This window comes from Paraburkholderia sp. J41 (genome assembly GCF_905220235.1).
Taxonomy (GTDB): Bacteria; Pseudomonadota; Gammaproteobacteria; order Burkholderiales; family Burkholderiaceae; genus Paraburkholderia.
On record NZ_CAJMZE010000010.1, the window covers coordinates 57,672 to 115,342 of the forward strand.

Here is a 57,671-nt window from a genome sequence, read left to right on the forward strand (position 1 = left end):
AACGCGCGCGAGAAAGTCTGGCAGGTCGCGCCCTCCTCGCGCAGCGCCACGGAAGTGCTCAAGCCCTTCAACGCCGCGAAGATCGAAGCCACGCCGTTCGGCGAGCTGATGATCGCGCGCACCGGCTACACGGGCGAGGACGGTTTCGAAGTCGTGCTGCCCTCGGCGGCCGTGGCCGAATTCTGGAGCGCCCTGCAAGGCCAGGGCGTGAAGCCCTGCGGTTTGGGCGCGCGCGACACGCTGCGCCTCGAAGCGGGCATGAACCTCTACGGCCAGGACATGGACGAAGGCGTCTCGCCGCTCGACGCCGGCCTCGCCTGGACCGTCGACATGAAAGACGCGCGCGACTTCGTCGGCCGCGCGGCGCTGGAGAAGAACGGCACGCGCTCGGCTTTCGTCGGCCTGATTCTCCAGAAGGAAAACGGCAAGGCCGGCGGCGTGCTGCGCGCGCACCAGAAGGTGCTCACGGCGCACGGCGAAGGCGAGATCACGAGCGGCACGTTCTCGCCCTCGATGCAGGAATCCATCGCCTTCGCGCGCGTGCCGCACGGCGTGCAGCCGGGCGACGTCGTGCAGGTGCAGATCCGTGACAAAGCCCTTCCCGCAAGCGTGGTAAAACTGCCGTTCGTGCGCAACGGCAAGGTGCTCGCCGCCTGATCCGCCGCGCACGCCTCCCCTTTTGAATCCATAAAACCGCACCACGCACTGGAGCAACCATGAGCATCCCGGCCGATCTGAAATACACCGAATCGCACGAGTGGATTCGCACCGAAGCCGACGGCACGCTGACCGTCGGCATCACGGACCACGCGCAGGAAGCGCTCGGCGACATCGTGTTCCTCGAACTGCCCGAAGCGGGCCGCGCGGTCACCGCCGGCGACGCCGTGGCCGTGATCGAGTCGGTCAAGGCCGCCTCGGACATCTACGCGCCGGTTTCGGGCGAGATCGTCGAATCGAACACGTCGCTCGTCGACACGCCCGACCAGGTGAACGGCGCGCCGTACGAATCGTGGCTGTTCAAGATCAAGCCCGCCGCCGACGCCAAGCTCGATTCGCTGATCGACGCCGCGGCTTACGGCAAGGCCATCGGCGAGTAATTCGCCCTAACCGCGGCGGCGCGGCGGCGCGCGCGTTATTCCCTGCAATATCGCGCGAAAACCGCATACAACCGCACATCACCGCGCGCGCCGCCCGCGCCGGCAGGAAACTCCATGAAGCTCGAACACCCGGACCTCTTGATGAACGCCCCGCTCTCGCTCGCCACGCTCGAAGCGCATGACGCTTTCGCCGCCCGCCACATCGGCCCCGACGCGGCCGACCAGCAGGCGATGCTCGACGCGCTGGGCTTCGCCTCGCGCGCCGCGCTGATCGACGCGGTGATTCCCGCGAAAATCCGCCGCAAGGAAACGCTGCCGCTCGGGCCGTTCGCGCAACCGCGCTCGGAAGCCGAGGCGCTCGCGGCCCTGCGCGCGCTCGCCAACAAGAACCAGGTGTTCCGCTCGTATATCGGGCAAGGTTATTTCGACACGCACACGCCCGCCGTCATCCTGCGCAACGTGCTCGAAAACCCGGCGTGGTACACGGCTTACACGCCGTATCAGCCGGAAATCTCGCAAGGCCGTCTGGAAGCGCTGCTCAATTTCCAGCAGATGATCGTCGATCTCACGGGTCTCGCGATCTCCAACGCCTCGCTGCTCGACGAGGCCACCGCCGCCGCCGAAGCCATGACGCTCGTGCAGCGCGTGGGCAAGTCGAAGTCGAACGTGTTCTTCGTCGCCGACGACGTGCTGCCGCAAACCCTCGAAGTGGTGAAAACGCGCGCGAAGCCGATCGGCATCGAAGTGAAGGTCGGGCCCGCGGCCGACGCGGCCACGGCCGGCGCGTTCGGCGTGCTGCTGCAATATCCGGGCGTCGACGGCGACGTGCGCGACTATCGCGAACTCGCCCGGGCCGTGCATGCGGCGGGCGGCGCGGTGATCGCCGCGGCCGATCTGCTCGCGCTCACCGTGCTCGCGCCGCCGGGAGAGTGGGGCGCCGACGTCGCCGTGGGCAACTCGCAGCGCTTTGGCGTGCCGATGGGCTTCGGCGGCCCGCACGCCGCGTTTCTCGCCGTGAAGGACGAATTCAAGCGCCAGATGCCGGGCCGCCTCGTGGGCGTGACCGTCGACGCGCAAGGCAACCCGGCGCTGCGCCTCGCGCTGCAAACGCGCGAGCAGCACATTCGGCGCGAAAAGGCCACCTCGAACGTCTGCACGGCGCAAGCGCTGCTCGCGATCATGGCGAGCATGTACGCCGTCTATCACGGTCCGCAGGGCCTGAAACGCATCGCGCTGCGCGTGAACCGCGTGGCCGCCATTCTCGCGGCGGGCGCGAAGCGGCTCGGCTACGCGCTCGTCAACGAGTCGTTCTTCGACACGCTCACGTTCGAAGCCGGCGCGCGCACGCAGGCGCTGCACGACGCGGCGCTCGCGCGCGGCATGAACCTGCGCCGCGTGAGCGACACGCGCGTGGGCGTTTCCGTCGACGAAACCACCACGCGCGCCGATCTCGCCGACCTGCTCGCCGTGTTCGCGCAAGCCGCGTTCGCGAGCGAGGCGCCTTCGGTCGACGCGCTCGACGCCGAACTCGCCGCGCAGGCCGGTTCGCAAGCCGCCTCGTTCCCGGCCGCGCTCGTGCGCGAAAGCGCGTACCTCGCGCATCCGGTGTTCAATCGCCATCATTCGGAAACGGAAATGCTGCGCTACCTGCGCAGTCTTTCGGACAAGGATCTCGCGCTCGACCGCTCGATGATTCCGCTCGGCTCATGCACGATGAAGCTCAACGCGACGTCGGAAATGCTGCCGGTCACGTGGCCCGAATTCGGCCGCATTCACCCGTTCGCGCCCGCCGAGCAAACCGTCGGGTATCGCGAGATGGTCGATCAGCTCGAACAGATGCTCGTGGCCGCCACCGGCTACGCCGCCGTTTCGCTGCAACCGAACGCCGGCTCGCAAGGCGAGTACGCGGGCCTGCTCATCATTCAGGCGTATCACGCCTCGCGCGGCGACGCGCACCGCAACGTCTGCCTGATCCCGGCTTCGGCGCACGGCACCAATCCGGCTTCGGCGCAAATGGCCGGCATGCAGGTCGTGGTCGTGGCCTGCGACGCGCAAGGCAACGTCGATCTCGCCGACCTCAAGGCCAAGGCCGAGCAGCACGCCGCGAAGCTCGCCGCCATCATGATCACGTACCCGTCCACGCACGGCGTGTTCGAGGAAAACGTGCGCGAAGTGTGCGAGATCGTGCATGCGCACGGCGGCCAGGTGTACGTGGACGGCGCGAACATGAACGCGATGGTCGGTCTTGCCGCGCCCGGCCAGTTCGGCGGCGACGTCTCGCACCTGAACCTGCACAAGACCTTCTGCATTCCGCACGGCGGCGGCGGGCCGGGCGTCGGCCCGGTGGCCGTGGGCGCGCATCTCGCGCAGTTCCTGCCGAACCAGCTTTCGAGCGGCTACAAGCGCGACGAGCACGGCATCGGCGCAGTGAGCGGCGCACCTTACGGCTCGGCGTCCATCCTGCCGATTTCGTGGATGTATATCGCGATGATGGGCGCGGCGAACCTCACCGCCGCGACCGAAAACGCCATCCTCAACGCGAATTACGTCGCCAAGCGCCTTGCGCCGCACTTTCCGGTGCTTTACAGCGGCCCTGGCGGCCTCGTCGCGCACGAGTGCATCCTCGATCTGCGCCCGATCAAGGACGCGAGCGGCATCACTGTCGACGACGTCGCCAAGCGTCTGATGGATTACGGTTTCCATGCGCCCACCATGAGCTTCCCGGTGCCGGGCACGCTCATGGTGGAGCCGACCGAATCGGAATCGAAGGAGGAGCTGGATCGCTTCATCGACGCCATGGTTGCAATTCGTGAGGAAATTCGCGCCGTGGAGGAAGGCCGCGCCGACAAGGAGGACAACCCGCTGCGCCACGCGCCGCACACGGCCGCCGTGGTGATCGCCAACGACTGGCAGCACGCCTACTCGCGCGAGCAGGCCGCGTATCCGGTCGCGTCGCTCGTCGCGCGCAAGTACTGGCCGCCGGTCGGCCGCGCCGACAACGCTTACGGCGACCGCAACCTGTTCTGCTCGTGCGTGCCGGTAAGCGAGTACGCCGGCCAGGACGCGGGCGAATAACCCGGCACAAGCGGGCACAAGCGGGCATCGGCAAACGATCGGAGGGACGAGCCCGCGTCCGCGAGCGGCACAAGCGCGCACCCGCCGCGCCCCGCGGCCATGAGGCCCGAGGTGCGGGCCGCCATATCGGAGCCATATCGGAGCCATATCGGAGCCGCGTCGGAGCCGCATAGGCGCCGGATTGACCGGGACGATGCGGCGGCGGCCATCCGATTCACATTTGCCGCCGCAAACCGTTAACATCACACACCTGTCAGCCTTGAATCAGGGAGTCGCGCATGGCGCGGAAGGTGGGGATGGACTCGATGCGGATTGCCTCGCCGGCCTGCGCGCTCGCGGCGCGCGCGGCTTTGGCGCTTGCGGCTTTGGCGTGGGCGGGCGCAGCCGGCGCGGCCATGAATTTTTGCGCGGCGCCCGCCTTGCAGACGAGCGAGCGCACGAATTCCGACCCCGGCGTGAAGGCGCTCGTGGCCGAGGTGCAGTCGCACGTGAACGACGTGCCGCATCCGCTCGTCGCGCTGCACACGGAAGGCACGCTGCCGCACGAGGGCATCTACGACCAGAGCGTGGAAGCGGCGAAGGAACTCGACCTCATGCGCAACGCGGCGCTCGCGTGGCGCGCGACGAGCGACGAACGTTATCTGCGGCTCGTCGACCGGTTTTTGCTCGCCTGGGTCACGACGTACAAGCCCGATTTCAATCCCATCGACGAAACGCGTTTCGAAGGGCTGATTCTCGCGTACGACATGACGGCCAGCGCGCTGCCCGTGAAAACGCGCAACGCGACAATGCAGTTTCTCAACACGTTCGCAAACGGCTATATCGCGCAAATCGACGCGCAAAAGCGTCCGCTCAAGGGCACGTTCGCGAACAACTGGCAAAGCCATCGCATCAAGCTGATCGCGATGATCGCGTTCACGCTCGACAACCGCAAGACGATCGCAACGGCGCAGCGCCTGTTCGTCGAGCATATCGGCGACAACATCGCGCCCAACGGCGCCACGCTCGATTTCAGCGAACGCGACGCGCTGCATTACGTGACTTACGACTTGCAGCCGCTCGTGACGGCCGCGCTCGCCGCGCGCCGCCACAACCGCAACTGGCTGCCGGAACGCGCGCCCAACGGCGCGTCGCTCGCGGCGGCGCTGGACTGGCTCAAGCCTTACGCGCTCGGCGAGAAAACGCACGACGAATTCGTGCATTCGAGCGTGCCGTTCGACGCGAAGCGGCGCGAAGCGGGTCTGCCCGGCTATACCGGCGCGTGGGACCCGAAGAACGCCGCCGAGCTGTATCACCTCGCGGCGCGACTGGAAGGCCGTTATGCGCCGGTCGCGCTGAAACTCGCGCCCACGCCACCCGCGTGGCTCGCGGTCTGTCTGCCGTTGCCCGCGCGCTGATATCCGGCGCGCGTTTGAAGGTTGCCGCGGCGGCATGAGTCATTCGATGCCGCGCACCACGCGGCATCGCTTCACACAACGTTAGACAAAGCAGGAGCAGCACCCATGGCAGTGAGCGTTTTCGATCTCTTCAAAATCGGCATCGGGCCGTCCAGCTCGCACACGGTCGGGCCGATGCGCGCGGCGCTGATGTTCGTCGAGGGACTCGAGCGCGACGCGCTGCTCGCCGCCACGGCGAGCGTGAAGGTCGAGCTGTACGGCTCGCTCGGCGCCACCGGCAAGGGCCACGGCACCGACCGCGGCGTCATGCTCGGCCTGATGGGCGACGCGCCCGACACCGTGAATCCCGACACCATCGCCGCGAAGCTCGACGCCGTGCGCGCCACGCGCACGCTCGCGCTGCTCGGCACGCACGCCATTGCGTTCACGCAGAAAGAGCACATCGCGTTCTATCGCCAGGCGCTCGCCGAACACCCGAACGGCATGAAGCTGCGCGCGCTCGACGCCGCCGGCGCGACGCTGCGCGAAAGCACCTATCTTTCCGTGGGCGGCGGTTTCGTCGTGACGGCGGGCGCGCCCAACACCAGGGTGCTCGAAGCCGCGCAGCAATTGCCGCATCCGTTTCGCACCGGCGCGGAACTGCTCGCGCTGTGCGCATCCACGGGCAAAAGCGTCGCGCAACTCATGCTCGAAAACGAACGCGCGTGGCACGGCGACGTGGAAATCCGCACCGGCCTGCTGCGTATCTGGGACGTGATGCAGTCGTGCGTGTCGCGCGGCTGCGGCATCGGCAACCCCGACGCCGAAGGCACGCTGCCCGGCCCGTTCCAGGTCAAGCGCCGCGCGCCGCAGCTTTATCGCGCGCTCACGGCGCACCCCGAACGCGCGCTGCAAGACCCGCTTTCGATGATCGACTGGATCAATCTCTACGCGATCGCCGTGAACGAGGAAAACGCGGCGGGCGGCCGCGTCGTCACCGCGCCCACCAACGGCGCGGCCGGCATCATTCCCGCCGTGCTGCATTACTACGTGCGCTTCACGCCCGGCGCAAACGAGCAAGGCGTGATCGACTTTCTGCTCACGGCAGCCGCGATCGGCATTCTCTACAAGCTCAATGCGTCGATTTCGGGCGCGGAAGTCGGTTGCCAGGGCGAAGTGGGCGTGGCCTGCTCGATGGCGGCGGGCGCGCTCGCGGCCGTGCTGGGCGGCACGCCGCTGCAAGTGGAAAACGCCGCCGAAATCGGCATGGAACACAACCTTGGCCTCACCTGCGACCCGGTGGGCGGCATGGTGCAGATTCCCTGCATCGAGCGCAATGCCATGGCTTCGGTGAAGGCCGTGAACGCCGCGCGCATGGCGCTGCGCGGCGACGGCGCGCATTACGTTTCGCTCGATTCCGTCATCAAGACGATGCGCGAAACCGGCGCCGACATGAAAACGAAGTACAAGGAGACGTCGCGCGGCGGCCTCGCGGTGAATATCGTGGAGTGCTAACGATTTGCTGCGCAGGTGCCGCCGCGCGGCGGTGTGCGTTCGACGTTTGAACCGCTGATTTCGACGTTTCGGAAAAGGAGCAAGCCTCGCCATGCAGCAGAATGATTCCGCCGCCGCGCAGCGCACCACCACGGGCGCGCGTCTTGTCGTCGACGCGCTCCTCGCCAATGGCGTCGAGCGCGTGTTCTGCGTGCCCGGCGAGAGTTATCTCGCGGTGCTCGACGCGCTCTCCGACGAAACGCCGCGCATCGCCACCGTGGTGTGCCGCCACGAAGCCGCCGCCGCGAACATGGCGGAAGCCGTCGGCAAGCTCACCGGCAAGCCGGGCGTCGCGCTCGTCACGCGCGGGCCGGGCGCCACGCACGCGTCCATCGGCGTACACACCGCGTTTCAGGACTCCACGCCGATGATCCTGCTGATCGGTCAGGTCGCGCGCGAGCAGATGGACCGCGAAGCGTTTCAGGAAATCGACTATCGGCGCATGTTCGGGCAAATGGCGAAGTGGGTCGCGCAAATCGACGACGCGCGCCGCGTGCCCGAATATCTGAGCCACGCGTTTCACGTCGCGATGTCGGGGCGGCCCGGACCGGTCGTGCTCGCGTTGCCCGAGGACATGCTGAGCGGCGCGATTCCCGCCGCCGAGGCGCAAGCCGTGCCGCCCGCCGCGCAACGCGTGCAGGCGTCGCCGTCGGCGGCACAGATGGCGCGCGTGCGCGAACGGCTCGCGGCGGCGAAAGCGCCGTTCGTGATCGCGGGCGGCCATGGCTGGACGCCGCAGGCCACGGCCGACCTGCAACGTTTCGTCGAGAACTGGCAATTGCCGGTCGGGCTCGCGTTCCGCTTTCAGGACACGCTCGACAACGAGCATCCGAACTATGCGGGCGACGTGGGGCTCGGCGTGAATCCCGCGCTCGCCAGGCGCATTCGCGAAGCCGACGTGCTGCTCGCGCTCGGGCCGCGTCTGGGCGAATCCACCACGGGCGGCTACGCGCTGTTCGACATCCCCAAAACGAAGCAAACGCTCATTCACGTTCATCAGGGCGCGGAAGAACTGGGGCGCGTCTATGCCGCCGACGTACCGATCGTGTCAGGGCTCGCCGAAATGGCGGCGCAACTCGCGGCGCTCCCCGCGCCGCCGCAACCCGCGTGGTCGGGCAGCGCCGCCGCCGCGCACGCGGCATATCTCGCATGGCGCGAGCCGCTGCCGATGCCCGGCGACGTGCAGCTAGGCGAAGTGATGCAGCAATTGCGCGCGCGCCTGCCCGCGGATGCCATCGTGACCAACGGCGCGGGCAATTACGCGACGTGGCTGCACCGGCATTTCGCGTACCGGCACTTTCGCTCGCAGCTTGCGCCCACGAGCGGCGCAATGGGTTACGGCGTGCCGGCCGCCATTGCCGCGAAGTCGCTGTATCCCGCGCGCACTGTGGTCGCGCTCGCGGGCGACGGCTGCTTCATGATGGCGTCCTCCGAACTCGCGACGGCCATGCAATACGGGCTGAACGTCGTGTTCATCGTCGTGAACAACGCGCATTACGGCACGATCCGCATGCATCAGGAGCGGCATTACCCGCACCGCGTACACGGCACGCAGCTCACGAACCCCGACTTCGCGGCGTTCGCGCAGTCGTTCGGCGCGCACGGCGAAGTCGTCACCGCAACCGCGCAATTCGCGAGCGCGCTGGAGCGCGCGCTCACGGCCGGCAAACCGGCGCTCATCGAAATCCGCGTGACGAAGGAAGCCAGCACGCCCGCCGCCACGCTCGAACAGATCCGCGAAGCCGGCAGGAAAGCGCGCGGCGAATGAGCCACAAGGACTCCTGAATAGTCTCACCGTTGCGCTCGCCGTCGCGCGAAGCGCAAAAGAAAAAAGCCTCGCGGGCATGCACCCGCGAGGCTTTTTCTGCTTCCTGCTTGCTGAGCCGAACGCGGCGCTTACTTGCCGCCCACGCTTTGCAGCGTCGTCCACTTGCCGTCGACGACCTTGTACAGCGTGATGCCGCCGTTCTTCAGATCGCCCTTCGCGTCGTACGCGAGGTGCGACGTGGTGACAGCCTGCATGTCGGTCTTCGCGAGGAACGGCAGGTACTTCGCCGGGTCCGTCGAGTTGGCCTTCTTCATGGCCGTGAACATCGCCATGGCGCCGTCGTAGGCGTACGGCGAGTACGTCTGCACGTCTTCGCCGAAGCGCTTCTTGTACTTCTCCACGTAGTCCTTGCCGCCGGGCATCTGGTCGAGCGGCAGGCCGGCGAGCGAGGCCACCGTGCCGTTCGCCGCGTCGCCCGCGATTTGCAGGAACGTGGGCGTATGCACCATTTCGCCGCCCATCAGCGGCGCCTTGATGCCGAGCGACTTCATCTGCTTGACCATCGGCGCGGCTTGCGAGTCGGCGCCGCCGAAGTAGACCAGATCCGGGTTCATCGCCTTCGCCTTCGTCAGGACCGACTTGAAGTCGACGGCCTTGTCGTTGGTGTATTCGCGGTCGATGATGTTGCCGCCGGCGGCCTTCGCGGCCTTCGTGAATTCGTCGGCGAGACCCTGGCCGTAGGCCGTGCGGTCGTCGATCACGACGATCTTCTTCATGCCGAGGTTCTTCACGGCGAACGCGCCCGCGACCGAACCTTGCTGCGTGTCCGAGGTCATCATGCGGAACGTCGTCTTGAAGCCCTGCTGCGTGTATTCGGGCGCCGTCGCCATGGCGATTTCGGGAATGCCCGCGTTCGCGTAGATGCGCGAAGCCGGGATCGTCGTGCCCGAATTGAAGTGGCCGAGCATGCCCTTGATGCCGTCGTCGACGAGCTTTTGCGCGACGGTCGTGCCGGTGCGCGGGTCGGCCTGGTCGTCGGCGGAATCCAGCACGAAGTGAACCGGCTTGCCGCCGATCACGGGCTTCGTTGCGTTCATCTCTTCCACCGCGAGCGTGATGCCGTTCTGGAAGTCCTTGCCGTAGTGCGCCTGCGCGCCCGTCATCGGGCCGGCGAAACCGATCTTCACGTCTTCGGCCTGTTGCGCGTGCGCCGTCCCCGCCAGCGACACGGCGGCAAGCAGCGTTGCGCCTGCCAGCTGCTTCATGATGTGTTGCATTGCTTCTCCTTGGTACCAGGTATCGAATGAGCGGCTTTGGCGCGAGAGCCTTGCCGCTTCCTTGTCTTGAGACGACCGGTAGTATCGCTTGCGTTTAGCCGATCGTCATCAAGTTTGCGTTGCCGCCTGCTGCTGCCGTATTCACGCTCACCGAACGTTCCGCGAGGAGACGTTCGAGCGCGTAATCTTCGTCGCCGTTGGCGAGCGCATGCGCCGCCACGCCTTGCACCGAGACGATCGGTCCCGGCCGCTTGGCCACTTCCTTCACGAGCGCGAGCAGTTCGTCGCTGTCGCCCTCGAACAGCACCGCGTCGTAATGGGCGTCCGCATTCTTCTTCACCGCCGCGTGCGCCTTGAGCGGCGCGGGCAGCGCGCTCACCAGCGCCTCGCCGGCCGCGCCCTGGAACAGCGCGCGGTTGCCCGTGGCGATGACCGCCGCGAGCTGCGCGCGCGCGCCGGTGGACGTGGACGGCACGCACAGCACCGTGCCGCGCGCCGAGAGCGTGTAGGTGTTGCGCTCGCCCGTGGGGCCCGGCAGCACGGCCGTGGCGCCCGCGAGCACGTGTTCCAGATAGCCGTCGCAGCGCGCCGCCAGCGCGGGCTCGCGTTCGGCGATGAGCCAGTCGCGCAGCGCCGTCAATGCGCCGTGCGCCGATTGCGGCGCGGCGGGGCCGGATGCGTCCGCGCGCGGTTGATCGACGACCAGCGCATGGGCGAGCGACTTCGGCAGACCGGCAGGGCGCTTCGCGAGCAGACGCGAGAGATAGAGCGCGCCGCCCGCCTTCGGCCCGGTGCCCGAAAGCCCTTCGCCGCCGAACGGCTGCACGCCCACCACCGCGCCGATCACGTTGCGGTTCACGTAGATGTTGCCCACGTGCGCGCGGCCCACCACATGCGCGATGGTTTCGTCGATACGCGTATGAATGCCGAGCGTGAGGCCGTAGCCGGTCGCGCGGATCTGTTCGAGCAATTTGTCGAGCTGGCTGCGGCGATAGCGCACCACGTGCAGCACCGGCCCGAACACTTCGCGCTTGAGTTCGTCGAGGCTGTCGATCTCGATCAGCGTGGGCGGCACGAAGGTGCCCTGCGCGCAGGCTTCCGGCGCGCTCATCTGCATGACCTTGCGGCCCTTTTCGCGCATGGCGGCCACGTGCGAGTCGATGCCGCGCTTTGCGTCCACGTCGATCACGGGGCCGACGTCGGTCGAAAGGCGGTCGGGGTTGCCCACCGCGAGTTCCCGCATCGCGCCCGTCAGCATTTCGAGCGTGCGGTCGGCCACGTCGTCTTGCAGGCACAGCACGCGCAGCGCCGAGCAACGCTGGCCCGCCGAGTCGAACGCGCTTTGCAGCACGTCGGCGACCACCTGCTCCGCGAGCGCCGACGAATCGACGATCATCGCGTTCTGGCCGCCGGTTTCGGCGATCAGCGGAATCGGCCGGCCTTCCGAATCGAGGCGTTCCGAAAGCGTCTTGTTGATGAGGCGCGCGACTTCGGTCGAGCCGGTGAACATCACGGCGCGCGTGCGGGGGTCGGCCACCAGCGCCGCGCCCACGGTTTCGCCGGTGCCGGGCAGCAGTTGCACCGCGCCCGAGGGCACGCCCGCTTCGCGCAGGATGCGCACGGCTTGCGCGGCGATCAGCGGCGTTTGCTCGGCCGGTTTCGCGAGCACGGTGTTGCCGGCGGCGAGCGCGGCGGCCACCTGGCCCATGAAGATCGCGAGCGGGAAGTTCCACGGGCTGATGCACACGACCGGACCGAGCGGACGATGCGTGTCGTTCGAGAATTCGTCGCGGATCTGCGTGGAGTAATAGCGCAGGAAGTCGATGGCCTCGCGGATTTCCGACACCGCGTTCGGCAGCGACTTGCCCGCTTCGCGCACGATCAGGCCCATTAGCGTGTGCATTTGCGCTTCGAGCAGGTCGGCGGCGCGCGCGAGACAGTCGGCGCGCGCTTCGACGGGCGTCGCTTGCCAGATCGGCGCGGCGGCCACGGCGTGCGCGAGCGCGGCGCTCACGTGCTCGCTCGTCGCTTCCACCACGGTGCCCACCAGATCGCGATGATCGGCGGGATTGCGCACGTCGCGCGCGGTGCCTTCGGCGAGGTCGATATCGGCAAGCATGGGCGCGGCGCGCCACGGATGATGCGCGCTCGCCAGCAGCGCGGAGGACAGCGACGCGAGCCGATGCTCGTTCGACAGGTCGAGTCCCATCGAATTGAGACGCGCGTTGCCGAACAGTTCGCGCGGCAGCGGAATCTTCGCGTGCGGCGCGCCCGGCGGCACGACCTTCGCGGCGTCGTCGACGGGATTCGTCACGAGTTCGCTCACCGGCACGGTTTCATCGGCGATACGGTTCACGAACGACGTGTTCGCGCCGTTTTCGAGCAGCCGGCGCACGAGGTACGCGAGCAGCGTTTCGTGCGTGCCGACCGGCGCGTAGACGCGGCACGGACGGTTCAGCTTGCCCTGCGAGAGCGGCCCCGTGACCTCCTCGTAGAGCGGCTCGCCCATGCCGTGCAGGCACTGGAATTCGTACTGGCCGGGATAGTAGTTCTGGCCCGCGAGGTGATAGATCGCCGAAAGCGTGTACGCGTTGTGCGTGGCGAACTGCGGATACACCGCGTCCGGCGCGCCCAGCAGCTTCTTCGCGCACGCGAGGTACGAGACGTCCGTGTAGATCTTGCGCGTGTAGACGGGATAGCCTTCGAGGCCGTCCACCTGCGCGCGCTTGATTTCGGTGTCCCAGTACGCGCCCTTCACGAGGCGCACCATGATGCGGTGGCGGCTGCGGCGCGCGAGATCGACGATGTAATCGATCACGAACGGGCAGCGCTTCTGGTACGCCTGCACCACGAAGCCGATGCCGTTCCAGCCCGCGAGTTCCGGGTCGAAGCACAACGCTTCGAGCAGATCGAGCGAGATTTCGAGCCGGTCGGCTTCTTCCGCGTCGATATTGAGGCCGATGTCGTAGCGGCGCGCGAGAATCGCGAGCGCGCGCACGCGCGGCAGCAATTCGCTCATCGTGCGTTCCTGCTGCGCGCGCGAGTAGCGGGCGTGGAGCGCGGAAAGCTTGATGGAGATGCCCGGACCTTCGTAGATGCCGCGCCCGCCCGCGGCCTTGCCGATGGCGTGAATCGCCTGCTCGTAGGATGCGTAGTAGCGCTGCGCGTCGGCTTCGGTGGTCGCGGCTTCGCCGAGCATGTCGTAGGAGTAGCGAAAACCGCGCGCCTCGAACTTGCGGCTGTTCGCAAGCGCTTCCGAAATGTTCTCGCCGGTCACGAACTGCTCGCCCATCAGGCGCATCGCCATGTCCACGCCCTTGCGGATCAGCGGTTCGCCGCCCTTGCCGATCATGCGCGTGAGCGCCGAGGAAAGCCCCGTTTCGCTATTCGTCGTGACGAGCTTGCCCGTGATCATCAGGCCCCAGGTGGCCGCGTTCACGAACAGCGACGGCGCGTGACCCACGTGCGATTTCCAGTCGCCCTTGCTGATCTTGTCGCGAATGAGCGCGTCGCGCGTGGCGCGGTCGGGAATGCGCAGCAGCGCTTCGGCGAGGCACATCAGCGCCACGCCTTCCTGGCTGGAGAGCGAAAACTCGTGGATCAAGCCTTCCACGCCGCCGCCCGAGCGCTTGGCGCGCAGCGTTTCGACGAGCTTCGTGGCGAGCTTCGTGACGTCGCCGGTGAGATTGGCGGGCAAACGCGCCTCGCCGATCAGGAACGGCACGCACTCCGGCTCCGGGCGGCGGTATGCGGCCGTGATGGCCGCGCGCAGCACCGACTGCGGCTGCACGTTCTGCGCGAATTCGAGAAACGGATGCGAGGCGGCTTCGTCTTCGTCGTGGGTAGCACCGTCGGCGAGGTCGGTCGTGCCCACGTGACCGTTCAGCTCGGGCGGCAACTGGCCGTGCTCGATCTTTTCCAGGTACGCGAAGATCGCCTGCTTGATAAGCCAGTGCGGCGTGCGTTCGAGGCGCGTGGCGGCGTCCTTGAGCCGGGAGCGGAGCAGATCGTCGACTTTGACGCCAAGTGTGGTGCTAGCCATGTTTCCTTCGTATGCCGGCGAATGCGCGGCGGCGGTGACTGAAAAGTTGGCGAATCGTAACCCTCCAAATAAAAAGGTGCAACCACTTGAGCAGAATGGTTGCACCCCGACGAAACCCGTATGTGGCGTGCGTTTGCGGCCGATGTCCCGGTGCCGGGGCGCACCGTTTGCACTCGGTGTTTTCCCTGGCGCGAAAGTTTTGCGGAGAACCCTAATCGATTCCGCGGCCGCGCCGTTATACAAACAAGGACGGGGGTTGTTCGATCAAAAGAAAGATCGCGGGGCGAGGACCAACATGGAAAAGCTGATGGTGATTGCGGGAATCTGGGCGATGTGCGCCGCTTGCGCGGTCTTGTTCATCCGTGGCGCAACGGCGCAGTCGACGCGCCGCGTAGGTTTTGTCTCCGTGAAAGCGGGAGATGCGACGGGTCGCGCCGAGCCGTGAACGAAACATCGCGCGCGGGCGGCGAGGTTGGGCCGCTCGCGCGCGAAGCCGCAGATGGCGGCTTTGGGCGCGTGGTTTCGATGCCGGATACCGACGGGATGCGGTCGCGCTGGATGCGAGCGCCTGGATGCGGTCGGCTGGATGCGATCGGCTAGATATCCAGCGGATCGACTTCGAGATTCCAGCGCAGCACGCCGCGCTGCGCCCGCAGCATCGGCAGCCACGCGCGCAGCGTCGCCTGTAGCGCGGCGCGCGACTGGCTTTCCACGAGCAACTGCGCGCGGTGAACGTTCATCACCTTGACGATGGTGAGCGGCACCGCGTCGTAGACCGTCACGCGCGCGGCGGCGGGCAGCGTCGCGAGCGCTTCGCCCGCTTGCGCGAGAAACGCGAGCGCGGCTTCGAGCGTGCGCCCTTCGGCGCGCAGCAGCGCCTGATAGACGAACGGCGGCAAATGCGCGTCGCGCCGCTCCCCCAATTGCGTATTCGCGAATCCCACGTAGTCCTGGCGCGCCAGCGCGTGATAGAGCGCGTGGCGCGGATAACGCGTCTGCACCAGCACTTCGCCCGGCAAACCGGCGCGGCCCGCGCGCCCGCTCACCTGCATCAGTTGCGCGAAGAGGCGCTCGCTCGCGCGAAAGTCGTGCGAAAACAGCGCGTTGTCGGCATTGAGCACGCCGACGAGCGAAACGCGCTGGAAATCGTGCCCTTTCGCGATCATCTGCGTGCCGACGAGAATGTCCACGTCGCCCGCATGCACGCCGGAAAAAAGCGCCTGCGCGCTGCCCTTGCGGCGCGTGCTGTCGGCGTCGATCCGCAATACGCGCGCGCCCGGCACCGCGCTCGCGAGCGCCTCCTCGATCCGCTGCGTGCCGCGTCCCATCGGCGCGAGATCGACATTGCCGCAGTCGGGGCACGAGCGCGGAATGCGCGATTCCCAGCCGCAGTGATGGCAGCGCAGCGCGCGCTCGGGCTTGTGCAGCACGACGTAGGCGCTGCAACGCGGGCAGCCCGCGACCCAGCCGCACGCGTCGCAGGCGAGCGTGGGCGCGTAGCCGCGGCGGTTCAGGAAGATCAGGCTCTGCTCGCCGCGTTCGAGCCGCGTTTTCATGGCGGCGATCAGCGGACCGGACAGCCCTTCGAATGAGGCGCGCCCGCGCCGCCGCTCCTCTTCGAGATCGATCAGACGCACGGTTGGCAGCACCGCCTCGGCAACGGCGCGGCGCGCGAGCGTCAGGCGCGTGTAGCGGCCTTGCTCGGCCTGCCACCAGCTTTCGAGCGAAGGCGTGGCCGAGCCGAGCACCACCGGCACGCCAAGCTGCTTCGCGCGCCAGACGGCGAGATCGCGCGCCGAATAACGCAGCCCTTCCTGCTGCTTGTAAGCCGGGTCGTGCTCCTCGTCCACCACCAGCATGGCGAGGCGCGGCAGCGAGGCGAGCACGGCCAGCCGCGTGCCGAGCACGATGCGCGCGCGGCCCGTATGCGCCGCGAGCCAATGCCGCGCGCGCTCGCCTTCCGCGAGACCGCTGTGCAGCGTGACGATGGCGTCGTCGGCGAGCGTGCCCGCGAAGCGCGTGCGAAACGCCGCCTCGAACTGGGGCGTGAGATTGATTTCGGGGACCAGCACGAGCGCCTGGGCGTCGGGTTCGCGCTCCAGCAGCGCGGCGAGCGCGCGCAAATACACTTCGGTCTTGCCGCTGCCCGTCACGCCGTGCAGCAGGAACGGCGCGTAGCCGCGCGCGGCGCCGATCGCCTCGACGGCCTGCGCTTGTTCGTCGCTCAAGCGCGGCACCGCAACGGCCGTTTCGGCCGCACGCGCGAGGCTCGCCGCCGCCGCGCCGATTTCGATGCGCTCGTGCGTCACCCAGCCGGCGTCGCGCCACGCGTCCAGCGCCGCGATGGCCTTCGGATGCAGCGCGCGCGCCTGAGCGGGGTCCAGCTCGCCGCTTTCGGCGAGCACCTGCGCGAGACGCCGCAGCGCCTGCGCGCGCGCGGGCAGGGCGTCGGGCAACGCCGCGCGTCCGGCCCCGGAAAGCCGATAGCGTTCTTCCGGCGCCAGCAGCCGCGCCCAGCGCGACGGATCGCGCAGCGCCTGCGGCAACGCGGGCAACGCGACCTCTCCCAGACCGCGCTGGTAGTAATCGGCGGCAAAACCCGCGAGCGCGAGCCATTGCGCCGAAAGCGGCGGGCACGCGGTGCAGAGGTCGATCACGTCGCGGATCTTGTCGGCGGGAACCTCGCTGTTAGCGCTCACTTCGCAGATCAAACCCACGACATCGCGCCGCCCGAACGGCACGCGCACGAGCATGCCGGGCGCGGCCGACACGCCGTCGAGCGCCATCCGGTAGTCGTAAAGCGCCGACGAAGGATGATCGAGCGCGACGCGCACAAAGCCCGCGTTCATGCCCCGAACTCCGCGTTCTTCTGTGCGGCAGCGCACTGACGCCGCAACTTAAAGTAGAACTTGAAATTCGGCGCTAAGTTTTGGATTCCGCAGAACAATCGCGCCCCCGATCCCGCGCCTGTGGATAACTTTGTTGAGAACTCCGAACCGCGCGGGCTGGAAGGTCCGTGCGCGGCCATTATGTGGGATGCCGCACAGAATGCCGTGGAGCGCCGAAAGCCTTGTCTGTCAAGGGTCTGATTGATTTGGCACAATACGGCGCCTGCTGCCGCGACCTGGTTTCGCTCTTGCGCGCCGCAACGGGAGAAGTGTGCATAAGTCAAGTCTTGACAGACTCGCGAAGGCTTCTGGACGGCCTCTTTAGCCCGCTCCCACCCTGACGGCCAGAGCCCAGCACGCTGCGTCGCAGCAAAATGCCGCGCGGCGTCACGCCGTTCCGGCACGCAACGCGCGGCTGTGACGATGCACTTCGTCCACGAGTTCGACGACATTTTCAGGCGGCGTGAACTGCGAAATGCCGTGCCCGAGATTGAACACATGACCGGGGTGCGCGCCGTAACTGTCGAGCACCGCGCGCGCTTGCTCGCGAATCGCGGCCGGCGGCGCGAACAGCACATTGGGGTCGAGATTGCCCTGGAGCGCCACGCGGTCGCCCACGCGCTCGCGCGCGCGGCCGAGGTTCGCGGTCCAGTCGAGGCCGACGGCATCCACGCCCGTATCGGCGATCTCGTCGAGCCAGAGGCCGCCGCCCTTCGTGAACGTGATGACGGGCACGCGCGCGCCGTCGTGCTCGCGCTTGAGCGCCGCCACCACGCGCCGGATGTAGGCAAGCGAAAAGCGCTGATACATGCCGTCCGCGAGCGCGCCGCCCCACGTATCGAAAATCATCACGGCTTGCGCGCCGGCTTCGATCTGCGCGTTCAGATAGGCCGCCACGGCTTGCGCGTTGACGTCGAGAATGCGCTCCATGAGATCGGGCCGCGCGTAGAGCATCGACTTGACCGTGCGGAAGTCGTCCGAACCGCCGCCTTCGACCATATAGCAGGCGAGCGTCCACGGGCTGCCCGAGAAGCCGATGAGCGGCACGCGCTGCCGCCCTTCGCCGTCGGTGAGCGCGCGGCGGATTTCGCGCACGGCGTCGGTCACGTAGCCGAGCGTCGCGCCGATGTCGGGCACCGCGAGTTTCGCCACGTCGGCTTCGGTGCGCACCGGATGCGCGAACTTCGGCCCTTCGCCCGCTTGGAACGAGAGGCCGAGGCCCATTGCGTCGGGAATCGTCAGGATGTCGGAGAACAGGATGGCGGCGTCGAGCGGATAGCGCTCGAGCGGCTGAAGCGTGACTTCGGTCGCGTAATCGGGATTCTTCGCGAGGCCGAGGAAGCTGCCCGCGCGGCCGCGCGTGGCGTTGTACTCCGGCAGATAGCGGCCAGCCTGGCGCATTAGCCAGATCGGCGTGTACTCGGTCGGCTGGCGCAGCAGCGCGCGCAGGAAGGTGTCGTTCAGGAGAGTGTGGGCCACGTGCGGTTGCGCTGGACGCGCCAGATTCGAAAGCGAGCCGACATTTTACCGGAGCGGCTGCCGGCACATGGCGACGCCGGCCGTTGACGGTTGCCGTTGATGGTCGCCGTTGACGGTTGCCGTTGATGGTTGCCGTTGATGGTTGCCGTTGACGGTTGCCGTTGACGGTTGCCGTTGACGGCTGCCGTTGATGGTTGCCGTTGATGGTTGCCGTTGATGGTTGCCGTTGACGGTTGCCGTTGATGGTCGCTGTTGATGGTTGCCGTCGACGGTCGCCGACGACGGCTGCCGTTGACGCGCGCCGCCGCGCCCGCTGCATTTACCGAACCGCGATCGCGCGGCGATCGAGCCGCGATTGCCGGGCCGTCATTCAGGTAAGTCCGCGCTTAACCGCCACGTAGGCGCGAGCTATCATCAAGCGCCTTTCCGAAGCATTACACCAAGCACAACGACACCGGAGACGACATGAAGAAAACCGCTCTCGCCCTGACCCTGGCAACCTTGGCCGTTGGCTCGACCGCATCGCTTTTCGCCGCCGCGTCGTTCGCGCAACCGGCAACGCCAATCGCGACGGCGACGACTGCCGGCCCGGCGCCCTCGCGCCTCGACGAAGTGATCGCGCGCGGCACGTTGCGCGCCTGCACGACGGGCGACTACAAGCCCTATTCGTACTACCGGCAGGACGGCACGTTCGAAGGCATCGACATCGACATGACCGAATCGCTCGCGAAGTCGCTCGGCGTGAAGGCGGAGTTCGTGAAGACCTCGTGGCCGAATCTCATGAACGACTTTCTGGCGAAGTGCGACGTGGCCGTGGGCGGCGTGTCGACGACGCTCGATCGGCAAAAGCGCGCGTTCTTCACCGAAGCGTATCAAGTCGACGGCAAGACGCCCATCGTACGTTGCGACGACGTGAAGAAGTACCAGACCGTCGCGCAGATCGACCAGCCTGCCACGCGCGTGATCGTGAATCCCGGCGGCACTAACGAGCGCTTCGCGAAGCAGTTCTTCCCGCACGCGAATCTCACGGTGTATCCCGACAACGTGACGGTGTTCAAGCAGATCCTCGCGGGCAAGGCCGATGTGATGGTCACGGATGCTTCGGAGACCTTGCTACAGCAAAAGCTCAATCCGGGTTTGTGTTCCGTGCATCCCGACCAGCCCTTCCAGTATGGCGAGAAAGCCTGGATGGTGCCGCGCGGCGACGTGGTGTTTCAACAGTACGTCGATCAGTGGCTGCATCTCGCGCGCGCGAGCGGTGAGTATCAGTCCATCTCGGACAAGTGGCTCAAATGATGCAGGAGAGCTAACTTTGCGCGCGCGGCTTTCGTTGCGACCCCGCAAATGCAACGAGGAGTTGCAACGGAAGTTTGCAACGCACCATGCGCGAAGCTTGCATGGCGCGCACGTCGCGAAGGCTAAAGCGTTTTGCATGCGCGTGCGCGACCGATGCCAATTCGCGCATTCGTGCGATGAAATGTTCGCAACCGCCCGTACAGCCGAGGTTTCATCATGCGAATCGAATTCGCATTCAAAGCAGATGATTTTGTCGAAGAAAGAATCCGCAATTAGCGTCGTAAAAATGACTTTCGTAAAACGATCATCACGGCAAAAACACCCGCAAAGCCTTGTCCTGCGGGCGTTACAACCTGAAACACTTTGTTACCGCGAAGCCCCATTAATTCGCCCACAATCTCTTCAACGGTTTCAACACGGATGTGGCTGGGTGCAAGTGTGAGCGGACACGATACACCGGCCGGTCGGCGTTCCCCTTAACTTCGGTTGAGTGCGTCGGAGCCCTCTTGAAGGGGCATCCTTGTTGGAGCCGTGACCGGGCGTATCGGTCCGTATCGGACGCTTCATACCCGGCTCCTCCTTTGGTCTCCTCGCGCTAACCCCGTAGCGTGTGGTTTTTAGCGGGCTCCAGGCCCGCTTTTTTTTCGTCCACGTTTTTCGCTATTCGTCGGGCATGTTTCGATCATGCATCCCGGCGATTTTTATTTTCGCCATTAATCGTTCGGAATCCCAAGTATTTTCAGGCTAAAAAAAACGCCGCGCGCGACTTTCATCGGCGCGGCGATTTCGCATTTGAACCGGCGTCACGCTGTTTTCTGTTCGCCGATTTTCAGCTCGTCGATCATGCGCGCGCGCATCACGAACTTCTGCACCTTGCCCGTGACCGTCATCGGCAACTCGTCGACGAAGCGGATGTACTTCGGAATCTTGTAGTGCGCGATTTGCCCCTGGCAGAACGCCTGAATTTCTTCGGCGCTCGCGCTTTCGCCGGGACGCAGCACGACCCACGCGCACACTTCCTCGCCGTACTTCGCGTCCGGCACGCCGAACACCTGCACCGACTGCACCTTCGGGTGGCGGAACAAAAACTCCTCGATTTCGCGCGGATAAATGTTCTCGCCGCCGCGAATCAACATGTCCTTCAAACGGCCGACGATATTGCAATAGCCGTCGGCGTCGAGCGTCGCGAGATCGCCCGTATGCATCCAGCCGTCGACGATCGCCTCGGCCGTGCGCGCCTCGTCGCCCCAATAGCCTTGCATCACCGAATACCCCTTGGTGCATAGCTCGCCCGTTTCGCCCACGGGCACGACGTTGCCGAGCGCGTCGATGATCTTCACTTCGAGATGCGGCTGGATGCGCCCGACCGTGGTGGTGCGCTTGTCGAGCGGGTCGGTGGTCGAGCTTTGAAACGACACCGGGCTCGTTTCGGTCATGCCGTAAGCGATGGTGATTTCGGCGAGGTGCATCTTGGCCACCACGCGCTTCATCGTTTCGATCGGGCACGGCGAGCCGGCCATGATGCCGGTGCGCAGTTTGGAGAGATCGAAGCGCGCGAAGTCCGGATGATCGAGCTCGGCAATGAACATCGTCGGCACGCCGTGCAGCGCGGTGCAGCCTTCTTCCGCCACCGCTTCGAGCGTCGCGCGCGGGTCGAACGCCTCGCCGGGAAACACCATCGCCGCGCCCACGGAAACGCACGCAAGCACGGCCAGCACCATGCCGAAACAGTGGTACAGCGGCACGGGAATGCAGAGCGAATCGGCTTCGCTCAAGCGCATGGCCTGCGCGATGAAGCGGCCGTTGTTGAGCACGTTGCGATGCGTGAGCGTCGCGCCCTTTGGGTTGCCCGTCGTGCCGCTCGTGAACTGGATGTTGATGGCGTCGTCGGGCGCAAGCGTCGCGCCGATCGTATCGAGCCACGCCGTGCCGTCGCGCGCGTTGCGGGCGCGGCCCATTTCGACGAGTTCGCTGAAACACAACATGCCCGCCGTATCGGTATCGCACATGCGCACCACGGCGCGAAGCGCCGGCAAGCGCGCCGCGCGAAGCTGGCCCGGCACCGCGCTTTCGAGTTCGGGCGCGAGCGTTTGCAGCATCTCCAGATACTTCGACGTTTTGAAGCTTTGCGCCGCGACAATCGCCTTGCAGCCGACCTTGTTCAGCGCATATTCGAGTTCGGCGAGCCGATACGCGGGATTGATGTTGACGAGCACGGCGCCGATGCGCGCCGTGGCGAACTGCGTGAGCAACCATTCGACGCGATTGGGCGACCAGATGCCCACGCGGTCGCCCTTCGCGATGCCGATCTCCGCGAAACCGGCGGCCAGAATGTCGACTTCGGCGGCGAACTCGCGCCACGTCCAGCGTATGCCCTGCTCGCGAAACACCACGGCGGGGCGCTCGGGAAAGCGCCCGGCGGTCTCGCGCAGAAAGTCGCCGAGCGTCGCGTCGGAAAGCGGCACGTCGCTCGCGCCTCTCACGTAGGAAAGCCCGTCGCGCGGCGCGATGATCGCTTCGCGCGCGGCGCTCGCGCCGGCTGCGTCGATGGCCATGATGGCTGTCTCCCCGGGAGCATCCACTCCCGCTGAAATGGATTTGAAAAGGATTGTGCCATCGGCCTTCGCAGCAACGGCATCAAGTTTTACCCGCAGCGCAAGCCGCGCCAAGGCTCGGTCAGCTTGCGCGGACGCATGATTTCACGTTACCTTTCCGTTAACGTCAACTATGAAATACGCTGATAATCCGACGCCGAAAACAAAAAGGGCTTCCCACGGGGAAGCCCTTTTACGTTGCGTGCGCTCTGCTCGTGCCGCGCCCTTGAGAGCGCCGAACGCACGTACCGGAATCAATCAGTGCTGATTCATCTTGCGCAGGCGCTGGATTGCCGCGAGCTGCGCGACCGCGTACGCCAGTTCGGCTTGCGCGGTGGCGTATTCGAGGTTCGAACCGGAGTTCTGCAACGCCTCTTCGGCGCGCTTGCGCGCTTCCGTGGCCTTCGCTTCGTCGAGATCCTTGCCGCGGATCGCCGTGTCGGCAAGCACCGTCACCGCGCCCGGCTGCACTTCGAGAATGCCGCCCGCGACGAACACGAACTCCTCATTGCCGTCCTCGGCCACGATGCGCACGGCACCCGGACGAATACGCGTGATGAGCGGCGTGTGGCCCGGCAGAATGCCCAATTCGCCCGCCTCGCCCGGAAGCGCGACGAACTTCGCCTGGCCGTCGAAGATGCTCTCTTCGGCGCTGACGACGTCTACCTTGATGGTTGCTGCCATATGTGTCGACTCCTTTGGGGGTTAAGTGGCTGCTGTGGCGGATAAGCCGCAGGACTTATCCGCACGTAGGCAACTAACCCTTACTGGATCTTCTTGGCCTTTTCGAAGGCTTCGTCGATCGTGCCGACCATGTAGAACGCCTGCTCCGGCAGGTGATCGCATTCGCCGTCGACGATCATCTTGAAGCCGCGGATCGTTTCCTTGAGCGGCACGTACTTGCCCGGCGAGCCCGTGAAGACTTCCGCGACGTGGAACGGCTGCGAGAGGAAACGCTGGATCTTGCGAGCGCGCGCGACCGACAGCTTGTCTTCCGGCGACAGTTCGTCCATGCCCAGAATCGCGATGATGTCGCGCAGTTCCTTGTAGCGCTGGAGCGTTTGCTGCACGCGGCGCGTGATCGAGTAGTGTTCCTCGCCGATCACGTTCGGGTCGATCTGGCGCGAGGTCGAATCGAGCGGATCGACTGCCGGGTAGATACCCAGCGAAGCGATGTCACGCGACAACACGACGGTGGCGTCGAGGTGGCCGAAGGTCGTGGCCGGCGACGGGTCGGTCAAGTCGTCCGCGGGAACGTACACGGCCTGAACCGACGTAATCGAGCCCTTCTTCGTGGACGTGATGCGCTCTTGCAGCTTGCCCATTTCTTCGGCCAGCGTCGGCTGATAGCCCACTGCCGACGGCATACGGCCGAGCAGCGCCGACACTTCCGTGCCAGCCAGCGTGAAACGGTAGATGTTGTCGACGAAGAACAGCACGTCGAGGCCTTCGTCGCGGAAGTGCTCGGCCATCGTCAGGCCCGTGAGCGCCACGCGCAGACGGTTGCCCGGCGGCTCGTTCATCTGGCCGTACACCAGCGCGACCTTGTCGAGAACGTTCGAGTCCTTCATTTCGTGGTAGAAGTCGTTGCCCTCACGGGTACGCTCGCCCACGCCCGCGAACACGGAGTAACCGCCGTGCTCCTTCGCGATGTTGTTGATCAGCTCCATCATGTTGACGGTCTTGCCCACGCCGGCGCCGCCGAACAGGCCGACCTTGCCGCCCTTGGCGAACGGGCAGATCAGGTCGATCACCTTGATGCCGGTTTCGAGCAGTTCCGCCGAAGGCGAAAGCTCGTCGAACGCCGGAGCCTTCTGGTGGATCGCGCGCGTGTTTTCGCTCGAGATCGGGCCGGCTTCGTCGATCGGGCGACCGAGCACGTCCATGATGCGGCCGAGCGTCGGCTTGCCGACCGGCACGCTGATGGGGTTGCCCGTGTTCTTCACGACCGTGCCGCGGCGCAGGCCGTCCGACGCACCCAGACAGATGGTGCGCACGACGCCGTCGCCGAGCTGCTGCTGCACTTCGAGGGTCAGTTCCGAACCTTCGAGAATCAGCGCGTCGTAGATCTTCGGCATGTGCTCACGCGGGAATTCCACGTCGATCACCGCGCCGATGCACTGTACGATCTTGCCTTCTACCAAAGCAGTTGTACTCATCGATTTTCCTTTAGATACCTGAATTCTTCACTCGCTCACCGGTTTCGCACCGGCGCGGTTCGCAATCGGTTCGCGCTCGTTCGCCCTTGAGCGGCGATCAAACGGCTGCTGCGCCGCCGACGATCTCCGACAGTTCCTTCGTGATCGCGGCCTGGCGGCTCTTGTTGTACGAGAGCTGCAGTTCGTTGATGACCGTCTTCGCGTTGTCCGACGCCGCCTTCATCGCGACCATGCGTGCCGACTGCTCCGACGCCATGTTCTCGGCCACGGCCTGATAGACCAGCGCTTCGACATAGCGAACCAGCAGCTCGTCCACGACGGTTTGCGCGTCCGGCTCGTAGATGTAGTCCCATTGCGACTTCGGCGTGGCGCCGTCGTCCTCGCCGCCCACGAGGCGCTCGTTCGACAGCGGCAGCAACTGCTCGATCACCGGCTCCTGCTTCATCGTGTTGACGAAGCGCGTGTAAGCCAGATAGACCGCCGAAAGCTTGCCTTCCGAGTACTGGTCGAGCTGCACCTTGATCGCGCCGATCAGCTTCTCGAGATGCGGCGTGTCGCCGAGATGCACGACGTTGGAGACGACCTTCGCACGCAGACGGTTCAGGAAACCGAGGCCCTTGCTGCCGATCGCGGTTGCCTCGACCGACGTGCCGGACGCTTCCAGATCCTTGAACTTCTGCAGCGTCGCGCGCAGCACGTTCGTGTTCATCCCGCCGCACAGACCCTTGTCGGTCGTGACGAGAATCACGCCGGCGACCTTCGCACCGTCGTTTTCCGTCATGAACGGGTGACGATACTCGGGGTTCGCGCGGCTCATGTGCGCAGCGATGTCGCGGACCTTGTCGGCGTACGGGCGGGCGGCGCGCATGCGCTCCTGGGCGCGGCGCATTTTCGACGCCGCGACCATTTCCATCGCCTTGGTGATCTTGCGCGTGTTTTGCACGCTCTTGATCTTGCCGCGAATTTCCTTCATTCCAGCCATTGCTTTGCTCCTTTGTCGACCCGGGCGAACGCTTCAGCGCTTACCCGGGCCCAGTCCGTTTATCGTGGTTGATTCGCGGACGGATCAGTATGCGCCGGACTTCTTGAAGTCCTTGAGAGCCGCGTGGAGCGCGTTCTCGTCGTCCTTCGACAGGTCCTTCTTGTCCTCGATGCGCGCGACGAGGTCGGCGTGCTTCGACTTCAGGTATTCGCGCAGACCCTTTTCGAACGGCAGCACTTCGGCGACTTCGATGTCGTCGAGATAACCGTTGTTCGCCGAGAACAGCGCGACGGCCAGTTCCCACACTTGCAGCGGCTGATACTGCGGCTGCTTGAGCAGTTCCGTCACGCGGCGGCCGCGCTCCAGTTGCTTGCGGGTGGCTTCGTCGAGGTCCGAGGCGAACTGCGCGAACGCCGCGAGTTCACGATACTGCGCGAGGTCGGTACGAATACCGCCCGACAGCTTCTTCACGACCTTGGTCTGAGCCGCACCACCGACGCGCGACACCGAAACGCCCGCGTTGATTGCCGGACGGATGCCCGCGTTGAAGAGGTCGGTTTCCAGGAAGATCTGGCCGTCGGTAATCGAGATCACGTTCGTCGGCACGAAGGCCGTGACGTCGCCTGCCTGCGTTTCGATGATCGGCAATGCGGTGAGCGAACCCGTCTTGCCCTTCACTTCGCCGTTCGTGAACTTCTCGACGTAGTCGGCCGAAACGCGCGCGGCGCGCTCGAGCAGACGCGAGTGCAGATAGAACACGTCGCCGGGGTAGGCTTCGCGGCCCGGCGGGCGACGCAGCAGCAGCGAGATCTGACGGTATGCCCAGGCTTGCTTGGTCAAGTCGTCGTAAATGATCAGGGCGTCTTGACCGCGGTCGCGGAAGTATTCGCCCATCGTGCAGCCGGCGTACGGCGCGAGGTATTGCAGCGCGGCCGATTCCGAAGCCGAAGCCGCCACGACGATCGTGTAGTCGATCGCGCCGGTTTCTTCGAGCTTGCGCAGCACGTTCTGGATCGACGAAGCCTTCTGACCGATGGCGACGTAGATACAGATGAGGTCCTTGCCCTTCTGGTTGATGATCGTGTCGACGGCCACGGCGGTCTTGCCGCACTGGCGGTCGCCGATGATCAGCTCGCGCTGGCCGCGGCCGATCGGCACCATGGCGTCGATCGACTTCAGGCCGGTTTGCACCGGCTGCGACACGCCTTCACGCCAGATCACGCCCGGAGCGATCTTTTCGATCGCGTCGGTGGCCTTGGCGTTGATCGGGCCCTTGCCGTCGATCGGGTTGCCGAGCGGATCGACCACGCGGCCGATCAGTTCCGGACCCACCGGCACTTCGAGAATGCGGCCCGTCGTCTTGACGATGTCGCCTTCCGAGATGTGTTCGTATTCGCCGAGAATCACGGCGCCGACCGAATCGCGCTCGAGGTTCAGCGCGAGGCCGAACGTGTTGCCCGGGAATTCGAGCATTTCGCCCTGCATCACGTCCGACAGACCGTGAATGCGCACGATGCCGTCGGTCACGGAGATCACGGTGCCCTGGTTGCGAACGTCCGCGCTCGCTTCAAGGCCCTGGATCCGGCTCTTGATCAGCTCGCTGATCTCAGAGGGATTGAGTTGCATTATTCGCTCCTGATGTTCAATTCTGTTGCGTGCCAGCCGCCGCGCCGGTGAAGGCGCTCAGGCGGTCAGAGCCGTCTGCATGCTGGCGAGCCGCGCGCGGACCGAGGTATCGAGCACTTCGTCGCCGACCGTCACGCGCACGCCGCCGATCAGCGACTTGTCGACTTCGACGGTGGGCTTCAGCTTGCATTTGAACTTGCGTTCGAGGCTGGCGACGAGCTGGTTCAACGGCTCGCCTTCGAGCGGGAATGCGCTGACGATCAGCGCGTCCGCGGCGCCTGCCTTGGCGTTCTTGAGCGCTTCGAACTGCGTGTGGATTTCCGGCAGCAGTTCCAGACGGTGATTCGCGATCAGCATCTGCACGAGGTTCTTCGCCTCGGGCGTATCCTTGAGCGGGGACTTCACCGCCGCGAGCAGCAGCTCGACGACCTGGGCATGGCTCACCTTCGGGCTGGTCGAAATCGACAGCACCTCGGGCAAGGCCGCAACCTGTGCCAGCTCCGCGACGAGCGTGGACCAGGCGGCGGTGTCACCAGCTTCAGCCACGCCAAACAGCGCTTCTGCGTACGGGCGGGCGATGGTTGCAAGTTCGGCCATGATCAGAGCTCGGCTTTCAGTTGATTCAGCAGTTCGGCATGCGCCGACTGATCGACTTCGCGCTTCAGGATCTGCTCGGCGCCTTGCACGGCGAGAGCGGCGACTTCGGCGCGCAGCGCTTCGCGTGCCTTGACGACCTGCTGGTCGGCGTCCGCCTTCGCCTGAGCGATGATGCGCGCCGCTTCCGCGTGCGCCTGGGCCTTGATTTCTTCTGCGACGGCCAGAGCGCGCTTTTCAGCATCGGCGATACGGCTCTGACCCTCGTTGCGGGCCGTAGCGAGTTCTTCGCCGACGCGCTTGTGCGCGGCTTCCAGTTCCGCCTTGCCCTTTTCCGCAGCGGCCAGGCCGTCTGCGATCTTCTTCGAGCGCTCGTCGAGGGCGTTGATCAGCGGCGGCCACACGAATTTCATCGTGAACCACGCGAGGATCAGGAACACGACCATTTGCGCAAACAGGGTTGCGTTGAGATTCACGGTGTTTCCTTAAACGTTGCTATTCCGGGGAATTGAAACGGCAAGGCGCTCATCGGTCGAAAAACTCGAAGAGCGCCAGCACCCGTTCCGCCCTGCGCCCACCTCTTTTATAGGTCAGGCGCAACTTTCCTGGGAACTCAGCCCGCGAGCTTCGAGAGCAGCGGGTTAGCGAACGCGAACAGCATTGCAACACCAACGCCAATCAGGAACGCCGCGTCGATCAGGCCGGCCAGCAGGAACATCTTCGTTTGCAGCGGGTTCATCAGCTCGGGCTGACGCGCGCACGCTTCGATGTACTTACCGCCCATCAAGCCGATACCGATACAGGCGCCGATTGCACCCAGGCCGATGATGATGCCGATACCGATGGCCGTGAAACCCTGGATGTTGGCGATGAAAGCTTGCATGATCACTCCTTTGTGAGATTTTCTGGAACTGGGGATTTGAAACTTAAAACTGCAATTCGAGGTTCGATAGCCGCTTAGTGGCTGTCGTGTGCCTGGCCGATGTACACCAGCGTCAGCATCATGAAAATGAACGCTTGCAGCAGGACGATCAGAATGTGGAAGATCGCCCAGACGCTGCCCGCAATCACATGGCCGATGAAGCCAAGCACCGTCGTGTCCGCGCCGAAGGTCCACAGACTGCCCAGCAGGGCGATCAGCAGGAACAGCAGTTCGCCCGCGTACATGTTGCCGAACAACCGCAGCGCGAGCGAAACCGTCTTTGCGACGAACTCGATGATGTTGAGTGCAAGGTTCGGGATCCACAGCAGCGGATGTGCGCCGAACGGAGCCGAGAGCAGTTCGTGGACGAAGCCGCCCGCGCCCTTGATCTTGAAGTTGTAGTAGATCATCAGCACGAACACGCCGAGCGCGATGCCGAACGTGCCGTTGAGGTCGGCGGTCGGCACGATGCGCTGATGCGGGAGTGCTTCGGAGAGACCCAGCCAGCCGATCACGCGGCCCGGCAGGTCGACGGGAACGAAGTCGAGCGAGTTCATCAGCGCGACCCAGACGAACACGGTCAGCGCGAGCGGCGCGATGAATTTGCGGTTGCCGTGGATGATGGACTTCGACTGGTCCTCGACCAGCTCGACCAGCATTTCGACGGCGCATTGAAAGCGGCCCGGCACGCCCGAAGTCGCCTTGCTCGCGGCGATGCGCAGCAGCGCGATGGTCACGAGGCCGCACAGGATCGACCAGAACAGCGTGTCGATATTCCAGACGTGAAAGTCGACGATCGACGTCTGGTGCGAGGTGGAAAAGTTCTGCAAGTGGTGCGCAATATACTCGGACGGATCCAGAGCGCGCGTTCCTTCGCTAGCTGCCATATCGTTAAAGCCACCCAAATTGTCGAAAATCGTTTTCGGCCGTTCCCGCCGCAATGCCGTATTGCGGGAACACGCCACCGCGGATCGTGTCTATTCGCTACGCATCGGCCGGCTCGCACCCGCCGGCCCGTCCACCTCGATCGCCTCGACGCCTTGGCAGGCGGCGCGATGTTGGCGGGTCAGCGCCACGCGAGCGCGATCCAGTATGTCTTTAGTGCGATCAGGTACGTGACGAGCAGCGGAATCCACTGCACGTCGTGAAACCAGAACGCGATGGCGACGAACATCGCAATCGTCGCACCCATCTTGACTGCTTCGCCGAGCATCCAGCTCAGCGCGGACCCGGCTTTACTCAACTGACTGAGGCGCGCGGCGAACAGCGCGCCGGGCAGCCAGCAGATCGCTCCGCCCAGGAACGCCGAAAGCGGCACGCCCGGCGCAGCAACCCCCGGCGGCTTATAAAACAGCCACCATGCCAACGTTGCAACCAGGGACAAAACCACTTGCGCCGCCACAACCCGAAACGGCGTGACGCGCGATGGGCGACTCACTTGAGCGCCGAAAAGCTGCTCGGCTTCGGCGCGGGTGAGCGCAACGATGTCGTTGTTATCTTGCTGGCTGGCGTCCAGCTCATCCCAGCGGGCGTTGTGATCGCGCCCGTTATCTTTTACGGCTGCCTCCGGCCCCCGGCTGGATGCAGCAGTCGCGCCCAGCGGAACATCGGGCCCTTCATGCGCCGGCGGCGCTTCGTCTGGCCTCTGATCCACCATCGCTGATTCCGGAAAATTTGTCTTGCGCGCGCCTAATTACAAGACGCTTACAACACCACCAACCAAATAAATCCGGGCGATTGTAAGCGATAGTTGCAGGCAATTCAAGACTTTAGGCCGTTCAATAAGGGGCCGTGAAACGCGCCTCCATGATGCGAAAAAGCCGTCGTGAGAAGCGTGATATCGGTAACTGTAAGGGAACGATTCATGACGTTTCGGCATGGAGAAAAGCGATGCCAATCCGGTACTTATGGGACGCTTTACGTCAGAAAAAATGCAGCAGCAGCGCGCCGCCCGCTCCCGCCACGACCCAGAACGGCACCGAAACCAGGTGAAACGGCCCCCAAACCCCGCGTTCCCCGGCAAGGCGCACGGCAATGAGGTTCGCGAGCGAGCCGATCGCGACGCCGAAGCCGCCCACGCTCACGCCGAACGCCAGCGCGCGCCAGTCGTGCGTGAAATTCGCGAGCACGATGGCGGCCGGCACATTGCTGATTCCCTGCGACAAGACCGCCCCTGCGACGAAAGCGCGCAGGGGCGTTTGCAGCGCGAGCGCGGACAGTGCGTGATGAATCCACGGCAGCGCGGCCACGCTGCGCAGGACGATAAACATCAGCACGAAAATCAGCAGCAGCAGCCAGTCGATCTTGAGCACGATGCGCGGGCGCCACATCAGGAAACCGGCGCCGACGCCTGCGAGCGCGATGCCCGCGTGGTGCGCGTCGGCGAGCGTGACGAAAGCCGCGAACAACACGGCGGCCACGCCCGCAAGCGTGCGGTCGACGGCATGCGGGGCCGTGTCCTTCGAGAGATCGAGTTCGCGCGGCTCGAAGAAAGCCGCCGTGAGCCCGACCAGCATCGCCATCAACAACGCGCACAACGGCGCGAGCGCCACCATGAACGCGCCGAACGACGCGCCGCTCACCTGCCAGAGAAACAGATTCTGCGGATTGCCAAGCGGCGTGAGCACCGAGCCCGCATTCACCGCGAGCGCGACGACGATCACCAGCCGTTTGAGCGGCAGCGGCGTGAGCTTGTGCAGCGAGAGCACGAGCGGCACGACGACGAATAGCGCGACGTCGTTGGTGACGACTGTCGAGAGCGCCGCGGCCAGCGCCACGAGCAGCAGCGCAAGCCCGCGCTCCGAGCGAATGTGATGGACAACCCTGTGCGCGAGCCAGGTCAGGAGTCCTGAATATTCTATGGCCTTGGTAAGAACGAGCAGGCCCGCGAGCGTCATCACCGTTTGCCAGTCGACGAGCGACGGCAGCTTCGCGAGCGGTTGCGGCGCGAAAATTTGCAGCGCGACGAGCGTCACGACGAGAATAGCGAGCACGGGCTCTGCCGCAATGCCCTTGACGATTCGGCGCAGCAAATTCGCGGGCTGCGCGCCCGCTACCGGTTCACGCACGGCGGCTTACGCGACGTGCGCACGCGCGAAGTTACGCGTCAGGGAATATATCGGCACATACATCGGCGGCTGCATCAGACGGCCGTTTCGCCGCGCAGGCGTATCAGGATGCCCTCCAGCGCGTCGAGATCGCCGAAGTCCACGGTGAGCTGCCCCCGCCCACGGCGACCCAGCTTGATCTTCACCGTGGCGGCGAGCAGATCCGAGAGTTCTTCTTCGAGACGACGCGTGTCGCGGCCGCCGTCGTGCGCGGCTTTCGCCTTCACCGCGGGCGCGGCTTTGGTCGTCGCCGAAACGAGCTTCTCGGTTTCGCGCACCGACATGCGCTTGTTGACCACCTGGTTGGCGAGCGCGATTTGCGTGGCGGCGTCCACCGCGAGCAGCGCGCGCGCGTGACCCATATCGAGGTCGCCGGCGAGCAGCATGGTCTGCACGGGCATCGCGAGATTAAGCAGACGCAGCAGGTTCGACACCGCGCTGCGCGAGCGCCCCACCGACTCCGCCGCCTGTTCATGCGTGAAGTCGAATTCGTCGAGCAGACGCTGGATGCCCTGCGCCTCTTCCAGCGGATTGAGGTCCTCGCGCTGAATGTTCTCGATCAACGCCATCGCGGCAGCGGCCTGATCGGGCACGTCCTTCACGAGCACCGGCACTTCGGTGAGGCCCGCGAGATTCGCCGCGCGAAAACGCCGCTCGCCCGCGATGATTTCGTAGCGCCCCGGCGCGACCGGACGCACCAGAATCGGCTGCATCAAACCCTGCGCGCGAATGCTCGCGGCCAGTTCCTGAAGCGCGCCCTCGTCCATGCGCGTGCGCGGCTGATACTTGCCGGCCTGCATCTGCGCGAGCGGCAGCGTGTTCGGCGCGCCTTCGATCTTCACCGCCTCGGTGATGTCGGCGCTGCCGCCAAGCAAGGCTTCCAGTCCGCGGCCCAGGCCCTTCTTTCGTGCTACTGCATTCATCGTGCTTCCCCAGTCTCTCAGAGTGCGCGCACGCGCTCGATCATTTCCGCGCCGAATTGCACATACGCCTGCGCGCCGCGCGACGCGCGATCGAATACCACGCCCGGCAAGCCGTAGCTCGGCGCTTCCGCGAGGCGGACGTTGCGCGGAATCACGGCGTCGAAAACCTTATCGCCGAAATGTTCCTTCAACTGCTCGGAAACCTGCTGCTGGAGCGTGATACGCGGATCGAACATCACGCGCAACAGGCCGATTACCTTGAGGTCGCGATTCATGTTCGCGTGAACCTGCTTGATCGTGTTGACCAGATCCGAAAGCCCTTCCAGCGCAAAGTATTCGCACTGCATCGGGATCACCACGCCGTGCGCCGCGCACAAGCCGTTGAGCGTGAGCAGCGAAAGCGCGGGCGGGCAGTCGATCAACACGAAGTCATATTGATCGCCGACGTCGGCCAGCGCATTTTTCAGGCGCCGCTCGCGTTGCTCGACGCTCACCAGTTCGACTTCCGCGCCGGCGAGCTCCCGGTTCGCCGGCAGCACGTCGTAACCGACCGCCTCCGGGCGCGTGCGCGCGTCGTTCACCGCCACGCCGTCGACCAGCACTTCGTAGACCGTGTTTTCGCACGCGGCCTTGTCGATGCCGCTGCCCATCGTGGCGTTGCCTTGCGGATCGAGATCGATAAGAAGGACACGTTGTCCCTGCGATGCGAGGCTCGCGGCGAGATTGACCGTTGTCGTCGTCTTGCCGACGCCGCCCTTCTGGTTCGCAACGCAGAAGATTTTTGCCATCGTTCGTGTGTCCCTTTTACTGCCTTAAAGTTTGCTTACGTTACGACACGCCGGACGGGCGCGCCATTCGGCCGTTCGGCCAGCGCTGTTGCGGTGTTTCAGCTTGCCGCGGCCGGTTCGACCGTGACTTCCGTGAGATGACGCTCCGCGTCGAGCATCGGCACGTCGAGGCGTATCGTGCGAATCGCCTGAGCGCCCGTCGGCAACCGCTCGATTTCGCCCTCTGGGCGCACGCCCTTCATCGCCCAGATGGCGCCGCCGTCCGCGACGAGATGACGGGCCAGTGTAACGAAATCGGAGAGTTCCGCGAATGCCCGCGACACGATCAGATCGAATTTTTTCGGAACTTCCACGCCAGGCCGCAGCGATTCGACGCGCCCCGTCACCACGGCAAGGTTAGCGAGGCCGAGTTGCGCCTTGGCCTGCGATTGGAATGCCGACTTTTTCTGCACGATGTCGTTGAGCGTAACGTGCCAGTCCGGGCGCGCGATCGCGAGCACGATTCCGGGCAAGCCGCCGCCCGAACCCACGTCGAGCACGGCGGCGCCGGCTTGGGCGGGCAAATGCGGCAGGATCGAAAGTGAATCGAGAATGTGCTGAATCAGCATCTGACGCGGATCGCGGATCGCCGTGAGGTTATACACGGCGTTCCATTTCGCGAGCAACGCCACGTAGTCGAGCAGTTGTTCGTGTTGATGCGCGGACAATTCGATGCCCAAGGACTTCGCGCCCTCTTCGAGCAGACGAGCCAGAGCGTCGCGGTCGGCAATGCCGGGCTGGCGAGCGCGGCCGGTCATTGCACCACCGGCGTCGAATCGGCGCCAGCATCGCCCGTGTTCTGGCGACGGCGGCCGAGGCCGCGCTTGAGATGCACCATCAGCAGCGAAATTGCGGCGGGTGTGATGCCGGAAATGCGCGACGCTTGGCCGATCGTTTCAGGACGGAACTGATTGAGCTTCTGGCGCGCTTCGAACGACAGGCCGCGCACTTCGGCGTAATCAATGGTTTCGGGCAAACGCGTGTTCTCGTGCGCGCCGTTGCGCTCGATTTCATCGGCTTGGCGGTCGATATAGCCTTGATACTTCACACCGATCTCGATCTGTTCCTTGATCTGCTCGAGCAGGATCGCATCGTCCGCGAGCGGCGCAGTGGGCGCACACGCGCCTTCGCGCAGACTGCACACACCGTCGTAAGTCACGCCGGGGCGGCGCAGCAAATCGGCGAGATTGTATTCGCGATCAATGCCCTTGCCCAGCACGGCCGTGGCTTCGTCGGCGGAAAGCGTTTTCGGATTCACCCAGGTCGACTTCAAGCGCTCTGTTTCACGTGAAACAGCGTCGCGCTTGCGGCAAAAGGCTTCCCAGCGGACGTCATCGACCACGCCCAGTTCTCGACCAATCTCGGTCAGGCGCATATCGGCATTATCTTCGCGCAGGCTCAGGCGATACTCTGCACGGCTCGTGAACATGCGATACGGCTCCGACACGCCACGCGTCACCAGATCGTCGACCAGTACGCCCAGATAAGCCTGATCGCGACGCGGACACCATGCTTCCCTGCCCTGCACCTGCAAACCCGCGTTGATACCGGCCAGAAGACCCTGCGCCGCCGCTTCTTCATAGCCGGTCGTGCCGTTGATCTGGCCCGCGAAAAACAGGCCACTGATGGCCTTCGTTTCCAGTGATGCCTTCAGCCCGCGAGGATCGAAGTAGTCGTATTCGATCGCATAGCCAGGACGCAGAATGTGGGCATGCTCCAAACCGCGCATCGAATGCACGAGATCGAGCTGTACGTCGAACGGCAGGCTCGTCGAGATCCCGTTCGGATAGACCTCATTCGTCGTGAGACCTTCAGGCTCCAGATAAATCTGATGGGATTCTTTCGACGCAAACCGGTGAATCTTGTCTTCGATCGACGGGCAATAACGCGGTCCCACGCCTTCGATCACGCCCGTATACATCGGCGAACGATCGAGACCGCCACGAATAATGTCGTGCGTGCGTTCGTTCGTATGCGTGACCCAACACGGAATCTGCCGCGGATGCTGCTCGGCGCGACCGAGAAACGAGAATACCGGGACCGGATCGAGATCGCCGGGCTGCTCCTCAAGCACCGAAAAGTCGATCGAACGGCCGTCGATACGCGGCGGCGTGCCGGTTTTGAGGCGTCCTTGCGGCAGTTTTAGCTCTTTCAGCCGCGACGAAAGCGTTACGGCGGCGGGATCGCCCGCACGACCGCCGGTATAGTGATTGAGACCGACGTGGATCTTGCCATCGAGAAACGTTCCGGCGGTCAACACCACGGCACGGCTACGGAAGCGGATACCGACTTGCGTCACGGCGCCCACCACACGATCGCCTTCCACCATCAGGTCTTCCACGGCCTGCTGGAACAGCCAGAGATTCGGCTGATTTTCGAGACGGCTACGGATCGCCGCTTTATAGAGAATGCGATCGGCCTGCGCCCGCGTTGCGCGCACTGCGGGGCCTTTCGACGAATTGAGAATGCGGAATTGGATGCCGCCCTCGTCCGTCGCGGCTGCCATCGCGCCGCCCAACGCATCGACTTCCTTGACCAAATGGCCTTTGCCAATGCCGCCAATCGACGGATTGCAGCTCATCTGACCGAGCGTTTCGATGTTATGGGTAAGCAAAAGCGTCTTGTTGCCCATGCGGGCGGCGGCAAGCGCGGCCTCGGTGCCGGCGTGACCGCCGCCGACAACGATAACGTCAAACTCTGTGGGATAAAGCATGGCGGGATCTCACGCAGGGTCGAAATCGACCGCGTGAGCCTTCTCTGAAAAGTGGTATGAACGAATTATAACGGTTTCGGGTTTTGGTCCGTTCACGCCCGAATTTCGTTCTTTCGATGAAACCAGCAAGCCAAGAAAAAGCGGCGTGTTTCACGTGAAACACGCCGCCTATGGCACGCTTGATCCAAGCCGGTCGTCGCCTCAAACCGGCTTTTTCGCCAGCCCCAAATAGGTTTCGATGACACGCGGATTCTGCGCTAACTCGCTCGCCGGACCATCGAGCGCCAGATCGCCGGTTTCCAGCACGTAGCCATAATCCGAAATCTGCAACGCCGCACGTGCGTTTTGCTCGATCAATAACGTAGCGACACCCGTTTGCCGCAGCGCGCTAATGATATGAAAAATCTCCTTCACGATTAGCGGCGCGAGGCCGAGGCTCGGCTCGTCGAGCATCAGCAGATCGGGCTTGCCCATCAACGCACGGCCAACCGCGAGCATCTGGCGCTCGCCGCCCGACAGCGTGCCGGCAGCCTGCGTGCGCCGCTCCTTCAAGCGTGGAAACAGCGTGAACACCGGTTCGAGCTGATCGAGAAAGTTGCGCTCCCCAGCGCGTTTGCGTCGATAAGCCCCGAGCACGAGATTGTCCTCGACCGTCATCGACGCGAACAATTCGCGCTTTTCCGGCACGAGGCACATGCCGCGCGCGACGCGACGCTCAATGGGCATGGTGCCCACTTCGTCACCGAGATAGGCGATCCGGCCACTCGCGTGGCCCGTTACGGGCAACGCGCCCATGATGGCATTGAGCAGCGTCGATTTGCCCGCGCCGTTCGGTCCGATCACCGAAACGATTTGCCCCTTGCCCACCTTGATCGCCGCGTTGTGCAACGCCTCAATCTTGCCGTAGCGGACCGCCAGATTCGAAACTTCCAGAACGGGTGCAGTCATCATTCCACCCCGCCCAGATAGGCTTCGAGGACCGCCGGATCTTTCTGCACGTCCACGGGCAAACCTTCCGCGATGCGCGTGCCGAATTCCATCACCACCAAACGGTCGGTGAGATTCATCACAAAATCCATGTCGTGTTCGACGAGCAGCACACTCATGCCCTCTTCCCGTAGCTTGCGCAGCAACGCCGCCAGTTGCTGCTTTTCCTGATAACGCAGGCCCGCCGCCGGTTCGTCGAGCAGCAGCAAGGTGGGATCGCAGCACAGCGCGCGCGCGATTTCCAGAATTCGCTGCTGACCGAGCGCAAGACTTCCTGCCTCGTCGTACATGTGCGCTTCGAGGCCGACACGCCTGAGCTGCTTCGCCGCCTCGCTCATGAGTCGCCCTTCCTCGGTGCCGTTGAGCTTCGCGACGCTGCGCAGCACGCCCGCATGACCGCGCAGGTGCGCGCCGATCGCGACGTTTTCCAGCACCGTCATTGTCGGCAGCAATTTGACGTGCTGGAACGTGCGGCCAATGCCGCGCGCCACGATTTCACGTGAAGTCAGCCGGTCGATGCGCTCGCCGCGAAACGTAATCTCGCCGCTCGTGGGTTCGAGCACGCCCGTAACGAGATTGAACGTTGTCGATTTGCCCGCGCCGTTAGGGCCGATCAGACCGATGATCTGGCCCGCCTTCACTTCAAAACTCACGTCGTTGACCGCAACCAATCCGCCGAACTGCTTGCGCGCCTTGTTCACCGTCAGCAGCATCTCGCCCGGCGCGGGTTTGCTGCGCTGCGGCAACGCCTCCGCGTTCGGCGGGACGTGCGCCTGCGGACCGCGCGGAAAAAAGCGCGCCACGAACGGCCAGACGCCGCGCCGCGCGTACTGGAGCAGCAACACCATCAAGATGCCGAACACGATGATTTCGAAGTTGCCGTTTTCGCCCAGTAGCTTCGGCAACAGCGTTTGCAGCCAGTCTTGCAGGATCGTAAGGATCGCCGCGCCCAGCACCGCGCCCCAAACGTGCGCCACGCCGCCCACCACAGCCATGAACAGATATTCGATGCCGTGATTGAGGCCGAACGGCGTGGGATTCACGGCGCGCTGCAAATGCGCATAGAGAAAGCCCGAAACGGCCGCGAGCACGGCCGCGTAGACGAAGATCACCACGCGCATCCACGCGGTGTTCACGCCCATTGCCTCGGCCATCAGACCGCCGCCGCGCAGCGCCCGGATCGCGCGGCCCATGCGGCTATTGAGCAGGTTCTGCACCGACACCACCGAGGCCAGGACGACGACCCAGATCAGGTAGTAGATGTGCCGCCCCGTTTCCAGTTCGACGCCGAGCACGTTGAGCACGGGAATGCCGTTGATGCCGTCGTACTTGCCGAGCATGTCCAGATTGCCGAACAGGAAGAACAGCGCGAGGCCCCACGCAATCGTCCCGAGCGGCAGGAAATGGCCGGACAGCCGCATCGTGACGAGTCCCAGCACGAGCGCCACGAGCCCCGTGATGACCACGCCGACGATCAGCGCGATCCACGGCGAAACGCCGTATTGCGTCGTCAGATAAGCGGTTGCATACGCGCCCAGGCCGACGAACGCGGCTTGCCCGAAGCTCGTCATCCCGCCGATGCCCGTGAGCAGCACGAGCCCGATCGCGACGATCGAATACAGGCCGATGTAGTTGAGCAGCGTGATCCAGTATTCGGGAATGCGCAGCGGATGCGGCAACACCGGCAGCGCGAACATCACCACGAGGAACAGCCAGAAGAAGCGGTTGTGCATGACGAATCGTTTCATCGCGTCACTCCTCGTCCTCTTCGGCGTGCGGCGTCGAAAAACTGCGCCACAGCAGCACCGGGATGATCAGCGTGAACACGATCACTTCCTTATAAGAACTCGCCCAGAACGACGAATACGACTCCAGCAGGCCCACCAGCACGGACCCCGCCGCGGCCAGCGGATAACTCACGAGACCGCCGATGATGGCGCCCACGAAGCCCTTCAGGCCGATCAGGAAGCCCGAGTCGTAGTAGATGGTCGTGAGCGGCGCGACGAGAATGCCGCACAGCGCGCCCAGACCCGCGGCCAGCGTGAACGCGAGGCGTCCGGCCTGGGTCGTGCCGATGCCGACGAGCCGTGCGCCCAGCCGGTTCACCGAGGTCGCGCGCAGCGCCTTGCCGGAAATCGTGCGGTCGAAATACAGATACAGCGCGACGATCAGCACGACGGCCGTGCCGATCACCCAGAGGCTTTGCCCCGAGATGGAGAGGCTCCCGACGTTGAAGGTGGCGTCCGAGAACGCGTTGGTGCGCGAGCCTTCGGCGCCGAACATCACGAGGCCGAGACCGACCATCGCGAAATGCACGGCCACGGCCACGATCAGCAGCAGCAGCGTCGTCGCCTCGGCGATCGGCTCATAGGCGAGCCGGTAGACGAACGGCCCCATCGGCACGACGATCGCGAGCGTCAACGCAATCTGCGCGAGCATCGGCATCGGCTGCGCCGCCACGCCCCGTGTGAGCGCATAAACGGCGACGGGAAACAGCAGATACTTGCCCGCAAGCGTGACGAGTGTGCGGGCGGCATGCCTGCGCCGCTCGGCGTGACGCACGAGCGCGGCCGTCTCCACCACGAAACACGCCGCGCCCAACGCGACGAGCAGCCAGCAGGTGGCCGGAAACTTCTGCGATTGCAGCGCGGCGAGCGTGAGTGCGCCATACGAGACGAACTCGCCCTGCGGAATGAAGATCACGCGCGTGACGGAAAACACCAGCACGAGTGCGAGCGCGAGCAACGCGTAGATCGCACCCGTGGTGATGCCGTCCTGCGCGAGGATCGCGGCGATCGATAAATCCATACTCCCCTCTTCCTGAAACCCCGAAAACAGCGGACGCCGAACGACGGGCCAGCAAGCGCAAGACGGCCGGTCGATGTGCGCGGCAGTGACCGATGCGCGCGCATCGACCGCGATCATTGTGCGTGACCAGAATGACGCGCGCGCGAGTGGGCGGCGCGCCGGTGTTTCACGGGAAGCGCCGCGCTTCCCACTTCAACGCGCTTCAACGCGCATCGCTGCGCGTTACTCGCTTTGCAGCTTCCACTTGTTGTCGACGATTTCGACGATCACGCGGGCGCGCTCGTCGAGACCGTTGTGGTTGGTCGGCGTGGTGTTCATGATGCCGTGCGAGAGCGGCAGCTCCTTCACGTTCTCGAGCGCACCGCGCAGCGCCACGCGGAACGCCTCGGTGCCGGGTTCGCCCGCCTTGAGCGCGACCGGAATCGCGCGCGTAAGCATCTGGCCGGCGTCCCACGCATGGCCGCCGAACGTGGCCACCGACCCCGCGCCGTAGGCTTTCTCGTAGGCGGATTTGTAGGCCAGCGCCGACTTCTTGACCGGATTCGAGTCGGGCAACTGATCGGCCACGAGAATCGGGCCGGCGGGCAGCAATTCGCCTTCGCAATCCTTGCCGCAGACACGCAGGAAGTCGTTGTTGGCGACGCCGTGCGTCTGATAAATCTTGCCCTTGTAGCCGCGATCCTTGAGCGTGGTGGCAGGCAATGCCGAAGGCGTGCCGGACCCGGCGATCAGCACGGCGTCGGGGTTCGCCGACATCAGCTTGAGCGCCTGACCCGTCACCGACGAATCGGTGCGGTTGTAGCGCTCGTTCGCGACGATCTTGAGGTTGTGCTTCGCGGCGGCGGCGCTGAATTCCTTGTACCAGCTATCGCCGTAGGCGTCCGTGAAGCCGATGAAGCCCACCGTCTTCACGCCGTGCTTTTCCATGTACGTCGCGAGCGCGTCGGCCATCAGGCTATCGTTCTGCGGCGTCTTGAAGGCCCACTGGCGCTTCGCATCCATCGGCTCGACGATGGCGGCGGAAGCCGCGAGCGAGATCATCGGCGTCTTGCCTTGCGACACCACGTCGAGCATCGCCAGCGAATTCGGCGTGACCGACGAACCGATGATCGCGTCCACATGGTCTTCGTCGATCAGCTTGTGCGTGTTCTGCACGGCCTTGCTCGTGTCGGACGCGTCGTCGAGCACGATGTACTGCACGCTCTTGCCCGCGATCTCCTTGGGCAGCAGCGCGATCGTGTTCTTCTCGGGAATGCCGAGCGACGCAGCCGGCCCGGTGGCCGAAAGCGTCACGCCGATCTTCACCTGCGCGGCGGCCAGACCCGCCGTGCCCATCAACGCCGCTGCGAGCGCGGCGTTCATCGACTTCACCACCCATTGCTTCGTTTTCATTGCGCGTCTCCAAACGCTTTGTCTGCGTATTTTTTGCGTGTTCTCAGTAAGTCCGCCGCCGATCGCTACGATATTCGTAAAAACCGGCGCAGGCCTTTGAGTGTAGTAACCGGCATCGCGCGTGTGACGCATGGTTTTCCCTGCCTGCGGCACTGCACAAGCCACGCGCGCGATCCGCTTATATCGACTGCCTTGCTGCTGCCCGTTGCTGTTGCTCGTTGCTGTTGCTCGTTGCCGCTGCGAGTCAATGCGGCGCTCTAATGCGGCGCCTTAATGCTGCTCTTTAATGCCGATACCGCTGCCGCCCGGCTCCCGCGCGTTTGCCCGCGCGCCGGTTCGTTGCGCCGGCAACAAAAAAGGCACCTCGGTCGAGCGTGCCTTTTGCTTGTGCCGTGTGCGCCTCAAGATGCGCTCAATCGCCCGCAAGCTTCCACTTGCCGCCGACGATTTCCACCATCACGCGCGCCCGCTGATCGAGGCCCGCATGGTCGTTCGCGCTCATGTTGAAAATGCCGTGCGCGCCCGCCACGTCGCGCGCGTTTTCGAGCGCGGCGCGCAATGCGTCGCGGAACGCTTTGGTGCCGGGCTGGCCGGCCTTCAGCGCGACGGGAATCGCATGCTGGAGCAACAGGCCCGCGTCCCACGCGTGGCCGCCGAACGTCGAAATGGAGCCTGCGCCGTAGGCTTTTTCGTAGGCGGCCTTGTAGGCGAGCGCCGACTGCTTGACGGGATTCGAATCGGGCAATTGGTCGGCGACGAGCAGCGGGCCCGCGGGCAGATACGTGCCCTCGCAATCCTTGCCGCACACGCGCAGGAAGTCGTTGTTGGCGACGCCGTGCGTTTGATAGAACTTGCCCGCGTAGCCGCGCTCGCGCAGCGTCTTTTGCGGCAGCGCGGCCGGCGTGCCCGCACCCGCGATCAGCACGGCGTCGGGATGCTGCGAGATCATCTTGAGCACCTGGCCCGTGACCGAGGCGTCGTTGCGCGCAAAGCGCTCGTTCGCGACGATCTTGATATGGGCCTTCGCGGCCGCCGCGCCGAACTCCTTGTACCAGCTCTCGCCGTATGCGTCCGAAAAGCCGATGAAGGCCACCGTTTTCACGCCGTGCGCGGCCATGTGCTGCGCGATCGCCCCGGCCATCAACTGATCGTTTTGCGGGGTCTTGAAGACCCACGCGCGCTTCGCGTCCATGGGTTCGACAATCGCGGCCGCCGCGGCCATCGAAATCATCGGCGTGCCGGTTTCGGCGGCGACGTCGATCATCGCGAGCGAGTTGGGCACGACCGTCGAGCCGATAATGGCGTCCACGTGATCTTCGCTCGTGAGCTTGCGCGCGTTCTTCACGGCCTGCGTGGAATCGGTGGCGTCGTCGAGCACGATGTAATCGACTTGCTGCCCGGCGATCGTCTTCGGCAGCAGCGCCACGGTATTCTTTTCAGGAATGCCGAGCGAAGCCGCCGGGCCGGTGGCCGAAAGCGTCACGCCGATCTTCACGTCCGCATAGGCGCCGCTAGCCGTTGCCGCGAGCACTCCGGTCGCGGCACACACCGCCCCCATCCAACGCCAAATCCCCTGCATGCCCACTCCTTCGATAATCGTTTTACTTATTACTGCGGATTCGTGGCGCGCATTTCCCCGGCAACGCTTTTCATTCGCCGCTTTAAAAGCAGCGCGAACGCGATAATCGCTTGCGGGAAATCAACGCAAAATTGCTGACCGCGTGGTCGGTGAATGGCGAGTGTAGCGGCGCGCCTGTTCGAATAGCAAGCGCTTTCCATACGCTTACAATAGCGACCATGGCGCGATTAAAACGCGTAACGCGAAAACGCTTGATGGGCGGGGCAACCGGCGATTTTTGCCGCGAATTGCGTAATTCGGGGAAGGCAGCGGGACGCGTGGGACCAAGCGTGAATGACGCCGAATGCGGCGCGTAAAGCGCCGAACAAAAGATAATCGGAAAACGCGCGCAGAAATATAAAAAGCGCTGTTGGATTCCCATCCAACAGCGCTTCCTTGTCCGGGCACTTTGTGCCTCAGTTGTCTCCTCGTTCTCCACCTGCAAATTCGGTGCATCAGAACTAGGTGCAACTTTAAACTTCGACCCTTACAGCGGCAACTAGCATTTACCCTAGTGGTGCAGTGCGGCACCGGATTGGGGCGCTTTCCCGGACGATTGCCGCATGACGGGGCGCGTCCGTACATGCGCAAGGGCTGGCTATTCTAACCCGGCGCAGCGCGTTCCCGCCGCCCGGATGGCGATTCTTCAGCGCACACTCAGGCGCACCCAGGCACACTCAGGCGCGCAGCGGCCGCACCCGCGCGACGATTTCGCCGACGATGCCGCGCCGGAACGCCAACACGCACGCAATGAAAATCAGCCCCGTGACGATGGTCGCCGACTCGCCGAGCGAACGGAACCAGTCCACGCCCGTCGCGCCCGCGAGCGCCGTGCCGATGTCGCCGAGCCGGTCCTCGAGCGCGACGATCAGCGCCGCGCCCAGCAGCGGCCCGAACAACGTGCCCATACCGCCCACGAGCGTCATCAGGATCACGAGGCCCGACATCGTCCAGTAGGCGTCGCCGAGCGTTTCGAAGCCGAGCACCAGCACCTTGAGCGATCCCGCGAGCCCCGCGAGTCCGGCCGAAAGCACGAACGCAAGCAGCTTGAAGCGGTCGGTATCGTAGCCGAGCGAGATCGCGCGCGGCTCGTTCTCCTTGATCGCCACCAGCACCTGGCCGAACGGCGAATGCACGATGCGCACGATCAACGCAAACGCCAGCACCATCACCACGAGCACGACGTAATAGAGCGAGACATCGGAATCGAGCGGCAGCACGCCGAACAGCTTGCCGCGCGGCACGCCTTGCAGGCCGTCCTCGCCGTGCGTGAACGGCGCTTGCAGGAACACGAAGTAGACCATTTGCGCAAGCGCGAGCGTGACCATCGCGAAGTAGATGCCCTGGCGGCGGATCGCGAAAATGCCGACGATCAACCCGAGCAAGGTGGCCACCGCCGTGCCCGCGAGCACGCCCAGCTCCGGCGTGAAGCCGAGCGACTGAACCGCGTAGCCGGTGGTGTAGCCCGCGCTCGCGAGAAACATGGCGTGGCCGAACGAGAGCAGCCCCGTGTAGCCGATCAGCAGATTGAACGCCGCGGCGAACAGCGCGAAGCACAGCACCTTCATCACGAACAGCGGATACAAGCCCGCGAACGGTCCGGCGATCAGGCCGATCAGCAGCAATGCGTAGAGCGCTTTTCTTTGCATCATCGTTCCTTGCCGAAGAGGCCAGCGGGGCGAATCAACAGCACGATCGCCATGATGACGAACACCACGGTCGCCGACGCCTCGGGCCAGAACACGCGAGTGAAGCCTTCGATCACGCCGAGCAGCAGCCCGGTGAGAATCGAGCCCATGATCGAGCCCATGCCGCCGATCACGACCACGGCGAACACGGTGATGATCATCGGCTGTCCCATGAGCGGCGACACCTGGATCACCGGCGCGGCCAGCACGCCCGCGAACGCCGCGAGCGCCACGCCGAAGCCGTAGGTGAGCGTGATCATGAGCGGCACGTTGATGCCGAACGCCTCGACGAGCTTGGGGTTCTCCGTGCCCGCGCGCAGATACGCGCCCAGCCGGGTTTTCTCGATCACGAACCACGTGGCGAAGCACACCGCGAGCGACGCCACCACGACCCACGCGCGATAGTTCGGCAGATACATGAAGCCGAGATTGGTTGCGCCCGCAAGCAGATCGGGCACGTCGTATGGCTGCCCCGAAGCGCCGTAGATCGAGCGAAACACGCCTTCGACCACGAGCGTCAGGCCGAAAGTCAGCAGGAGTCCGTACAAATGATCGAGCCGGTACAGCCAGCGCAGCATCGAGCGCTCGATCGCCACGCCGATCAGCCCGACCACGAGCGGCGCGACGAAAATCATCACCCAGTAAGGCAGATCGAAATAGGCGAGACCCATCCACGTAAGCATGGCGCCCAGCATGAACAACGCGCCGTGCGCGAAGTTGATCACGTTGAGCATGCCGAAGATCACCGCGAGGCCGAGGCTCAGGATCGCATAGAACGAGCCGTTCACGAGCCCGAGCAACAACTGGCTCAGCATTGCCGGAAGCGGAATGCCAAAGATCGTCATGAAAGCCGCCCCTAAAGGCACCGTTAAGGCATTGTTTACGGACTACACACGCATGCGGCGCCATGCGCGAAACCGCTCGCGCGAGGCGCCGCATGCCACCTTTACCTCACCGGCGCGCGCTTACTTCCACAGCGCGCACTTCGACTCCGCCTTCGTCGTGTACGCCTGCTCGCCCGGAATCGTCTGCACGACCTTGTAGAGATCCCACGGCCCCTTCGACTCCGACGGCTTCTTCACCTCGACCAGATACATGTCGTGGATCAGCACGCCGTCCTGGCGGATATAGCCGTTGCTCGTGTAGAAGTCGTTGATCTTCGTCTTCTTCAACTGCGCCATCACCTTGTCGGCGTCTGTCGAGCCGACGGCCTGCACCGCCTTCAGATAGTCCGTCACCGCCGAGTAGTCAGCGGCCTGAAGCTCGGACGGCATCTTCTTCGTCTGCTCGTAGTAGCGCTGCGCCCACTTGCGCGCCGCGTCGTTCTGGTCCCAGTACCAGCCGGTCGTCAGCACGAGACCCTGCGTGGTGTCGAGCCCGAGACTCTTCACGTCGGGCAGGAACATCAGCAGCGCGGCGATCTTCATCGTCTTGGTGATGCCGAATTCCTTGGCCGCCTTGATCGCGTTGACCGAGTCGCCGCCCGCGTTGGCAAGGCCCAGCACCTGCGCCTTCGAAGCCTGCGCCTGCAACAGGAACGACGAGAAGTCCGAAGCCGAAAGCGGATGCCGCACTTCGCCCAGCACCTGGCCGCCGTTCGCCTTCACGACGTCCGCCGTGTTCTTTTCGAGCGACTTGCCGAACGCATAGTCGGCCGTGAGGAAGAACCAGCTCTTGCCGCCCTGCTTCACGACGGCGAGACCGGTGCCCTTGGCGAGCGCGACGGTGTCGTAGCCGTAGTGGACCGTGTACGGCGTACATTGCTCGTTGGTGAGCGCGTCGGTGCCCGCTCCCATGTTGAAATACACGCGCTTCTTTTCCTGCGCGACCTGATTCATCGAGAGCGCCGTGGCCGAGTTCGTGCCGCCGAGCAGCAAGTCGAGCCCGTCGCGGTCGATCCATTCGCGCGCCTTGGAAGCCGCGATATCGGCCTTGTTCTGGTGGTCGGCGTACATGATCTCGATCGGCTTGCCGTTCACCTTGCCGCCGAAGTCGGCGATCGCCATCTTGATGGCCGTGAGACCGCCCTGGCCGTCGTCATCGGCATAAAGACCCGACATGTCGGTGATGAAGCCGATCTTCACCGCGTTGTCGGCGGCTTGCGCATTCCCCGCGCAGAGCGCCGTGGCGGCCGCCGTCGCGGCGAAAAGCGCCGCGAGCCGCGCAAACGTGGTTTTCTTCATTGCAGTCTCCTTGGTTGCGTTGTTATTCAGGAACACTTCATGAACTGACTCAGGCAAAGCGCGACGCGCGGCAACCGCCCGTCGCGCGACAAAACCGGTCTGGAACCTAGACGCCCAGCAGATCGTGCAGCACCGGCATCTTGCTTTCGAGTTCGGCCGTGCCGAAATGCTCGACGATGCGCCCGTGCTCCATCACATAGAAACGGTCCGCGAGCGGCGCGGCGAAGCGGAAATTCTGCTCGACCATGACGATCGTGTAGCCGCGCGCCTTGAGCGTGACGATCATGCGCGCGAGCGTTTGCACGATCACGGGCGCGAGACCTTCGGAAATCTCGTCGAGCAGCAGCAGATTCGCGCCGGTGCGCAAAATGCGCGCGACGGCCAGCATTTGCTGCTCGCCGCCCGACAGGCGCGTGCCGGGGCTATGACGCCGTTCCGCGAGATTCGGAAACATCGCGTAGATTTCGTCGAGCGACATGCCTTGCGCGCGGGCCTCGCCCGGCTTGCCTTTCATGCCGATGGCGGGCGGCAGCAGCAGGTTTTCCTCGCACGAGAGGCTCGCGAAAATGCCGCGCTCTTCCGGGCAATAGCCCACGCCGCAATGCGCGATGCGATAGGTGGGCATCTGGATGGTTTCGCGCCCGCCCACGCGAATCGAGCCCGTGCGCCGCCCGGTGAGGCCCATGATCGCGCGCAACGTGGTGGTGCGCCCCGCCCCGTTGCGCCCGAGCAGCGTGACGACTTCGCCGCGCGCGACGCTCAGATCGACGCCATGCAGGATATGCGACTCGCCGTACCAGCTTTGCAGCCCGGCGATCTCCAGCGCGTTCTGTACGCCGGCGGCGCCCGCGGCGGCGGCCGTTTCCTGTTCCGTCACGGTGTTCATGCGTGCGCTCCCGCGAGCGCCGCGTCCGCGCTGCCCATATAGGCTTCGGCCACGAGCGGATTCTTCGACACTTCCGCGTAGCTGCCTTCGGCCAGCACTTCGCCGCGCTGAAGCACGGTGATGGTGTCCGAGATACCGGCGATCACATTCATGTTGTGTTCGACCATGAGGATCGTGCGTCCCGCCGACACCTTCTTGATGAGCGCCGTCACGCGGTCCACGTCCTCGTGCCCCATGCCCTGCGTGGGTTCGTCGAGCAGCATGAGTTCGGGTTCCATCGCGAGCGTGGTGGCGATTTCGAGCGCGCGCTTGCGGCCGTAGGCGAGTTCGACGGTCGGCACGTCGGCGAAATCGGTGAGGCCCACTTGCGTGAGCAGGTCCATCGCGCGGTCGTCGAGTTCGGCGAGCGTGCGCTCGCTTTTCCAGAAGTGATAGGCGGTGCCGAGCGAGCGCTGCAAACCGATGCGCACGTTCTGCAACGCGCTGAGATGCGGAAACACAGCCGAAATCTGGAACGAGCGAATGATGCCGCGCCGCGCGATTTGCGCGGGCCGCTCGCTGGTGATGTCGATGCCGTTGAAGACGATGCGCCCCGCGCTGGGCACGAGGAACTTGGTCAGCAGATTGAAGCAGGTGGTCTTGCCCGCGCCGTTCGGTCCGATGAGCGCGTGAATCGAGCCGCGGCACACGCGCAGGTTCACGCCGTTCACGGCCGTGAAGCCCTTGAACTGTTTCGTGAGGCCGCGCGTCTCCAGAATCGTGTCGCCGAGAATCATGTCCCCTTCCACGGAAGTAAGGCGTACCACTGAAGACCTGCGAACGTGCGGATCTCGCACGCTGAGGTCCGGCGCGGACGGTCCGGCGCGCCTCCCGCTGCGCGCATAGCACGCGCTGCCTGCATTGTTTTCACTGCATTGTCGCGCCAATGATGCAGCGCAATCATTGGGATTTGCACTTAATCGCGATAACGCGGTTTCGTTGTCGTCCGGCGCGCGTTTGCCGCTACGTTCGCCCAAAATACGCGCACATTGCGCGAAGATGCGCCACGCATCGCGAATGTGACAGATGTGCAAAAGCACGCGCGCAAACGCCTTGCGCGCGTTTTCCATTGCGCCCGCATCACGCCGTCGTCAACGTCGCGGCTGGGCGAGCCTCCACGCTCGCTTGCGCGCCCGCGCGGCGGTCGGCGCGCAGCATTTCGGCGGCGCGCTCGGCGATCATCAACGTGGGCGAATTCGTGTTGCCCGAGGTGATGGTGGGCATGATCGACGCGTCCACCACGCGCAGGCCCGCCACGCCGCGCACGCGCAAGCGCGCGTCGACGACCGCGTCGGGGTCGTCGGCACGGCCCATGCGGCAAGTGCCCACGGGATGAAAGATCGTCGTGCCGATCGTGCCCGCCGCCTCGCGCAATTCCTCGTCGGTTTGATACGCGAGCCCCGGCAGGATTTCGTGCGGCTCGTAACGCGCGAGCGCCGCCGAAGCCGCGATGCGCCGCGTGAGCCTCAACGAATGCGCGGCCACGTTCAGATCGTGGTCGGTGGACAGATAATTGGGCGCGATCGCGGGCGCCGCCTTTGGATCGGCGGAAACCGCGTGAATGCTGCCGCGCGAGGTCGGCCGCAAATTGCACACTGAAGCCGTGAACGCGTTGAAGCGATGCAGCGGCTCGCCGAAGCGGTCGAGCGAGAGCGGCTGGACGTGATATTCGAGGTCGGGCCGCGTGAGTTCGGGGTCGTCGGGATTCGACTTCGCGAACGCGCCCAGTTGCGAAGGCGCCATGGACATCGGCCCGCTTTGCATCAGCGCGTACTGCACGCCGATCATCAGCTTGCCCCACCAATGCGCCGATGCCGTGTTGAGCGTGCGCACGCCGTTCACGCGATACGCCATGCGAAGTTGTAAGTGATCCTGAAGATTCTCACCTACGCCGCGCAAATCCTGCACAACGCCGATGCCGAGCCGCGCGAGCCGCTCGCCCGCGCCGACGCCGGAAAGCTCCAGCAACTGCGGCGAATTCACGGCGCCCGCGCACAGGATCACCTCGCAACGCGCGCGCGCGACGTAGGGCACGTCGCCGCGATATTCGACGCCCACGCAGCGCTTGCCTTCGAAGATCACGCGCTCGGTGTGCGCGCCGGTCACGACGGTGAGGTTGGGCCGTTTCATCGCCTCGCGCAGGAACGCCTTCGACGCGTTCCAGCGCACGCCGCGCTTCTGGTTCACTTCGAAGTAGCCGACGCCGCTGTTGTCGCCGCGATTGAAATCGTCGGTGGCCGCAATGCCTTGTTCCTGCGCGGCGTGGGCGAACGATTCGAGAATCTGCCACTTGAGGCGTTGTTTTTCGACGCGCCATTCGCCGCCCGCGCCGTGAAATTCGCTGGCGCCGCCGTGGTGATCCTCGCTGCGGCGAAATACGGGCAGCACGCTGTCCCACGACCAGCCCGAGTCGCCTGTTGCGCGCGCCCAGCCGTCGTAGTCCTCGCGTTGGCCGCGCATGTAGATCATGCCGTTGATCGACGACGAGCCGCCCAGCACGCGCCCGCGCGGGTAGGAGAGCGCGCGGCCGTTCAGGCCTTTTTCGGCGGCGGTTTTGTAGAGCCAGTCCGTGCGCGGATTGCCGATGCAGTACAAATAGCCGACTGGAATGTGAATCCAGTGATAGTCGTCCTTGCCGCCGGCTTCGATGAGCAGCACGGAAATGTCGGCGTCTTGCGTCAGCCGGTTGGCGAGCACGCAGCCAGCGGAGCCGGCGCCGACGATCACGTAATCGAATTCGCCTTCCAGGCGTCGTTGGGGCGCATCCACGCTCATGATCTGTCTCCTGTCGACCGGAGTTGGCGCTTTAGCGCCTTACTCCGATCCCATGCAGAGCTGTCGACCGGAGTTGGCGCTTTAGCGCTTACTCCGGTCCCATGCAAAGCTGTCGATCGGAGTTGGCGCTTCAGCGCCTTACTCCGGCCCCATGCCTCGCATATTTCGAACACCTAACAATGCCGCCGGCACTTCATCTCACTTCGCCACCGGCATCGTGAATTCCGCGCCCTTTGCGATGCTGTCGGGCCAGCGCTGCATGATGCTCTTGTAGCGCGTGTAGAACCGCACGCCTTCCTCGCCGTAAGCGTGATGATCGCCGAACAGCGAACGCTTCCAGCCGCCGAACGAATGCCACGCCATCGGCACCGGAATCGGCACGTTGATGCCCACCATGCCCACCTTGATCTGGCGCGAGAACGCGCGCGCCACGCCGCCGTCCGACGTGAAGCACGACACGCCGTTGCCGAATTCGTGCGCATTGACGAGGTCGACCGCCGTGGCGAAATCCGGCACGCGCACGACCGAGAGCACCGGCCCGAAAATCTCTTCCTTGTAGATGGTCATGTCGGTCGCGACGTTATCGAACAGCGTGCCGCCGAGGAAGAAGCCGTTCTCGTGACCTTGCACGCGATGGCCGCGCCCGTCGACCACGAGCTTCGCGCCCGCCTTCACGCCAGCCTCGATATAGCCTTCGACTTTCGCCCGGTGCGCACCCGTGACAAGCGGCCCCATTTCCGAAGCGCCGTCCATGCCGCTGCCGATCTGTAGCGCCTTCACGCGCGGCGCGAGGCGCTCGATCAGTTCGTCGGCGATATGGCCCACGGCCACCGCGACCGAAATCGCCATGCAGCGCTCGCCCGCCGATCCATACGCCGCGCCGATCAACGCATCCACGGCCTGATCGAGATCGGCGTCGGGCATCACCACGAGATGATTCTTCGCGCCGCCCAGCGCCTGCACGCGCTTGCCGTGCTTCGTGCCTTCCGTGTAGATGTATTCGGCGATCGGCGTGGAACCCACGAACGAAAGCGCGGCGACGTCGGGATGCGCGAGCAGCGCGTCGACCGCCGTCTTGTCGCCGTGAACGACGTTGAACACGCCGTCGGGCAAGCCCGCTTCCTTGAGCAGTTCCGCGAGCCGCAGCGAAGCCGAAGGATCGCGCTCCGAAGGCTTCAGCACGAACGTGTTGCCGCACGCGAGCGCGACTGGAAACATCCAGCACGGCACCATCATCGGAAAATTGAACGGCGTGATGCCCGCGACCACGCCGAGCGGCTGGCGCAAATTCCAGTTGTCGATGCCGCCGCCGATCTGATCGGTGAAATCGGTCTTGAGCAGGTTCGGAATGCCGCACGCGAATTCGACCACTTCGATGCCGCGCATCACCTCGCCCTTCGCGTCGGAGAACACCTTGCCGTGCTCGCGCGTGATGAGTTCGGCCAGTTCGTCGTGATGCTGGTCGAGCAGATCCTTGAACTTGAAGAGAATGCGCGCACGCTTGATGGGCGGCGTTTCGGCCCACGCCGCGCAGGCGGCCTGCGCGGCGGCCACGGCCGCGTCGACTTCGGCCACGCTCGCGAGCGGCACGCGCGCGGCGACGTTGCCGAACGCGGGATTGAAAACGTCGCCGTACCGTTCGCTCGTGCCCGCGACCGGCTTGCCGTCGATGAAATGCGTGAGCGTGCGGAGTTCCGCCTCGCTTCGGTGTGTCTCGCCCATGTGTGCCTCTTTCGTGGAGGAATCTGTATGCAGCTTCGGACCCATAGCGTAAGCGCGGGGCGCGCGCGCGATCCAATGATTAATGCTCAACTGCGTTATAAGGCGGTTTAATATCAGCGCATGGACCTGACCTTGCTCCGCGCTTTCGTCACGGTCGCGCGCGAAGGCAATCTCACGCGCGCGGCCACACATCTGCATCTCACGCAGCCGGCCGTGAGCTTGCAGATCAAGCATTTGCAGGAAACGCTGGGCGTGACGCTGTTTACGCGCACGTCCCACGGGCTCGCGCTCACGCGCGACGGCCAGGCGCTGCTGCCGCATGCCGAACGCGCGCTCAATGCCGCGGGCGACGTGCAGCGCGCCGCTGCTGCGCTGCGGCATGAAGTGCGCGGGCGCTTGCGCATCGGCACGATTCTGGACCCGGCGTTTCTGCGGCTCGGCGGCTTTCTGCACGAACTCGTGGAAACCTGGCCGCAGATCGAAACCGCGCTGCGCCACGGCATGTCGGGCTGGGTGCTCGATCAACTGCGCTCGCGCGAACTGGATGTCGGTTATTACATCGGCCAGCCCGCGCCCGGCGACGCGTTCCACGCGCTCACGCTCACGCGCTTTCAGTACCGCGTGCTGGCGCCCGCCGGCTGGAAAGACCGCGTGAAGGGCGCGCGCGACTGGCGCTCGCTCGCGGCGCTGCCGTGGATCTGGACGCCGCCCGCCTCCGCGCACAATCGTCTGCTCACGACGCTTTTCGAGGCCGCGCACGCCAAGCCCGTGAAAGTGGCCGAAGTCGACCAGGAACCGTCGATGCTCGATCTCGTGAAGTCGGGCGTGGGCCTCTCGCTCGCGCGCGACGCGATTGCCATCGCGGAGGCGCACGCGCATGCGCTCACCATCGTGGAAGGCGTGACCGTGCCGACCGAACTCACCTTCGTCACGCTGGCCGCGCGCCGCGACGAACCCGTGATCGCCGCGGCGCTCAAGGCCATCGAAACGCAATGGGCGATATGAGCCGCGCTCATGACGGCGCCGCGCTTGCGCCGCAATCGGCCGAAACCCGCATGACCGTGTAACAGCGCTGTCACGCGAGATTTGCTAGATTGGGACTTCGCCGCGTGTTTTCGTCATGCCGATGGCGTGCCGATTTCGAACTCGCGCTTCATTGCGCTGCATCGCGTTTCATCGCGCCTTATCGCGCTTTACGCCTGCGTTCCCCAACCGCTTTTCCATCCGCTCTTTCCAACGTCTCACGCCGAACGCGTGCCTCTTCCAACGGTTTCCTCGTGCCACAGGAGCTTGCATGGCCCGCAACATCGAAATCAAAGCCCGCGCCCGTCAATTCGACGCGTTGCGCGAACGTGCCGCCCAGCTTGCGCCCGACGCGCCGCTGATCTTTCGCCAGCAGGACTTCTTCTACGACGTGCCGCGCGGACGCCTGAAACTGCGCCAGTTCGACGACGGCACGCCGCCCGAGCTGATTTTCTATCAGCGCGACGACCGCGACGGCCCGAAAGCCTCGTACTACACGCGCAGCCCCGTGACCAACGCCGAAGCGATGCACTCGCTGCTCGCCACGGCGCTCACCACGCGCGGCATCGTCTCGAAGGAGCGTCACGTGTATCTCGCGGGGCGCACGCGCATTCACCTCGATCGCGTGGACGGTCTCGGCGATTTCGTCGAGCTGGAAGTCGTGCTCGGCCCCGAGGACGACGAGCAAGGCGGCGAAGCCGAAGCGCACGAGATGTTCGCCAGGCTCGGCGTGCCGGAAAGCGACCTTGTTTCGGTCGCGTATGTGGATCTGCTCAATACGGCGAACGCGAACGCCGCCTGAAGCCGCCCCATACCGCCTGAAGCCACCCGATACCGCTTGGCGCCGCGCCGGATCGCTCGACGCCGGCTCGAAGCGGCTTCGGCGCACACTCAAGCCGCCGGCGCGCCCGGCTCCAGGTGCCCGAGCGGCAGCGGCCCATTGCGCTTGAACGTGGTGAGCACGATGTTCGAGCGCACGCTGTCCACGCCGGGCACGCGCATGAGCTTCTTCATGACGAAGGTGGACAGCGCGTTCAGATCGGGCGCAACGATGCGCAGCAGGTAATCGGCGTCGCCCACCACCGCGTGACACTCGAGCACTTCGGGCAGCACGTCGATCTGCTGCTGGAACTGCTCGATGATCGAATCGCCGTGATGCTTGAGCTTGAGGCTCGTGAACGCCGTCACGCCCAGCCCGAGCTTTTCCGGCCGCAATACCACGCGATATCCGTCGATCACGCCCGACGCCTCCAGCCGTTGCAGGCGCCGGCCGATCTGCGAGGGCGAGAGCGGAACCTGCTCGCCAAGCTGCTGATGCGTGGCGCGGCCGAAGCGCTGAAGCACGTCGAGCAGCGCTAGATCGAAGTGATCGAGTTCGAGCATGATGGAAACTTGCATTGAATGGCATTGATATGCGCGATTATCGCACGTTGTCGCCTTTTACTCCTGAGAACGCGCACATACCGCGCCGCACACGCTCTAGACTTGCAAGCTCGAGCAAGCTTACCGAGTGAAGCAACACCCGCATGGCCGCCGCAACCGCGAAGCTTCAGGAGCAATTCGACGCGGGTCTCGTCACCCGTCCCGATTTCACGATCGACCAGCCGTACGAGGGCTACGGCGCGGCCGATCACGCCGTCTGAAACCTGCTCTACCTTCGCCAGCGCGCGCTGCTGGAAGGCCGCGCGTGCGAAGCGTTCATCGACGGCGCGCTGCGCATCGGCCTGAACGTCGCGCAGGTGCCTTCGTTCGACGAGGTGAGCGCGCGCTTGACGGCCGCCACGGGCTGGCGCATCGTCGCCGTGCCGGGCCTCGTGCCCGACCTCATCTTCTTCGAGCACCTCGCCAACCGCCGCTTTCCCGTGACGTGGTGGATGCGCCGCCCCGACCAGCTCGACTATCTGCAAGAGCCGGACTGCTTTCACGATCTGTTCGGCCACGTGCCGCTGCTGACCGACCCCGTTTTCGCCGACGCGATCCACGCCTACGGCCGCGCCGCGCTCGCCGTGGACGAGCACGCGCTCCCGCTGCTCGCGCGCCTCTATGGGTACACGGTGGAGTTCGGCCTGATGCGCGACTCGAAGGCGCTCGACGGCGTGAAGATCTACGGCGCGGGCATCGTTTCGAGCCAAGGCGAAACGCTTTACAGCGTGGAAAGCGCGTCGCCCAACCGGCTCGCGTTCGATCTCGACCGCGTGCTGCAAACGCGCTATCGCATCGACACGTTTCAGAAAACCTACTTCGTGATCGATTCGTTCGCACAGCTATTCGATGCGCTCGGCGCCGGCATCGCTTCGCGGCTGGCCGAACCGGCGGCGCTGCTGCACGCGCGGCACGCGCGAAGGCTGGCTCGCCGAAGGCGACGTGTGATGCGCGTGTGATGCGCGCGTGATGCGAACCGCGCGCCGCGCACGCCGCGCGCATCCGTGAAAAAATCGGCCATGCCGTCCTGGCGCGCGCGGCCAATGCGGCCCGCCGCTTTTTCCCGCTCAATGGAGGTACTCAAATGACCAACCGGATCAACCGACTCACGTCCGAGGAGCGCGCCCAGCAGCTCGCCGAACTGCGCGGCTGGCAAGCCGTGGCGGGCCGCGACGCGATCCAGCGCCAGCTCGAATTCGCCGACTTCAACGCGGCGTTCGGCTTCATGACGCGCGTGGCGATCAAGGCCCAGGAAATGAACCACCATCCCGAGTGGTTCAACGTCTACAACCGCGTGGAGATCACGCTTTCGACGCACGAAGCCAACGGCCTCACCGCGCGCGACGTGGAACTCGCGCGCTTCATTGATTCGATCGCGCCTTGAGCGTTCGCGGCCTCGCCGTGAAAGCCGAATGCAAAGCATAAGGATTCCAAACCTTCAGGTCTGGAGGCTCTTTTTAAGGGACATGTAAGACTGCGGCGCAGCATGGCGCTCGCTGGCCAAAAGGTGTCCAAACCTTCCGGCGTGATGGCCTTTCTACGCTGTACAATCAGCGACGCATATGGCCCGGAGCGCGCTCCGGCCAGTACGTGAGTTCATCGTCGCTCGAAGCCGGGCGGTTGCGCCAGAGCGATCGCGGCTTCGGGTTCGATGATCGAAATATCGGACATGTGGATCGTGATCGTGCAACTGCCGCACGCGGCGCCGCTCAGTCGCTGTGCATCTGCGCTGTTTCATATTGCGAGCGACGCTTCGCGAACTGCCTGCCTGAATGCTAAACCTTTTGTACTTGAGCGAATCCCATGCGACTCCTTCTGATCGAAGACGACCGCCCCATCGCACGCGGTATCCAGTCCAGCCTCGAACAAGCCGGCTTCACGGTCGACATGGTCCACGACGGCATCTTCGCCGAACAGGCTCTCACGCAAAACCGCCATGAGCTCGTGATCCTCGACCTCGGCTTGCCGGGCATCGACGGCATGACGCTGCTGTCGCGCTTTCGCCAGAGCAACCGGCACACGCCCGTGATCGTGCTGACCGCGCGCGACGAACTGAACGACCGCGTCCAGGGCCTCAATTCGGGCGCCGACGACTACATGCTCAAGCCGTTCGAGCCGGCCGAACTCGAAGCGCGCATTCGCGCCGTCATGCGCCGCAGCGGGCCGCACGGCGACGTGCCGCGCCCCGAAGTCTCGCTCGGCGGCGTGCGCCTGTCGGGTGTCGATCGCCGCATCTTCAACGACGACAAGCCGCTCGAACTCTCGCCGCGCGAATTCGCCGTGCTCGAAATGCTGCTGCTGCGTCATGGCCGCGTGGTGAGCAAGGCGCAACTGCAAGATCACCTCACGCATTTCGGCGGCGATCTCGGCGACACCGCGATCGAAGTCTACGTACACCGCGTGCGCAAAAAGCTCGAAAGCTGCCGCGTGGAAATCGTCACGGTGCGCGGCTTCGGCTACCTGTTGCAGGAAATTCGCCAGGCCGCCTGATTCGCGCGCCCGCACGGCGCGTTCAGCGGGCGTTCAACGTGGCCCCGCGCGAATTCCGCAGCCGCGGTGCGCCGGATAACGTTGCCGTGTGCGCCGGATAACGTTGCCGTGTGCGCCGGATAACGTTGCCGTGTGCGCCGGCGCGCGCGCCTGAGGCCGCGCGCTTTCGAGCCGCTTGCGAGTCGCTTGCGCACGGCCCGCGCGGCCCGCGTACAATGGCTCGACGCGCATCGCGTCCGCGCGGCGGCGCTTAGCCACCGCGAGCCACCGCGCGCGATGCGTCCCCGTTCATCGTCGCCTGAAACCGCCCGTCGCCATCATGTCTCAACCGGCCGCAAC

The 57,671-nt window shown here is 64.8% G+C and carries 46 protein-coding genes and 1 pseudogene (2 of these 47 cut by a window edge); 14 read left to right on the forward strand and 33 right to left on the reverse strand.

What is annotated here, in order from left to right:
• From gcvT to U5805_RS12720, 6 genes are all read left to right on the forward strand, one after another.
• Positions 1-657: the 3' portion of a glycine cleavage system aminomethyltransferase GcvT gene (gene gcvT / locus U5805_RS12695; RefSeq protein ID WP_322103828.1), read on the forward strand. Its footprint begins 462 nt before the window's first position; only the last 657 of its 1,119 coding nucleotides appear in the window; the start codon falls outside the window, past its left edge; its stop codon occupies positions 655-657.
• A gap of 59 nt (positions 658-716) precedes the next feature.
• Positions 717-1,097, forward strand: coding sequence for a glycine cleavage system protein GcvH (gene gcvH / locus U5805_RS12700; protein WP_322103829.1), 381 nt, complete (start codon positions 717-719; stop codon positions 1,095-1,097).
• A 114-nt stretch (positions 1,098-1,211) separates the two neighbouring features.
• Positions 1,212-4,172: an aminomethyl-transferring glycine dehydrogenase gene (gene gcvP / locus U5805_RS12705; protein WP_322103830.1), complete on the forward strand. Its 2,961-nt coding sequence runs from the start codon at positions 1,212-1,214 to the stop codon at positions 4,170-4,172.
• A 278-nt stretch (positions 4,173-4,450) separates the two neighbouring features.
• Positions 4,451-5,569 (forward strand): alginate lyase family protein, encoded by a 1,119-nt coding sequence (locus U5805_RS12710; RefSeq protein ID WP_415914585.1) that lies wholly within the window; start codon positions 4,451-4,453, stop codon positions 5,567-5,569.
• A 105-nt stretch (positions 5,570-5,674) separates the two neighbouring features.
• Positions 5,675-7,063 (forward strand): L-serine ammonia-lyase, encoded by a 1,389-nt coding sequence (locus U5805_RS12715; protein WP_322103832.1) that lies wholly within the window; start codon positions 5,675-5,677, stop codon positions 7,061-7,063.
• 91 nt (positions 7,064-7,154) lie between these two features.
• A complete protein-coding gene (locus U5805_RS12720) occupies positions 7,155-8,870 on the forward strand; it encodes a thiamine pyrophosphate-binding protein (protein WP_322103833.1) in 1,716 nt (571 codons plus the stop codon).
• 128 nt (positions 8,871-8,998) lie between these two features.
• On the opposite strand, the gene U5805_RS12725 is transcribed toward U5805_RS12720, so the two are convergent.
• Both U5805_RS12725 and putA read right to left on the reverse strand, forming a co-directional pair.
• Entirely contained in the window at positions 8,999-10,147 is a 1,149-nt protein-coding gene (locus U5805_RS12725; RefSeq protein ID WP_322103834.1) for a branched-chain amino acid ABC transporter substrate-binding protein, read from the reverse strand.
• 94 nt (positions 10,148-10,241) lie between these two features.
• Positions 10,242-14,189: a trifunctional transcriptional regulator/proline dehydrogenase/L-glutamate gamma-semialdehyde dehydrogenase gene (gene putA / locus U5805_RS12730; RefSeq protein WP_322103835.1), complete on the reverse strand. Its 3,948-nt coding sequence runs from the start codon at positions 14,187-14,189 to the stop codon at positions 10,242-10,244.
• A 295-nt stretch (positions 14,190-14,484) separates the two neighbouring features.
• Between putA and U5805_RS12735 the strand changes: the two genes are divergently transcribed.
• Positions 14,485-14,634: a hypothetical protein gene (locus tag U5805_RS12735; RefSeq protein ID WP_322103836.1), complete on the forward strand. Its 150-nt coding sequence runs from the start codon at positions 14,485-14,487 to the stop codon at positions 14,632-14,634.
• Positions 14,635-14,785: 151 nt separating this feature from the next.
• On the opposite strand, the gene U5805_RS12740 is transcribed toward U5805_RS12735, so the two are convergent.
• A complete protein-coding gene (locus tag U5805_RS12740) occupies positions 14,786-17,038 on the reverse strand; it encodes a primosomal protein N' (RefSeq protein WP_322103837.1) in 2,253 nt (750 codons plus the stop codon).
• 426 nt (positions 17,039-17,464) lie between these two features.
• Complete coding sequence (gene hemE / locus U5805_RS12745; RefSeq protein ID WP_322103838.1) at positions 17,465-18,556, reverse strand: uroporphyrinogen decarboxylase; 1,092 nt, start codon at positions 18,554-18,556, stop codon at positions 17,465-17,467.
• A 465-nt stretch (positions 18,557-19,021) separates the two neighbouring features.
• Between hemE and U5805_RS12750 the strand changes: the two genes are divergently transcribed.
• Positions 19,022-19,852 (forward strand): transporter substrate-binding domain-containing protein, encoded by an 831-nt coding sequence (locus U5805_RS12750; RefSeq protein ID WP_322103839.1) that lies wholly within the window; start codon positions 19,022-19,024, stop codon positions 19,850-19,852.
• 803 nt (positions 19,853-20,655) lie between these two features.
• On the opposite strand, the gene U5805_RS12755 is transcribed toward U5805_RS12750, so the two are convergent.
• The 28 genes from U5805_RS12755 to U5805_RS12890 all read right to left on the reverse strand — a co-directional run bounded on the left by U5805_RS12755 (position 20,656) and on the right by U5805_RS12890 (position 52,397).
• The gene (locus U5805_RS12755) at positions 20,656-22,407 is read right to left on the reverse strand and encodes an AMP-binding protein (RefSeq protein WP_322103840.1); all 1,752 of its coding nucleotides are present in this window, start codon (positions 22,405-22,407) and stop codon (positions 20,656-20,658) included.
• A gap of 297 nt (positions 22,408-22,704) precedes the next feature.
• Positions 22,705-23,130, reverse strand: a complete 426-nt coding sequence (locus U5805_RS12760; protein ID WP_112169952.1) for a F0F1 ATP synthase subunit epsilon — start codon at positions 23,128-23,130, stop codon at positions 22,705-22,707.
• Positions 23,131-23,210: 80 nt separating this feature from the next.
• Positions 23,211-24,605: a F0F1 ATP synthase subunit beta gene (atpD, locus tag U5805_RS12765; protein WP_322103841.1), complete on the reverse strand. Its 1,395-nt coding sequence runs from the start codon at positions 24,603-24,605 to the stop codon at positions 23,211-23,213.
• Between the two features lie 97 nt (positions 24,606-24,702).
• Positions 24,703-25,587, reverse strand: a complete 885-nt coding sequence (gene atpG, locus U5805_RS12770) for a F0F1 ATP synthase subunit gamma (protein ID WP_322103842.1) — start codon at positions 25,585-25,587, stop codon at positions 24,703-24,705.
• A gap of 84 nt (positions 25,588-25,671) precedes the next feature.
• Positions 25,672-27,213 (reverse strand): F0F1 ATP synthase subunit alpha, encoded by a 1,542-nt coding sequence (gene atpA / locus U5805_RS12775; protein WP_322103843.1) that lies wholly within the window; start codon positions 27,211-27,213, stop codon positions 25,672-25,674.
• Positions 27,214-27,270: 57 nt separating this feature from the next.
• Positions 27,271-27,810, reverse strand: a complete 540-nt coding sequence (locus U5805_RS12780; protein ID WP_322103844.1) for a F0F1 ATP synthase subunit delta — start codon at positions 27,808-27,810, stop codon at positions 27,271-27,273.
• Positions 27,811-27,812: 2 nt separating this feature from the next.
• Positions 27,813-28,283: a F0F1 ATP synthase subunit B gene (locus tag U5805_RS12785; protein WP_028213229.1), complete on the reverse strand. Its 471-nt coding sequence runs from the start codon at positions 28,281-28,283 to the stop codon at positions 27,813-27,815.
• Between the two features lie 137 nt (positions 28,284-28,420).
• Entirely contained in the window at positions 28,421-28,690 is a 270-nt protein-coding gene (gene atpE / locus U5805_RS12790; RefSeq protein ID WP_028203308.1) for a F0F1 ATP synthase subunit C, read from the reverse strand.
• Positions 28,691-28,764: 74 nt separating this feature from the next.
• Complete coding sequence (gene atpB / locus U5805_RS12795; protein ID WP_322103845.1) at positions 28,765-29,616, reverse strand: F0F1 ATP synthase subunit A; 852 nt, start codon at positions 29,614-29,616, stop codon at positions 28,765-28,767.
• 179 nt (positions 29,617-29,795) lie between these two features.
• Positions 29,796-30,386 (reverse strand): ATP synthase subunit I, encoded by a 591-nt coding sequence (locus U5805_RS12800; protein ID WP_322103846.1) that lies wholly within the window; start codon positions 30,384-30,386, stop codon positions 29,796-29,798.
• Positions 30,387-30,651: 265 nt separating this feature from the next.
• Positions 30,652-31,797, reverse strand: coding sequence for an SLC13 family permease (locus U5805_RS12805; protein ID WP_415914586.1), 1,146 nt, complete (start codon positions 31,795-31,797; stop codon positions 30,652-30,654).
• Positions 31,798-31,871: 74 nt separating this feature from the next.
• A complete protein-coding gene (locus tag U5805_RS12810; protein WP_322103847.1) occupies positions 31,872-32,759 on the reverse strand; it encodes a ParB/RepB/Spo0J family partition protein in 888 nt (295 codons plus the stop codon).
• Between the two features lie 17 nt (positions 32,760-32,776).
• Entirely contained in the window at positions 32,777-33,547 is a 771-nt protein-coding gene (locus U5805_RS12815) for a ParA family protein (protein ID WP_322103848.1), read from the reverse strand.
• A gap of 98 nt (positions 33,548-33,645) precedes the next feature.
• Positions 33,646-34,344, reverse strand: a complete 699-nt coding sequence (gene rsmG / locus U5805_RS12820; protein ID WP_322103849.1) for a 16S rRNA (guanine(527)-N(7))-methyltransferase RsmG — start codon at positions 34,342-34,344, stop codon at positions 33,646-33,648.
• On the reverse strand, positions 34,341-36,299 hold the full coding sequence (gene mnmG / locus U5805_RS12825) for a tRNA uridine-5-carboxymethylaminomethyl(34) synthesis enzyme MnmG (RefSeq protein WP_322103850.1): 1,959 nt from the start codon (positions 36,297-36,299) through the stop codon (positions 34,341-34,343). Before mnmG ends, rsmG begins: the two co-directional genes overlap by 4 nt.
• 201 nt (positions 36,300-36,500) lie before the next feature.
• On the reverse strand, positions 36,501-37,250 hold the full coding sequence (locus U5805_RS12830) for an ABC transporter ATP-binding protein (protein ID WP_322103851.1): 750 nt from the start codon (positions 37,248-37,250) through the stop codon (positions 36,501-36,503).
• On the reverse strand, positions 37,247-39,034 hold the full coding sequence (locus U5805_RS12835) for a branched-chain amino acid ABC transporter ATP-binding protein/permease (RefSeq protein ID WP_322103852.1): 1,788 nt from the start codon (positions 39,032-39,034) through the stop codon (positions 37,247-37,249). Before U5805_RS12835 ends, U5805_RS12830 begins: the two co-directional genes overlap by 4 nt.
• A 4-nt stretch (positions 39,035-39,038) precedes the next feature.
• Positions 39,039-40,094 carry a branched-chain amino acid ABC transporter permease gene (locus U5805_RS12840; protein ID WP_322103853.1) on the reverse strand — a complete coding sequence of 352 codons (1,056 nt, stop codon included), beginning with the start codon at positions 40,092-40,094 and terminating at the stop codon, positions 39,039-39,041.
• A 222-nt stretch (positions 40,095-40,316) separates the two neighbouring features.
• Positions 40,317-41,486 (reverse strand): ABC transporter substrate-binding protein, encoded by a 1,170-nt coding sequence (locus U5805_RS12845; RefSeq protein WP_322103854.1) that lies wholly within the window; start codon positions 41,484-41,486, stop codon positions 40,317-40,319.
• A 412-nt stretch (positions 41,487-41,898) separates the two neighbouring features.
• Complete coding sequence (locus tag U5805_RS12850; protein WP_415914590.1) at positions 41,899-43,044, reverse strand: ABC transporter substrate-binding protein; 1,146 nt, start codon at positions 43,042-43,044, stop codon at positions 41,899-41,901.
• A 103-nt stretch (positions 43,045-43,147) separates the two neighbouring features.
• Positions 43,148-43,486: a hypothetical protein gene (locus tag U5805_RS12855; RefSeq protein WP_322103856.1), complete on the reverse strand. Its 339-nt coding sequence runs from the start codon at positions 43,484-43,486 to the stop codon at positions 43,148-43,150.
• 295 nt (positions 43,487-43,781) lie between these two features.
• Positions 43,782-44,753: a branched-chain amino acid ABC transporter permease gene (locus U5805_RS12860; protein WP_322103972.1), complete on the reverse strand. Its 972-nt coding sequence runs from the start codon at positions 44,751-44,753 to the stop codon at positions 43,782-43,784.
• The gene (locus tag U5805_RS12865; RefSeq protein WP_322103857.1) at positions 44,753-45,637 is read right to left on the reverse strand and encodes a branched-chain amino acid ABC transporter permease; all 885 of its coding nucleotides are present in this window, start codon (positions 45,635-45,637) and stop codon (positions 44,753-44,755) included. The genes U5805_RS12860 and U5805_RS12865 overlap by 1 nt, the downstream gene beginning before the upstream one ends.
• A gap of 120 nt (positions 45,638-45,757) precedes the next feature.
• Complete coding sequence (locus U5805_RS12870; protein WP_322103858.1) at positions 45,758-46,975, reverse strand: ABC transporter substrate-binding protein; 1,218 nt, start codon at positions 46,973-46,975, stop codon at positions 45,758-45,760.
• Between the two features lie 106 nt (positions 46,976-47,081).
• A complete protein-coding gene (locus U5805_RS12875; protein WP_322103859.1) occupies positions 47,082-47,861 on the reverse strand; it encodes an ABC transporter ATP-binding protein in 780 nt (259 codons plus the stop codon).
• Positions 47,858-48,637, reverse strand: coding sequence for an ABC transporter ATP-binding protein (locus U5805_RS12880; RefSeq protein WP_322103860.1), 780 nt, complete (start codon positions 48,635-48,637; stop codon positions 47,858-47,860). Before U5805_RS12880 ends, U5805_RS12875 begins: the two co-directional genes overlap by 4 nt.
• Positions 48,638-48,980: 343 nt before the next feature.
• Positions 48,981-50,675 (reverse strand): GMC family oxidoreductase, encoded by a 1,695-nt coding sequence (locus U5805_RS12885; protein WP_322103861.1) that lies wholly within the window; start codon positions 50,673-50,675, stop codon positions 48,981-48,983.
• Between the two features lie 198 nt (positions 50,676-50,873).
• Positions 50,874-52,397: a CoA-acylating methylmalonate-semialdehyde dehydrogenase gene (locus U5805_RS12890; protein ID WP_322103862.1), complete on the reverse strand. Its 1,524-nt coding sequence runs from the start codon at positions 52,395-52,397 to the stop codon at positions 50,874-50,876.
• Positions 52,398-52,517: 120 nt separating this feature from the next.
• Here U5805_RS12890 and U5805_RS12895 point away from each other — a divergent pair, with 120 nt between their 5' ends.
• Both U5805_RS12895 and U5805_RS12900 read left to right on the forward strand, forming a co-directional pair.
• Complete coding sequence (locus tag U5805_RS12895) at positions 52,518-53,402, forward strand: LysR family transcriptional regulator (protein ID WP_322103863.1); 885 nt, start codon at positions 52,518-52,520, stop codon at positions 53,400-53,402.
• A gap of 289 nt (positions 53,403-53,691) precedes the next feature.
• The gene (locus U5805_RS12900) at positions 53,692-54,222 is read left to right on the forward strand and encodes a class IV adenylate cyclase (protein WP_322103864.1); all 531 of its coding nucleotides are present in this window, start codon (positions 53,692-53,694) and stop codon (positions 54,220-54,222) included.
• Positions 54,223-54,311: 89 nt separating this feature from the next.
• On the opposite strand, the gene U5805_RS12905 is transcribed toward U5805_RS12900, so the two are convergent.
• Complete coding sequence (locus tag U5805_RS12905) at positions 54,312-54,803, reverse strand: Lrp/AsnC family transcriptional regulator (protein WP_028203286.1); 492 nt, start codon at positions 54,801-54,803, stop codon at positions 54,312-54,314.
• A 143-nt stretch (positions 54,804-54,946) separates the two neighbouring features.
• On the opposite strand from U5805_RS12905, the pseudogene phhA reads away from it, so the two are divergent.
• The 4 genes and pseudogenes from phhA to U5805_RS12925 all read left to right on the forward strand — a co-directional run.
• Positions 54,947-55,790 (forward strand): annotated as a pseudogene (phhA, locus tag U5805_RS12910) (phenylalanine 4-monooxygenase).
• A gap of 136 nt (positions 55,791-55,926) precedes the next feature.
• Positions 55,927-56,226, forward strand: a complete 300-nt coding sequence (locus U5805_RS12915) for a 4a-hydroxytetrahydrobiopterin dehydratase (RefSeq protein WP_322103865.1) — start codon at positions 55,927-55,929, stop codon at positions 56,224-56,226.
• 419 nt (positions 56,227-56,645) lie between these two features.
• The gene (locus U5805_RS12920) at positions 56,646-57,332 is read left to right on the forward strand and encodes a response regulator transcription factor (RefSeq protein WP_091999860.1); all 687 of its coding nucleotides are present in this window, start codon (positions 56,646-56,648) and stop codon (positions 57,330-57,332) included.
• Between the two features lie 319 nt (positions 57,333-57,651).
• Positions 57,652-57,671, forward strand: partial view of a sensor histidine kinase gene (locus tag U5805_RS12925; RefSeq protein WP_322103866.1) — the start only. Its footprint extends 1,519 nt past the window's final position; 20 of the gene's 1,539 nt are visible here — the first part of the coding sequence; it begins with the start codon at positions 57,652-57,654; its stop codon lies beyond the right edge, outside the window.

Coding starts and splice junctions, on each gene's coding strand:
- U5805_RS12880 (WP_322103860.1), bottom strand. CDS start 48,637: ATGATTCTCGGCGACACGATTCTGGAGACGCGCGGCCTCACGAAACAG.
- U5805_RS12920 (WP_091999860.1), top strand. CDS start 56,646: ATGCGACTCCTTCTGATCGAAGACGACCGCCCCATCGCACGCGGTATC.
- putA (WP_322103835.1), bottom strand. CDS start 14,189: ATGGCTAGCACCACACTTGGCGTCAAAGTCGACGATCTGCTCCGCTCC.
- U5805_RS12870 (WP_322103858.1), bottom strand. CDS start 46,975: ATGAAGAAAACCACGTTTGCGCGGCTCGCGGCGCTTTTCGCCGCGACG.
- U5805_RS12715 (WP_322103832.1), top strand. CDS start 5,675: ATGGCAGTGAGCGTTTTCGATCTCTTCAAAATCGGCATCGGGCCGTCC.
- rsmG (WP_322103849.1), bottom strand. CDS start 34,344: ATGACCGGCCGCGCTCGCCAGCCCGGCATTGCCGACCGCGACGCTCTG.
- U5805_RS12865 (WP_322103857.1), bottom strand. CDS start 45,637: ATGACGATCTTTGGCATTCCGCTTCCGGCAATGCTGAGCCAGTTGTTG.
- U5805_RS12835 (WP_322103852.1), bottom strand. CDS start 39,034: ATGAAACGATTCGTCATGCACAACCGCTTCTTCTGGCTGTTCCTCGTG.
- U5805_RS12875 (WP_322103859.1), bottom strand. CDS start 47,861: ATGAACACCGTGACGGAACAGGAAACGGCCGCCGCCGCGGGCGCCGCC.
- atpB (WP_322103845.1), bottom strand. CDS start 29,616: ATGGCAGCTAGCGAAGGAACGCGCGCTCTGGATCCGTCCGAGTATATT.
- U5805_RS12710 (WP_415914585.1), top strand. CDS start 4,451: ATGGCGCGGAAGGTGGGGATGGACTCGATGCGGATTGCCTCGCCGGCC.
- U5805_RS12740 (WP_322103837.1), bottom strand. CDS start 17,038: ATGAACGCGGGCTTTGTGCGCGTCGCGCTCGATCATCCTTCGTCGGCG.
- U5805_RS12900 (WP_322103864.1), top strand. CDS start 53,692: ATGGCCCGCAACATCGAAATCAAAGCCCGCGCCCGTCAATTCGACGCG.
- U5805_RS12840 (WP_322103853.1), bottom strand. CDS start 40,094: ATGGATTTATCGATCGCCGCGATCCTCGCGCAGGACGGCATCACCACG.
- U5805_RS12750 (WP_322103839.1), top strand. CDS start 19,022: ATGAAGAAAACCGCTCTCGCCCTGACCCTGGCAACCTTGGCCGTTGGC.
- U5805_RS12915 (WP_322103865.1), top strand. CDS start 55,927: ATGACCAACCGGATCAACCGACTCACGTCCGAGGAGCGCGCCCAGCAG.
- gcvH (WP_322103829.1), top strand. CDS start 717: ATGAGCATCCCGGCCGATCTGAAATACACCGAATCGCACGAGTGGATT.
- U5805_RS12860 (WP_322103972.1), bottom strand. CDS start 44,753: ATGCAAAGAAAAGCGCTCTACGCATTGCTGCTGATCGGCCTGATCGCC.
- U5805_RS12885 (WP_322103861.1), bottom strand. CDS start 50,675: ATGAGCGTGGATGCGCCCCAACGACGCCTGGAAGGCGAATTCGATTAC.
- U5805_RS12720 (WP_322103833.1), top strand. CDS start 7,155: ATGCAGCAGAATGATTCCGCCGCCGCGCAGCGCACCACCACGGGCGCG.
- U5805_RS12850 (WP_415914590.1), bottom strand. CDS start 43,044: ATGGGGGCGGTGTGTGCCGCGACCGGAGTGCTCGCGGCAACGGCTAGC.
- mnmG (WP_322103850.1), bottom strand. CDS start 36,299: ATGCTTTATCCCACAGAGTTTGACGTTATCGTTGTCGGCGGCGGTCAC.
- U5805_RS12780 (WP_322103844.1), bottom strand. CDS start 27,810: ATGGCCGAACTTGCAACCATCGCCCGCCCGTACGCAGAAGCGCTGTTT.
- U5805_RS12800 (WP_322103846.1), bottom strand. CDS start 30,386: ATGGTGGATCAGAGGCCAGACGAAGCGCCGCCGGCGCATGAAGGGCCC.
- atpG (WP_322103842.1), bottom strand. CDS start 25,587: ATGGCTGGAATGAAGGAAATTCGCGGCAAGATCAAGAGCGTGCAAAAC.
- U5805_RS12905 (WP_028203286.1), bottom strand. CDS start 54,803: ATGCTCGAACTCGATCACTTCGATCTAGCGCTGCTCGACGTGCTTCAG.
- atpE (WP_028203308.1), bottom strand. CDS start 28,690: ATGCAAGCTTTCATCGCCAACATCCAGGGTTTCACGGCCATCGGTATC.
- U5805_RS12755 (WP_322103840.1), bottom strand. CDS start 22,407: ATGGCCATCGACGCAGCCGGCGCGAGCGCCGCGCGCGAAGCGATCATC.
- U5805_RS12760 (WP_112169952.1), bottom strand. CDS start 23,130: ATGGCAGCAACCATCAAGGTAGACGTCGTCAGCGCCGAAGAGAGCATC.
- atpD (WP_322103841.1), bottom strand. CDS start 24,605: ATGAGTACAACTGCTTTGGTAGAAGGCAAGATCGTACAGTGCATCGGC.
- U5805_RS12725 (WP_322103834.1), bottom strand. CDS start 10,147: ATGCAACACATCATGAAGCAGCTGGCAGGCGCAACGCTGCTTGCCGCC.
- U5805_RS12830 (WP_322103851.1), bottom strand. CDS start 37,250: ATGATGACTGCACCCGTTCTGGAAGTTTCGAATCTGGCGGTCCGCTAC.
- U5805_RS12735 (WP_322103836.1), top strand. CDS start 14,485: ATGGAAAAGCTGATGGTGATTGCGGGAATCTGGGCGATGTGCGCCGCT.
- U5805_RS12855 (WP_322103856.1), bottom strand. CDS start 43,486: ATGGGAATCCAACAGCGCTTTTTATATTTCTGCGCGCGTTTTCCGATT.
- U5805_RS12890 (WP_322103862.1), bottom strand. CDS start 52,397: ATGGGCGAGACACACCGAAGCGAGGCGGAACTCCGCACGCTCACGCAT.
- U5805_RS12895 (WP_322103863.1), top strand. CDS start 52,518: ATGGACCTGACCTTGCTCCGCGCTTTCGTCACGGTCGCGCGCGAAGGC.
- U5805_RS12815 (WP_322103848.1), bottom strand. CDS start 33,547: ATGGCAAAAATCTTCTGCGTTGCGAACCAGAAGGGCGGCGTCGGCAAG.
- U5805_RS12845 (WP_322103854.1), bottom strand. CDS start 41,486: ATGAAAACGAAGCAATGGGTGGTGAAGTCGATGAACGCCGCGCTCGCA.
- gcvP (WP_322103830.1), top strand. CDS start 1,212: ATGAAGCTCGAACACCCGGACCTCTTGATGAACGCCCCGCTCTCGCTC.
- atpA (WP_322103843.1), bottom strand. CDS start 27,213: ATGCAACTCAATCCCTCTGAGATCAGCGAGCTGATCAAGAGCCGGATC.
- U5805_RS12810 (WP_322103847.1), bottom strand. CDS start 32,759: ATGAATGCAGTAGCACGAAAGAAGGGCCTGGGCCGCGGACTGGAAGCC.